This window comes from Liquorilactobacillus oeni DSM 19972 (genome assembly GCF_001436275.1).
Taxonomy (GTDB): Bacteria; Bacillota; Bacilli; order Lactobacillales; family Lactobacillaceae; genus Liquorilactobacillus; species Liquorilactobacillus oeni.
Genome location: NZ_AZEH01000020.1, coordinates 1 through 57,671, shown reverse-complemented (window position 1 = coordinate 57,671; position 57,671 = coordinate 1). Strand labels below are relative to the sequence as shown.

Below are 57,671 nucleotides of genomic sequence, written 5' to 3'. Positions count from 1 at the left end.
GGCAAGGATAACAAGATCGAACCTGGAATTGCGACAAAGACAGCTGTTTCTAAAGATGGCAAGACATATACGTTTACTTTACGTAAAGATGCAAAGTGGAGTAATGGCGATAAGGTTACTGCAAAAGACTTTGTTTACAGTTGGCAAAGAACGGTTAATCCTAAGACCGCTTCTCAATATGCTTACTTATTCAGCGGAATCGCCAATGCCGATGATGCTATGAGCGGTAAAAAGCCAGTTTCTTCATTAGGTATTAAGGCCGATGGGAATTACAAGCTGGTCGTAACTTTAGATAAAGAGATTCCATACTTCAAACTTTTAATGGGATTCCCATCTTTCTACCCACAAAACGAAAAAGCTGTTAAAGAATATGGCAGCAAGTATGGTACAGCTTCAAAATATATGGTTTATAATGGACCATTTGAACTTACAAAATGGACTGGTTCTAACTTAAGCTGGACTTTAAAGAAAAATAATAACTACTGGGACAAGAAGAACGTTAAGCTTTCAGCAATTAATTATAAAGTTACAAAGAGCAACACCACTGCTTATAACTTGTATCAGTCAGGCAAGCTGGATGAAGCAGTTCTTGGCTCAGAACAGGCAAAGCAGTTAGCTAATTCAAAACAATTAGTTGTACGTAAGGCAGCTTCTACATTCTACTTGCAATACAACCAGACTAAAAAAGAATTCCAAAACGAAAATATTCGTAAGGCACTTTCTTTAGTAATCAACCGTAAACAATTTGTTAATAAGGTACTTGGAGATGGCTCAACTGTAGCTAAAGGCTATGTTTCTGCTGATCTTGCTAAAAACAACGGCAAAGACTTTGCTGATCAGGCTTATGTAAAGGATGCAGTTGCAACTGACAAGGCTGAAGCTAAACAGTTATGGCAAAAGGGATTGAAAGAACTCGGAGTAAGCGATTTGAGCTTCTCAATCTTGAGCGATGATACAGATAAAGGTAAAGATACAACTGAATTTTTGCAGAGTCAGATTGAAGAAAGTCTTCCAGGTGCAAAGGTTTCCGTTGCAAATGTACCATTTAAGACACGTTTGGCACGTTCTGAAGCAGGTAACTTTGATGTAGTTGTTACTGGTTGGGGTGCTGACTTTGCTGATCCAATCAGTTTCTTGGATCTGTTTACTTCAGATAATTCTCAAAATGATGGAAAATGGAAGAATGCTCAGTACGACAAACTGATCAAAGCTTCTAAGACAACAGATGTTGGAAATACTGACAAACGCTGGGCTGATCTGGTTCAGGCACATAAGATCTTATTAAATGATCAAGGTATTGCGCCTCTCTATCAACAAGCTACTGCTACAATGGTAAAATCAAAAGTTAAGGGTGTTATTTATAACTCTGCTGGTGTAAACTACAACTTTAAAGATGCATACATTGCAGACTAATAATTAAAAAATCATTGAGCTAATTGGGGGATTAACTGAAAATTGTTAACCCCCCATTGGCGTATGAGGTAAATTAAATTATAATGTACTCTGTAACTATATATTTGAATCTTTTAGTTTGTGCTATAGATTGTGGGGAGAAATTATGCGTAAATATCTTTTAAAACGTGTCTTCTACATGATATTGACGTTATTCCTGGTTGCAACCATTACCTTCTTTTTGATGAAGCTTATGCCAGGGACACCGTACTCTAATCAGGAAAAGATGACACCACACCAAATCCAGATTATGAATGAGCAATATGGTTTGAACAAACCAATTTGGATGCAGTATCTGCTTTATCTGTTAGGAATGCTTCATGGTGACCTTGGAACTTCCTTTCAGTTTAGTAACCAACCGGTTTCATATCTTATTTCCAGCAGAATTGGTGCTTCGGCACAATTAGGTATACAAGCAATGATTTTTGGGATTTTCTTTGGAGTTATTGTAGGATCGATTGCTGCGATTAATAGAAATACTTGGATTGATACTACCAGTACAGTTTTATCAATCATCGGGAAATCAGTGCCTAACTTCGTTTTGGCAGTCCTGCTTCAGTACTACATAGCGCTGAAGCTGGGCTGGTTCCCAATTGCAGACTGGGGCGGCTTCAGTTATACTATTTTGCCGACGATTGCTCTTGGTGTTGGCCCATTAGCTGAAACAGCCCGTTTCATTCGAACTGGAATGGTCGATGTTTTGAATTCAGACTATATCGAATTAGCTAAATCTAAGGGACTAAGCCGATTCGGGATTGTCTATCACCATGCACTGCGTAATAGTTTGATTCCATTAGTGACACTAATCGGGCCTTACACAGTTGCGTTGATGACTGGTTCAATGGTAATCGAAAATATCTTTTCGATTCCTGGAATTGGAGAACAGTTTGTTAAATCAATTTTAACTAATGATTATCCGACTATTATGGGTGTCACAATGCTGTTTTCAGCAGGGTTAGTAGCGGTCATTTTACTGACAGATATTATTTACGGTATTATTGACCCACGTATTCGACTAAGCGGAAATGAGGATTAAGCAATATGGAAGAAAAATTCAAATTAAGTCCAGACAGCTTTGAGGCACTTCCTCAGGCTGAGGAACCGGATAATGAGAAAATAGCTGCCCCGTCGTTAACGTTTGTACAGGATGCTTGGCGTCGTCTAAAGATGAATAAAGGTGCTTTGATCTCTTTTTGGATCATTCTATTGTTAATGATTTTATCTTTTGGTTCAAGTTTTTTTATTAATCACAAAACATTAGTTAAGTCTGCACCTCAGTATGCCAACTTGCCTGCTAAGATTCCCGGAGTTCCTATTAATGGATTTAACGGAAAATTGAAAGTCTCTGGGCAATGGGTTGATGAATATAAACAAAATAACGTTCCAAAAGGCAAATATTTCGTTTTGGGAACAGACTATTTAGGACATTCATTAGCACAAAGGATTGTTTATGGTACTAAAATTTCATTAATTGTTGCACTAGTGGCCACCTTTTTTGACCTTACTCTTGGGGTGGCGTATGGAATTATTTCCGGTTGGAAAGGTGGGCGAACTGATAATGTGATGCAGCGAATCATTGAAATCATTTCATCCGTACCAAGTCTTGTAATTGTGGTTTTAATGCTGGTTGTTCTCAAGCCGGGTATGACATCAATTATTGCTGCAATTGCAATTTCAAGCTGGACAACGATGGCTCGCATGATCAGAGCAGAAACCTTGCAGCTCAAGTCGCAGGAGTATGTCCTCGCGGCAAGATCTCTCGGAGAATCGCCAGTTAAAATTGCTTGGAAACATCTAGTGCCAAACCTTTCCAGTATTATTATCATTCAGACGATGTATACAATTCCGACAGCAATCTTTTTTGAAGCATTTCTGAGTTTTATTGGAATTGGGATCAGTTCACCTGAGACTTCCTTAGGGGTTCTTTTAAATGATGGGCAGAAAAACTTCCAGTTTTTGCCTTATCAAATGTGGTATCCCGCAATTGTTTTGTGTGTTTTGATGATTGCATTCAATCTGCTTGGTGATGGGCTGCGGGATGCGTTTGATCCTAAGTCTAGAAGGTAGGTGGTAAAATGGCAGAGAGAATTTTAGATGTAAAAAATTTGGAAATTAATTTTCACACTTATGCTGGTGATGTAAAGGCTATTCGAGATGTCAGTTTCCACCTTAATAAGGGCGAAACTCTTGCAATTGTAGGGGAATCTGGTTCTGGTAAGTCGGTCACTACTAAAAGTCTTATGGGGCTGCTGGCAAATAACGCTGAAGTTATGGGTGGCTCAATTATGTATCATGGTAAAGATATTCTGAAAAATTCGGAAAAACAGATGCAAAATATTCGTGGTAAAGAAATTGCAATGATTTTCCAGGATCCAATGACTTCGCTTGATCCAACGATGAAGATTGGGCAGCAGATTGCTGAACCGCTTATCAAGCATAAAAAAATCGAAAAGAAAAAAGCTTGGGCACAGGCACTCGATATTTTAAAGCTGGTTGGAATTACTAATGCTGAAGAACGAATTAAAGATTATCCTCATCAGTTTTCAGGCGGACAGCGTCAAAGAATCGTAATAGCGATTGCCTTAGTATGTTACCCAGAGATCCTGATTGCTGATGAACCAACTACAGCGCTGGATGTTACTATTCAAGCTCAAATTCTGCAGTTGATGAAAGAATTACAATCTAAAATTGAGACTTCAATCATTTTTATTACTCATGATTTAGGTGTTGTTGCTGGAATGGCTGACAGAGTTGCCGTTATGTATGCAGGCCAGATTGTAGAGTACGGCACAGTCGATGAAATCTTTTACAATCCGCAGCATCCATACACTTGGGGTCTCTTGAATTCGATGCCGACGCTTACCAGTACAACGCTGGAAGCTATCCCTGGAACACCTCCGGATCTTTTGGATCCTCCTAAGGGAGATGCATTTGCGGCTCGTAATCCATATGCAATGAAGATTGATGTGGAACAAAAACCGCCTTTCTTTAAGGTCTCTGACACTCATTATGCAGCAACTTGGCTGTTGCATCCGGATGCTCCAAAAGTTACACCACCGAAAGAAATTGTACGCCGTCACCAGCTTTTTGCTAAGATGACAGCGCATGAGTCAGTCTAGGCTTAGGAAGGAAGAAAATCCCATGGTAGAAAAGCGAAAGAAATTACTGGAAGTAAAGCATCTTAAACAATACTTCAATGTGGGCAAATCCGACGAGGTTAAAGCTGTCGATGATGTAAGTTTTGATATATATGAAGGTGAAACTTTCGGACTTGTTGGTGAATCCGGTTCAGGGAAGACCACTACAGGCAGAAGTATTATCCATTTGTATAATCCAACAGATGGACAGATTATCTTTGATGGAAAAGATATCAGTAAAATGAAGAGTAAGGAAGAAACCCTTGCTTTTAGAAGAAAAATGCAGATGATTTTTCAGGATCCTTATGCTTCGCTTAATCCGCGAATGAAGATTAAAGATATTGTTGCTGAAGGAATTGATATTCATCACTTAGTTAAGAATGATGCTGAGCGTAGTAAAAAAGTAGAGGATTTATTAGAGCTTGTAGGGTTGAACAAAGATCATTCAAGTCGTTATCCGCATGAATTTTCAGGTGGACAGCGCCAAAGAATCGGAATTGCTCGTGCTTTAGCAGTTCAGCCTAAATTTATTATTGCTGATGAACCGATCTCTGCTTTGGATGTTTCGATTCAGGCTCAAGTTGTTAATCTGCTCAAGGAATTGCAGCAAGATCGTGGTTTAACTTATCTCTTTATTGCGCATGATCTTTCTATGGTTAAGTACATTTCTGATAGAATCGGGGTTATGCATTACGGTAAATTGCTTGAGGTTGGACCTTCAGATGAGATCTATACACATCCTTTGCACGATTATACGGCAAGTTTAATTTCGGCCGTTCCTGTTCCGGATCCGGAGTATGAACGTAATCGCAAGCAGATTATCTATGATCCTGCAGGCGAAATCGATCACCCGGAAAACCCGCGTACTTTGCATGAAGTTGTTCCTGAACGTTTTGTACGTTGTACTGATGAAGAATTACCGATGTATCAAAAACGCGCGGCTAAATTTACAAAGTAATTTCACTTTAATAGAAAAGAGGTTAAGTCAAAAACTCTGACTTAACCCCTTTTTTAATTCAAATTTTTTGAAATCCATTATTTTTTTGTGATTATAACAAAGTAATTTTAATAAGACTTGGAAGCGACATTAATATTCTTGAGTATCAAGGTAGTGATTGAAGTAAGCTACTTTAATATTTTTACCATCAACAATTAATTTTGTGACGGAGCCATTCTTAGGGCCTTGGGTAACAACGTCAATATCAGGCGCAAAACGTTTTACGATACTTCTGATAGTTGTACCATGACTTACTACCAGAGCAGTGCTTTCGTTTTTTTGGTGTTCGTTCAAATATTCAAAACCCGCATCAACGCGTTTCCAATACTGTTCATTGTTTTCTGCATCATGGAAAGGATCTATTGCTCTCATGAAGTCACGTGAATCATCGATTGAATACTTTGTGATCATTTCTTGGTAGCTCCTGCATCCATGGCTTGCTCCTACCATCAACCAAGTCTGAGTAGAATCATTGCCTTCAAAATAACCATAACTCTGTTCCCGAAAGTTACGCAGAGCCACTGGCTTAGGCAAGGTTTCGATTTCTTTTTTATTTTCACTCATAATTATTTTACATGTATTTGTGGCTCGCATCGTGTCACTATGATAGATGTTTGAAAAATTTTTATCTGCAAGGTGAATTCCTGCTGTATGAGCATCAGCAATTCCTTTCTGAGTTAACGGTGAATCACACCAACCCTGCATGCGATTGTAAAAATTAAAAATTGTTTGTCCGTGGCGAACGAAATAAACGGTAAACGACATTATGTTCCCTCCAATGATCTGTTGTAACAAGTATCCAATGCGGTACATAACCAGTATACATACAAAAAGCCTTTTTAAGAAGGCTTTCTTAAAATTATACTTAATTTGAACGTTTAAGGATGGTGTAGAAAAGTTATTTCTACCTTAAAAAGAAGGTGCAGACAGTTTTGGACAAACGCTGCAAGATAATAAAAAAGGCTGAGCCAAAAAATAAGCTTTGACCCAGCTGGACTATCTCAGTATTAATAAATCAGGCTGAAACATTATTTCTTAACATTTTATACAGTGTGATAAGCACGCCAGGAATTGCAGTAATAAGCGCCAATAACACGAAGATAAGTGAAAAGTGCTGCTGAACAAAATCTAATTGTCCAAAGAAGTAACCTAGACAAGATCCGAATGTAACCCAGATAAGGACTCCTAAGAAGTTGTAAAGGCAAAACTTTTTGTATTCCATACGTGCTGTCCCAGAGATCAATGGAATAAAGGTTCTGATCAATGGAATAAATCTGCCGAACATAACAGTTTTGCCGCCGTGTTTTTTAAAGTAGGAACGTGCTTTTTCAAGTTTTGCTTCCGGGATGACTCGTCGGAAGAAAGAAAGATGGTGAAGATTGCGTCCAATTTCATAATTAACTGTGTCTCCGATCAAAGCAGCAAAGAAGAAAACCGGAATCAGGATACGGATGTCTAACGCTGAACCGGTAATTGCGGCCAGCGTGCTGGCAAAAATAATCAGTGACTCTCCAGGCAAAAAGGCGAAGACCACTAGTCCGGTTTCCATAAAAACGAGGATAAATAATGTGATATAAACCCAGCTTCCAAGTGTCTCGACTAGCGGCATAAGGTATAGGTGAAAATGAGTAAGATAAAAGAAAAACTGACTAATCAAGACAACACTTCCTTTACTATATTTATAATCATTTTAGCGATTTAATAGTCCGGATTCCAGTACTTTGAACACTGTTTAACGTTTTTTAAGCTTTAGAGTGAATCATAATTGAGTGCAAACAGCAAAGATGTTAAAATTATATGACTAATATCGTGGCCTTAAGGGTGGGGGAGTTTTATGGAAAATACAACCAAGAGAAAAGAACAAAAAAGAATGGATGACGTAATCAGCAAGATTAAAGCTGCTGAAGAAAAGAATCGGCGTGAAATTAAAAAAGCTCAAAAAGACACCCATGAAATCAAAGGTGATTTTTCAAACAATTTAAGGATAAACACAGACTCATACGCGGGTTTATTTGAAACAGCTACAACGATTAGACAACAGCAGCAGCTGCTGCAGGAACGTGAGAACAGCTGGAAACATGCAACGCAGCGTTTAGATATCTTACAAAAACTTGAAGGAAAGCCTTACTTTGCAAGAATCGATCTTCAAGAAAAGGGCGAAGACAAACCAGAGTCTATCTATATTGGACTGGGTTCATTTGCTGATCGGCCGGATAACTTCTTGATCTATGACTGGCGTGCCCCAATTTCCAGTGTTTATTATGATGGCGGCCTCGGAAATGTTTCTTATGAGACTCCGGATGGGTTACAGACTGTTAACGTAACACTAAAGCGTCAGTTTTTGGTGAAAGACGGAAAGATAAAAACGATTTTTGATACAGATGAGGTAGTCGGCGATCAGATGCTGCTGGACGTTTTAGATGATTCATCTACCAGCAAGATGAAAAGTATTGTTACGACTATTCAAAAAGAACAAAACAAAATTATCCGTAACACTAAAGCCGATTTGTTATTCGTCCAAGGAGCAGCTGGCTCCGGCAAAACTTCGGCTGTCTTGCAGCGTGTTGCGTATCTTTTGTATCGTTACCGCGGGAATCTGACTTCAAGCCAGGTAATTCTCTTTTCGCCCAATCAACTGTTTAATGATTATATTGACCAAGTTCTCCCGGAACTCGGTGAACACAACATGGTACAGATGACCTATTATCAATATACGCAAAGAAGATTGCCAAAATTAAAAGTTGAGACTCTGCAGCAAAGGTTTGAAAGAAAGCTTTCAACAAGTGAAAGCAAAATTCAAAAACTGAAAAATAGTGTAGTCTTTTTTAAAGCTGCTGCAGTTTATGCCTCTTTCCTTGAGAAAAGGGGAATGCGTTTTAGAGACCTTAAGCTTAATGGAAAAATACTCTACGACCATACCGTGATTGAAAAGATTTATTATAGTTTTAATGAAAACTATCATTTGCGCAATCGGCTGGATGCTACTAAGGAAAGACTGCTAAAACGGCTTAACCGTAGGATTGAAAAGGAGGCCACGTCTGAATGGGTTGAAAATATTTTGCAGGGAGCTGACAACAAAGAATTGTCCAAGCTCTATGGAACGCACCCACGAAACTTTGAAAATAATGACGAAGAACTGCACTTCTTAGGGCGTCGCTTCTTAATGCAGTACTATAAAAAAATTCACAGCGATATTAACCGGAGCCGTTTCTTAAATATTAATGCCCAGTATCTGCACTTCTTGCGCAGTGTGCCAGACCTAATTGAACTGGATAAGCATGAATTGATTGCAGCACAGTGGGAAGAAGGAGTTGCAGGTACACTTGCACTGTTGAAAAAAGGCAGGATGCTGCTGGAAGATGTCAGCCCATACCTTGACTTGTATGACACAATAACAGGCAAGCGCGGTAACACAGATATTAAACAGGTCTTTATTGACGAGATCCAAGATTATACTCCTTTTCAGATAGCAGCTTTGCAAAGTGCTTTTCCGCGAGCTCGCTTTACAGTGCTGGGAGACTTGAATCAGGCAATCTTTACAAAAAAGGAAAGTTATACTTTGCTTGATGAACTCAGACAGATTTTTGCAAATAAAAACATTGAAGTGGTCCAGCTGACGAAGTCATACCGTTCGACAAAACAGATTACTGATTTTACAAAACAGGTTCTGTTGAACGGGGCTGCCGTAGAGTCCTTTGAACGACAAGGTGATCTGCCGGTTATCAATGTAGGCGAAGACGAGAAAAGATTAACCGTAGAATTAGTTGCGCAGCTTGAGCAAAATGAACAAGATCAGCTGACGACTGCGGTTATCTGCAAAACGCTTGCGGAGTGTCAAATAGTTAGTGAAAAACTACAGGCTGCAGGGCAAAGAGCAATTTTGATAAAAAGCGAAAATCAACGTCTGGCCTCTGGTACGATCGTTGTTCCTGCTTTTTTGGCAAAGGGGCTTGAATTTGATGCTGTAATTATGTGGAATGCTGATGAAAAGAACTATGCGAATGAAGATGAGCGTCAGTTGGTTTATACAATTTGTTCACGTGCAATGCATCGGCTTAATATTTTCGCTGTAAAGAAGCTTTCACCGCTTTTCGACCGGGTTTCAGCTGATTTTTATAAGCGAAAGTAAGTATTCACGCAAAGATAGAGAAAAGCACGGCTGAAAGCGTGCTATAATTAGACTAAATTACGCGATGAATGCTGGAGACCGACTATGTATAATCAAATCAACTATTATAAGATTCCACGTGATGAATGGCGTGAGCTTTATCAGGAACATAATGTACCGCTTTCTGCTGCAGAATTAGCTCGTATCCGTTCGCTCAATGACCGGATCTCGCTAGAAGACGTTCGCGATGTCTATGCACCGTTAGTCCATCTTTTAGGTATCCATCTGACAGCACAACGTGAGCTTTTAAAGAAGCAGGCCAGCTTTTTGGGAATTACCCCGCATCGAGTGCCTTTTATACTGGGAATTGCTGGGAGTGTGGCTGTCGGCAAGAGCACAACTGCGCGGCTGTTACAGACACTGCTGCAAGAAACCTATCCGGATAAACAGGTGCAGCTGATCACTACCGATGGTTTTATTTATCCTAATAAAGAGTTGAAAAGACGGAATATTCTGCATCGAAAGGGTTTTCCTGAAAGTTATGACATGGGCCGCCTTTTAACTTTTACCAACGATATTAAAAACGGGCTGCCAGCCAAGGCACCTGTGTATTCGCATAAGAGTTATGATATTATTCCGGATCAATATGACCTGATTGAAAGTCCGGATATTCTGCTGGTTGAAGGAATCAATGTGTTGCAGCTGCCGAGCAATCAGCAGCTCTATGTCAGCGACTTCTTTGACTTTTCAATTTACGTAGATGCAAAAGAAGAACTGATACGTGAGTGGTATCTGGAACGTTTCAATATGCTGCTGGACACAGCTTTCAAAGATCCGGCTAATTACTATTATCCATACGCGATCGGCAATCGCAGTGAAGCTGTTAAGATGGCACGTCATGTATGGCAGACAATTAATCGTCCAAACCTGCATGAATATATTCTGCCGACTAGGAATCGTGCCGACTTGGTATTGCATAAGACCCAAAACCATCTTGTGAACGAATTGTTTTTGCGCAAGTATTAGTTTTTACTTTGCGACCCGATCTTGTACAAAAACTAAACTAAGTTGACCATGACACAGACAATCTGTAGAATAATTGGTATAACGGTACTGTAAAAATCAAAATGAGGTGAACATTCTTGACAAGCATTGACATGCAGGCTTTTGACAAAATTATTGTTCTTGATTTTGGAAGCCAGTATAATCAATTGATTACACGTAGAATTCGAGAATTTGGTATTTATTCGGAACTCCTTTCCAATAAGCTGACGGCTGCGGAGATTAAAAAAATGGCCCCCAAGGGGATTATTTTTTCCGGCGGTCCGAATAGTGTTTATGATGAAAAGGCCTTTCACGTTGACCCGGAAATCTTTAAGCTGGGTATTCCTATCTTAGGGATTTGTTATGGGATGCAGCTGATGGCTAATGAGCTTCCCGGTGGGACAGTTGAAAGTGCGGCTAATAAGGAATACGGCAAAGCTGAAATTCGGGTTAAAGATCCTGAAGAATTAATTTTCCGTAATCTTCCAAGCATTCAGACTGTCTGGATGAGCCACGGTGATCTAGTGACTGAAGTGCCAGATGGTTTTAAGGTAGCTGCAACAAGTGAAAATTGCCCGATTTCCGCGATGGCTAATGAAGCAAAGAAATTCTACGGTTTACAGTTCCATCCAGAAGTACGCAATACTGAATATGGTAATGATGTCTTGCGCCATTTTGCTTTTGATGTTTGCAAAGCAAAAGACAATTGGTCAATGGATGACTTTATTGACATGCAAATCCAAAAAATCCGTGAAACAGTGGGTAATAAAAAAGTTCTGCTCGGTTTATCTGGCGGAGTAGATTCATCTGTAGTCGGAGTGCTGCTGCATAAGGCAATCGGCACCCAGCTGACAAGTATTTTTGTTGATCACGGTCTGTTGCGAAAAGGCGAAGTTGAAGAGGTTATGAACAGCTTAAAAGGCAAGTTCGGCTTGAATATCATTCAGGTTGATGCCAAAAAGCGCTTCATAGACAAGCTTGCCGGAGTTTCTGATCCTGAAAAGAAACGCAAGATTATCGGCAACGAGTTTATCCGTGTCTTTGACGATGAAGCTGTTAAGCTTGACGGCATCGATTTTTTGGCACAGGGCACCCTTTATACCGATGTGATTGAATCAGGGACGGATACTGCCCAGACAATTAAGTCTCATCATAACGTCGGGGGGTTGCCGAAAGACATTAAGTTCAAGCTGATCGAACCCTTGAATACACTCTTTAAAGATGAAGTTCGTGAACTGGGTGAACGCTTGGGAATGCCTTCTGAATTGGTATGGCGTCAGCCGTTTCCAGGTCCTGGTCTCGGTATTCGAATAATCGGTGAAATTACTGAAGAAAAATTGCAAATTGTACGTGACAGCGACTTGATCCTGCGCGAAGAAATTGCAAAACATGGTCTTGAGCGTGAAATCTGGCAGTACTTTACGGTATTGCCAGGAATCCGCAGTGTCGGCGTAATGGGTGACGGTCGGACCTATGACTATACTATCGGTATCCGTGCCGTCACTTCGATTGATGGGATGACAGCAGATTTTGCTAAGATTCCGTGGGATGTTTTACAAGAAATTTCAGTGCGGATAGTAAATGAAGTAGATCATGTCAATCGTGTAGTTTACGACATTACGTCGAAGCCGCCGGCAACAATTGAGTGGGAATAAAATGTATAACTAATTTAACTTGTAAACGTCAATAAAGTACTATTTTATAGTGTGATACTGATTACTTTTAAATGAATATGGATAATGTTCTTTACCAAAAAACCTACCAATAAAAAAGGTAGGTTTTTTGGTGTAATATGTATTTAGTATTAAGAAATAAAAGGGTAAAGTGTCAAAGTAAAATTTAATATTTTGTGAAAGCGTGTCATTATAATAATGGAATACAAAAAATGAACAAGCAAAGAGTTATGATAGGATTGCATTCAGTTACTTTGCTTTTGTCGCTCATTAATTCAGTCTATTCCTAGGTTTTGTGATAGTGATAGTTTAAGCTAAGTTTAAAAAGTCAAGGTAACCAATGATTTGAGAAAATAATTGGATAGCGAATAGATAGGTGTAAGTACCTCCCAAAGGGCATGGAAAATCGCATGCAATTCGAGTGCAACAAAAATCATCATGTCTAATGAGGCACTTAATCCGACTATAACTGATTTGGTCAACAAATCTTTTATTTTTTGATTAATGAAAGTAACTTAAAAATTCAGGAGGTACAGCAATGTTATATTCTCCAATAATCTCTTTGATAATAGTAATATATTTTGTTTACGATCAGTTTGAATTTTCTAAAGTAACAAAAATTAGATTTCTTTTTTTACCTCTATTTTGCTTATATCAATTTATCTCCAAACTTGATATTAATAATATGAATGACGCTCTTAGTGTAGCAGTTCTATTTATTTTTGCGATTGGTATAGGCTTTTATCAAAGTGTAAGTTTCAAAGTTAAAGTAGTGAAAATAAAATCCAAATACTTTTTCCTTGATAAGGATAGTCAAGAGACCAATATCTATCAAAAGACATTATATGCAAAAGGCGGTAAAAAGTACTTAATCGGTTGGATATTAATATTTTTGATTTCTTTATTTTTAAATGGTGATTTTAATGATAGTTTTACTTTTTATAAATTTTCCCATGAACTAGTTAAAGAAATAATAGCAGATCTATCAATTTTTATGAAATTAAAGGCCACCGGTAATGATTGGAAATCGTGGGAATTATTAGGCTTTGCTAATATAGCATATCTAATATTTATTAGACAAAAGTCAGCAAAGATGAATGAATTTTTTAAAAAAAGAACTATTGAATAAAATACATTTTAACTGTTTAAAGAAGCAAGTATTTAAAATTTGTCAATATGGATTCATAAAATAAGAACCTAAATTGTATTTTAATAGAATAAAACATCAAGCAATTTTCTATTCTATAAGCTTTTTTCACATAAATTTAATAATTTGATGTTATTGTTTTGTGCATTGAGAGTTTAGGTATTTAATTTAGACTCTTTTTAATTTAGACTCTTTGCTTGAAGAAACAATTGGCGCAAATCCTGTTATAATGTTTAATTAGTACTTTAAAGGGATGAAAACTATGGAAATATACGGTTCGTTTAAACCTTATCTCTCAAAAATAAAGGATGAGGTTATGGGAAAACTCGATATCCTTAATCAAAAAGAAATTAAAAATAATAAAAATAAACTATACGAGCACCTGATCGGCAGAATTAAGACTGAAGATAGCATGATGGATAAGTGTCAGCGCAAAGGGTTCTCCCTTTCACCCAAAAGTGCTCTTTATGAATGTAAGGATGCGATTGGAATTCGAATTGTCTGCAACTTTATTGATGATGTATACCGTGCCATTGAACTTTTGAAACAGGCTGACTGGTGTACTGTTGTTAAAGAAAAAGATTATATTACAAGATCAAAGCCTAATGGCTACCGGAGTTATCATCTTATTTTAAAAGTTGCTACTCCTTATCCGGCCATTGATGGCAGTATGGCGGGAAGTTATTTTGTTGAAATTCAGCTGCGAACGATTGCAATGGATTCGTGGGCTAGTTTAGAACATGAAATGAAGTATAAACACAATATTGAAAATTCAGCACAAATTGTTAAGGAACTAAAACGTTGTGCGGATCAGCTTGCTTCTTGCGACGTTCAAATGCAGACAATTCGGCAGCTGATTCGTGAAAATCGTTAAGGAGGTTGTTTACCATGCGGATATTATTAGCTGAGGATGAAAAGCAGCTTTCCAGAGTTATTGTAGCAGCTTTGAATAGCAGAAATTATGATGTTGTCCCTGTTTATAATGGACAAGAAGCTGTAAAGAAAGCTAGTCAGGGAGTTTACGACTTGATGATTTTTGATATTATGATGCCGGTAATGACCGGAGTTGAAGCACTGAAAAAAATTCGTGCTTCCGGTGATCAGACTTATGTGATTATGTTGACCGCTATGGCTGAGGTTGATGATAAGGTTACCGGGCTTGATGCTGGTGCGGACGACTACATAACCAAACCTTTTTCATTGAAGGAGTTATTAGCGCGGATCCGTTCTCTAGAAAGGCGCACTGAAAACTATGGCAATGGTGTTTTAAACTTTGGCGATATTACGCTTGACAGTAATGAGCAGCGTTTGGAAAGTTTTAACTCTATCAGCCTTTCTGCTAAGGAAACAAAGCTGCTGAATCTTTTTATTTTAAACGCAAACAAAAAAATTATTAGTGAAATTCTGATTGATCATGTGTGGGAAAATGATGATGATATTGACCAAGATACACTGTGGATTTATATTTCTTACCTTCGTCAAAAGCTGCAAGCAGTTAATGCACATGTTGGAATTGAAGGGGAAAAGGGCGGGCCTTATCAACTAGTCAATACTAGTAAGGAGGGTCGTACATGATTCAAAAATTTCGTTATCGTTTTATCGGCATTTCTACTGCTGCTTTATTCATTGTCTTACTTACGGTGATTGGAAGTATTATTGGAATTTCAACTTACCGGGCAAAACAGCAGATCAATAATGTCCTTATTATCCTTTCCCAAAATGACGGACAAATCAATTCGCAAATTAACACGCAAAATGTCAAGAGACGGTTTGGACCGGCCTTTAATCAGGAGAGTTTATATCAGTACCGTTATTTCAGCATTTCTTTTGACAAGTACGGTGAACAGACTGCTTTAGATGATTCCCATATTATTAGTATTTCTAGAGAAACGATTATGGATTTAGGAAACCAGGTTTATAAAAGCGGGAAAAAGAATGGAACAATCCGTTCGTTAATGTCAGATTATTCATATAAGGTAACCAAAAAAGATGGTAAGACGAATATTGTTTTTCTTGATGAATCTGTGATTATGGAAAGTACAAATAATATTATAGAGATCGGAATATTTCTTGGTGCAATCAGCCTCTTGCTTTTTACCTTGATTTTAATTGCTTTTTCTAAAAAAGCTATTAGACCAATTGTACAGGCTGAAAAACGGCAAAAGGAGTTTATTACAAACGCCGGTCATGAATTGAAAACACCATTATCAATTATCAAAGCTAATACAGAATTGCAAGAGCTGATGAATGGGAAGTCTGAATGGACAACCAGCAATGAGCAGCAGGTAAACCGGCTGACAACTCTTATCAACAACTTGATTTCATTGGCCCGGATGGAGGAACGTCCAAAAGTTGTCTTAGCTCCGGTTAATGCCTCAGAGATCCTTGAACGGGCTGTTGGCAGTTTTAAATCAGTTATTATGCAAGAAAAAAAATCATTTAAAGTGAAGATTACACCCGGATTGAAAATAAAGGCTGATGAGAATAGCTTTTATGAACTGTGTAGCATTTTATTGGATAATGCTAATAAGTATTGTGATGATGAAGGAATGGTGACAGTATACCTTGCAACTGATAAAAGGCAAAAAATGGTTACTCTTGTAATTGGAAATACTTTTGCTGAGGGGAAGGGTGTTAACTACAATAAATTTTTTGAACGTTTTTACAGGGATGATAAATCACACAATAGCCAAAAGATGGGCTTTGGAATTGGGCTTTCGATGGCACGAAGTCTGGCAGCTTCTTTCAAGGGAAAGTTCGGAGTGCGTTACCGCGATAACCAGATTTTCTTCAGCGTCAGCTTTAAACCGGCTAAGTAAAGAGCTGTAAGAAAAATCAAACTGTTTGGGTTGCCTAGCAGCAACCATGCCTGTAGCAGATATTTTTAACGTGATAAACGTGATATTATAATATGTGATAGGTTTTATATGAACGATAAAATGACTGGCGGCCACGACAATGAATGAGTTTTGTCATGGCCTCTTTTTTTGGAGGAAAGGGAAGATGAAACAAAAACCAGATAATTTGCCTAAACTGCAACGTTCAATGACAGCTGGCCAGATGGAAATGATTTCCTTAGGGGGAGCAATTGGGGTTGGACTCTTTCTAGGATCGGCTTCAACAATTAAATGGACAGGGCCTTCAGTAATCTTGGCCTACATGTTTGTGGGTGTACTACTTTATATTGTGATGAGAGCACTCGGAGAAATGATTTATATCAATCCTAGCACAGGGTCATTTGCTGATTATGCCTCGGAGTATGTCCATCCGTTAGCCGGATATCTTGCTAAATGGGCAAATATTTTCGAGTACGTTGTAGTCGGGATGTCAGAGGTTGTTGCGGCAACGGAATATCTCAAGTACTGGTGGTTAAATGCCAACCCTTTTATAACAGGAATGATCATTATCGTATTTTTGGTGCTTGCGAACCTTGCCAGTGCTAAAGCATATGGCTCGTTAGAATTTTGGTTTGCGATGATTAAGGTAATCACGATTATTTTAATGATTCTTTTAGGGTTCATGGTGATCTTCTTTGGCTTTGGAAATGGCGGCCATCCAGTCGGTTTCAGCAATCTTTGGATTCATGGAGGTTTCTTTACCGGAGGATTTAAGGGTTTCTTCTTCTCAATGTCGATTATTGTCGGTTCCTATCAAGGAATTGAATTACTTGGTATTTCGGCTGGAGAAGTTGCTGATCCGCAAAATGCAGTTGTTAAATCAGTAAAATCGGTACTCTTTCGGATCCTGATTTTTTATGTTGGAGCAATTTTTGTAATTGTTACTATCTATCCATGGAATCATCTGAGCGCTGTTGGTTCTCCATTTGTGTCAACCTTTGCAAAAGTGGGGATAACGGCTGCTGCTTCAATTATCAATTTTGTGGTTTTAACAGCTGCTTTGTCCGGAGCAAATTCTGGAATCTACTCGTCTAGCCGGATGCTCTTCAAATTGGCTCACGAAGGAGATGCTCCAAAAATTTTTGGACATTTATCTAAGCGCGTAGTTCCTGGAGCAGCGATCCTTGGAATTTCCGGTGGTATTTTAATTGGTTTTCTTATTAACATTTTAACTGCCATATACAGCAAATCTGTTTCAAACATGTTTGTGGTAGTTTTCAGTTCTTCAGTCTTGCCAGGGATGATTCCGTGGTTTGTAATTCTTTTGGCTGAGCTTCGTTTTCGACGAGAAAATCAAGAATTGATGACGAGTCATCCGTTTAAGCTGCCTTTTTACCCATATTCCAATTACTTTGCTTTTATCATGTTGATTATCATTGTGGTCTTTATGTTTATTAATCCAGACACTAGGATTTCTGTAATTGTTGGAGCTCTTGTTTTAATTATTGCTGCGCTGGTTTATCTTATTCGGCATAGGAATGCAAAATTTAAACAGGACTAGTTGAAGTTGCGGCTCAGATTGTGTGGTAATTACGGTTAGTCAAGGGAAATACTAGGTAAATAAATTTTACGTGTCTTTACAAAGGAGGGAATAAACATCCTTTTATGAAATTGATATGCTATATTTAACATATAGAGGTAAAAATTTTAAATAAGAAGGTAGGAAAAAGCATGGCAAACAACAACAGGTTTAGAAGTTTGAACTGGGGACTTATTTGGATATTAGCAGTTGTTGCGCTTATAAGACCGCTTATGAGTATTTTAGGAATAATGGATACTCTTGGTAAGTCGCTTACTCCTATTATTACTACAATCGGTATTTCAATTATTTGGATATTAGCGGTATATTTAAAAGCAGATCTGCGTCCCATCTTCACACTAATTTGTACAGGTATCGTATATGGAATATTAGCAATTTTACTCAGCGGGATTTTGTCAACGCTTTTGACCGGCCGCTTGCAAGGTCCTTTGGCTCATCCAGTCGGAATTGTCGGTATCTTGGTTACAAACGCTATCTGGGGGCTAATAACCGGGTTTATTGCGAGCCTTTTGCTTAAGATTAAGAAGAGTAAAAAATAGACTTTGTAAACCAGAACATTTTTTAATAATATTTATGATTAGGAAAGCTATGCCAAGTATGCGTATATTTTTGGCATAGCTTTTCTAGTTTTTGGTAATTGCTTTGAAGAATGAGGAGTTCAATTGTTAGTTATCTTGCAAAAAATTGCTATGATTATGTTCATACTTAGTATTTTGTAAATTTCTCACAGTTACTTTAGTTCCCTGTAGTTAATTGAACTTTGCTATAAAACATAAAAAAAGCGTTACAATCATAATAGAGCGGAAGCTGAATTAAGACAGAAGCAAAATTATGAAAGGACAAAATGCAAATGGCAAAAGAAATTATATTTGATGTTAATCAGATCAATGTTTCAAAGACAAAACATGAGCTGATTGAAAAGGGTCTGGAAAGATACCAAGAAACTCCAAGCGAGAAGCTGACTGCTTATCAAAAAGTTGATAGGAATGTCATTAAGATTATTAAGTCAGTTGAAAAAGGGCTTATTCCTGAATTACTTCCAATGAGAAGACAGAGAATGGTTAAGAGTGCTTTTTCGTTTTACCGGGGAACTGCCGGTTTAATGGATTTTGATTTAGCTAATCAGGTGCATAGTAATATTCCTGTTCTGCTTTGCGGTGATGCCCATTTAGGAAATTACGGTTTTTATGCTTCCCCGGAACGCCAATTGTTATTTGACCTGAATGATTTTGATGAAGCCAGAGTTGATAACTGGGAAAATGATCTGCGACGTTTGCTGGTGAGTATTTATTTAGCAGGCAAGGAGAATGGTTTTAAGAACAAAAAGCTGGAAAAATTAATGAAAAAAGTGTCTGCAGCATATCGGTCCGCGATTACTTATTCAGCCTCTATGCAATTAATGGAACGATTTTATCTTTCTCCTAAAGTCCACTTGCTGACTAAAATTATCCATGAACAAACTGATAGTGAACTTGAAGAGTCATTAACCAGTGTTATTGAGAAGGCAACTAAAAATAATTTGGATAAAGTTCTTAAAAAATTTACAGCAGTTAATGATCAGAAAGAAAGGGTCTTTGTTGAAGATCCTCCCCGCTCAGTGCGGGTTTCTGATGAACAGCTTCCAAAGTTTGCAGCTGCGTTTAAAGATTATCGGACGACAGTTACTGAAAGTATTCGGGTTTTGCTGATGCAATATAAGATTACAGATGTTATCCGCCATAGTGTAGGTGTAGGCAGCTTCGGGACGCGCTGTTACCTGCTGCTCTTGACAGCTAATGATGGCAGTCATTTAGTCCTTCAAGTTAAGGAAGCTCTACCGACAAGGGATTCTTTCATTCCATTGGATCTAGATATTGATCTTCATCGTGAAATTGGTGAGGGAAATAGAATTATCAAAGCACAAAAAATAATGCAATCGGCTTCAGATCCCTTTTTAGGCAGTATGAACATCGGTCAGCGCAGCTATTATGTTCGTCAGTTCAGGGATATGAAGGGCTCATTTAACATTGAGAAGATGGATTGGCAAGGTTTCAAACTTTATACGAGAGTTTGCGCTTTGCTGCTCGCATTCAGCCATTTTCACAGTCCGACTGCACCAATGATTCAAGGCTACCTTAAAGAAGCAGTGGACTTTGATGAATTGACGGCAGAGTGGGCACTTAAGTATGCACAACAAGTAAAAAGAGATTATAAAGAATACAAAGCATACGTAAAAAAGCAAAAAGATTAGGTTACTTTTGAAACTCATAGGAAAATAAATATTTTTAGTATAGAGTTAATTTAAAGTATGCTTGATAAAATCTGGGATAGTAGCGCCCAAATAATGAAAGTCGTATAATGGTTTTATTCTAATTAAACAAGGGGAGAAATTATGGCTGAATTGACACGCTTTTATCAGACGTTCCAACCGACACATTATGATATTTTTATAGATATCAATCGCAAAACCAAACAATTTACCGGGAAGACAACGATCACAGGCAATGCTAAAAAACAGGCAATTGCAATTCATCAAAAGAATTTGACGATTGCGTCTGTTCAAGCAGATGGAAAAGCTGTGCCGTTTAGCATAGATAAAAAAGCTGATGCTGTTCGAATTGATTTGATCAAAGCTGGTAAGGTGACACTGACGCTGTCTTATAAGGCTCCGCTAACAGATACTATGATGGGGATCTATCCATCATATTATGAACTTAACGGTATTAAGAAGCAGATTATCGGCACACAGTTTGAGACCAACTTTGCTCGTCAGGCTTTTCCATGTGTTGATGAACCTGAAGCCAAGGCTACATTTGATATTGCTCTCAAATTCGATGAACAACCTGGCGAAACAGTTTTAAGTAACATGCCGGAGATTCGCGTTGAAGATGGGGTGCATTATTTTGATACGACAGTTCGGATGTCAACCTACTTAGTGGCCTTTGCATTCGGCAACTTGCAAAGCAGACAAACAACTACAAAGAGTGGTGTAAAAGTCGGTGTTTTTGCGACTAAGGCACATAAAGCCAATGAACTGGACTTTGCACTTGATATTGCCAAACGCTCTATTGAATTTTATGAAGATTTTTATCAAACACCATATCCTTTACCGCATTCTTGGCAATTGGCATTGCCTGACTTTTCAGCGGGAGCAATGGAAAACTGGGGCCTTGTAACTTATCGTGAAGCATATCTACTGCTTGATCCTGAAAATACAGCACTTGATATGAAACAGCTTGTTGCTACAGTAATCGCTCATGAGTTAGCTCATCAGTGGTTCGGTGACCTTGTCACTATGAAGTGGTGGGATGATCTGTGGTTAAATGAAAGCTTTGCTAATATGATGGAATACGTTGCGATTGACGCACTTGAACCGGATTGGCATATTTGGGAGAGTTTCCAGACCTCAGAAGCTCCAGCAGCCTTACAGCGTGATGCAACTGATGGAGTACAGTCAGTCCATGTCCAAGTTAATAATCCTGCTGAAATCGATGCACTATTCGACGGGGCAATTGTTTACGCTAAAGGAGCACGGATGTTGGTAATGGTGCGGGCTTTGATTGGAGATAAAGCCTTGCGCGCAGGTCTGAAAAATTACTTTGCTGCACACCAGTTTGACAATGCAACAGGAGCTGATCTGTGGGCTGCTTTGGGGGATTCTTCTGGGGTTGACGTAGGAGCTATTATGGCTTCTTGGTTAGAACAGCCTGGTTATCCAGTAGTAACTGCTGGAATTGTTGACGGAAAATTAACATTATCACAGCAGCAATTCTTCATTGGGAAGGGTCAAGAAGTTGGACGAAAGTGGCAAATTCCGTTAAACAGCAACTATGATGCAGCACCAGCAATTTTAACTGAAAAAAGTGTTACACTGGGCCAATATACTGAGTTGAGGGCTGCAAATGCAAAGCCGCTGCGTTTGAATGTCGGAAACAATTCGCATTTCATCGTTAAGTATGATGAAATTCTCTTGCAGGATATTCTAGATAACAGTGCTGCGTTGGATGCCATTTCTCAACTACAGATTTTGCAAGATCTGCGTTTATTGGCAGAAGGAAGACAGATCTCATACGTTGCTGTTGTACCGGTCTTGTTACGTTTTGCAAATAGTCATTCAGCAGTTGTGAATGCTGCTTTATATCAAGTTGCCAATAACTTGAAGAAATTTGTGCTGCCGGATTCTGCGGAAGAAAAAGCGCTCCAGGCATTCTTTGATCGGCTGAGTGTATCACAGATTGCACGTTTAGGCTGGACGTCAAAACCGGAGGAATCAAATGATGATCAGCTGACCAGGCCATACGTTTTACGTGCTGCACTATACGCCAAAAATGCTGCAGCAATTGCTTCTGCACATGAATTATTCGAGGCCAGCAAAGGAAAATTAGCTGCATTGCCTGCTGCTGTTCGAGTAGTTGTTTTGGCAAATGAGGTTAAAAACTTTGGCAGTGCTGAATTATTCAAACGATTATTAACGGAGTATCGGGAATCTTTCGATGCCAGTTATAAGGCCGATTTGTGTGCTGCATTGACAAGCACTGCGGATAAAGAGTTAATTGCAGAATTGATTAAAAAATTTGAAGATGCAGACACTGTTAAACCGCAAGATTTGCGTGCATGGTTCCGGGGAGTACTTGCTAATGACGATGGACAACAGGCTGCTTGGGATTGGATCCGTAATGATTGGCAGTGGCTGGAAAAAACAGTTGGCGGTGATATGGAATTTACAACCTTTATTACAGTTATCGCTGGGATCTTCCGTACACCTGAACGTTTAGCTGAGTTTAAAGAATTCTTTGAGCCTAAGTTGGCGACACCTGGGTTAACACGTGAAATTAAAATGGATACCAAGGTAATTGAAAGCCGCGTTGAGCTTATTGAAGAAGAAAAGAATGCTGTCAACGATGCAGTTTCTGAGTTTATCAGATAATTTGGAGTGGTTAATAGCAAAGTACGGATTCAGTCAAAAACTGACTATGAGTAAGTACCTATGGCCAGATATAAAGAGTTGATTGTTGAAGCACGCTAGTTGACAACTGTTAGATAGCAGAAAGAGGCTGGGTCAAAACGTATGTTTTGGCTCAGTTTTTTTTGGACTCTTTTGCAATTTCATATTAACGTGTTTCAATAGTCAGTCTTTTCTGCTTAACCACAAATTACTCTACTCATAGTCAAATTCGGACTATGTTCGTAATTAGCAGTTAATGCTTAAAGTCTAACGGCTATTGGCACGCCCCCTTTCTTTCATTTTATAGCTTAATCAAAACAAGTGCCTAAATTAATTGCTTAAATTATCACTGAATATTAGAGTTGAGTTAACAAATTATTCTGCAGCAAAATAAGGAGGAGTAAAAATGGCAATTGATGCATTAGGGCAGGCGAAACTTGTAAAAGAAGGCAAGATTAGCAGTCGTGAACTTGTGGAAGAGAGTCTGCAAAAAATTGAACAGCTTAACCCGAAGCTGAATGCGGTAATTAATCGTAGATCAAAAGCGGCTTTAAAAGAGGCACAGAATGTTGACATAACTGCTCCATTTGCTGGTGTACCACTGCTACTTAAGGGGTTGGGACAAAGCTTAGCAGGAGAACCCGCAACAGCTGGGGCACAACTATTAAAAAATAATCGTGCTCGCCAAACCGATAATTTTGTACGTAGTTTGCAGCAGGCTGGCTTTATAATTATCGGACAAACCAATACACCGGAATTCGGCTTCAAGAATGTTACTGATCCTGTGCTTTACGGTCCAACAAGAAACCCATGGAATACGGAATATTCTCCAGGCGGTTCTTCTGGCGGTGCAGCTAGTGCACTTGCTTCCGGAATGGTGACACTTGCAGCTGGAAGCGATGGCGGCGGTTCTATTCGAATTCCTGCTTCGTTTTCAGGTTTGATCGGATTAAAGCCTACTCGCGGAAGAATTCCGGTAGGACCTGGTTCTTGGCGCGGCTGGCAGGGAGCTGCAATCAACTTTGCACTGACACGTTCAATTCGAGATACTGCCGCATTACTAGATGCTCTTCAGGTCGTTCAACCAGCTGCTCCTTTCCAGACACCGCTTTTTACCAAGGGCTTCCTGCATGAAAGTACGCTGCCGTTGGCAAATAATTTTAGAATCGGATACACAACAACTTCACCAGTGGGAACACCTGTTAGTCCAGATGCAAAAAACGCAGTAATGGAAGCTGTTGCCTTCTTAAGGCAAGAGGGTATAGCAGTAAAAAAAGTAAAGAATCCATTAGATGGTCAAAAATTAATGCGCGGCTATTACATTATTAATGCAGGAGAAACGGCCAGTATGTTCGCAGAGATGGAAAGCAGCAGCGGAAAAGAAATTAAGATTTCAGATGTTGAACTTGTAACTTGGGTGATTCATCAGGCTGGACTTTCTTTAGATGCAGTTGATTATAGTCAAACATTGAGTCAATGGGATCAGGCTAGTTATGAAGCTGATAAGATGTATGACGATTATAATCTTTACTTAACACCAACAACGGCTACGACAGCTCCTAAAATAAATCAGGCCTTAATTTCCGCTGAACTTATTGCGAAAATGAAGAAGGCTACTCAGCTTGATAAAAAAGAAAGATTACAACTGGTTTATGATTTCTTTGAAAGCAGCCTGGAGTTAACACCTTTTACGCAGCAGGCTAATATCACTGGACAGCCTGCAATCAGTTTGCCGACTTACGTTTCACACGAAGGGTTGCCTTTAGGTATTCAATTTATTGCACGCAAAGGAGCAGAAAGTACTTTGCTGCAAATCGGTAATTTATTTGAAAAGAATGGAAAATTTAAGATGCTTAGAAAGTAATTAGATTAAAGAACACATCAATTGCTTTTTTAATAAACAATGAGACAATCAATGTGGATAAAGGTTAATGAATTTACTGCATCAGTCACTTGTTTTTCAGTTTACCTGTAGGAAGTTAAGAAAGGAGCATGATAATAATGGATAAAATGGTATTTGTTAATTTACCCGTCACTGACATGCAACGTTCAATCAAATTTTATGAGGCATTAGGTTTCATAAAAAATCCAGAATTTTCTGATAAAAACGGGAGCGGCATGATGTGGGGAAAAAATATCTGGGTGATGCTGTTGACTCATGATTTTTACAAGCAGTTTTTAAAAGGACAGACTATTGCTGATACAAAAAAAACAAACAATTCGATGACAGCCTTTAGTATGGAAAGCATCGCTGCAGTTAAGGAATTTGCACAAAAAGCTAAAGAAAACGGCGGCGATTTTTATCATGTAGAACTTGGTATGCCTGAAGATCAGATGTATGAATTAGAAGTTAAGGATCCAGATGGAAATATACTGTCTGCTGCTTGGATGTCAGTGTAACTCGTTTAAACATTAATCAGGTGTAGATTTAATAAAAGAGGGGTGGATCAAAAGTTATATTTTGACCCGCCCCTTTTCCTGTGATCTGCAGTATGTGAATTAGCGTGTTTTAATAGTCAGCTTTTTTTACTTAATCACGAATTACTGATAATCAGGTTTCAACTACGTTCGTAATTCGCAGTTAATATTTAACTAAGACTGCTGAGCTTCTGGCACATTTCCGTTTTTTCAGTGCGACTCAGCTAGTTAACTCCAAATAAAACCGAATCTTTATAGTGGAAGCTGTTTTCCTAGTCTTTTTCTTCATTGAATTTTACTGAAAACAAGCGGTCATCGCTGGCTGCAGGATCGCCTCTGCCATCAGTATTATTAGTGATAAATAATAACTCTTTTTTGCTGGGAATTACTAATACGTCTCTTATGCGCCCATATTGATCAGTATAGTATGTGCGTGCTGTTTGAGGTGCAGAAGTTGCAACGGCTCGTAGAGTTTCTCCACGCAAATTTGCAATAAACAATATTCCATTATGGTAAGCTAATCCGCTTGGACTGGCATTTTGAGGCTGCCATTGTTGAAGTGGATTGCTGAATTTCTTTGTGTCAGCCTTTCCTTCGTGAATCGGCCAGCCATAATTGCTTCCTGGTCTGATTTTGTTGAGTTCATCCCATTCATTTTGACCGAATTCAGTAGCGTACAGTACACCCTTTTCGGTCCAGGCTAAGCCTTGCGGATTGCGGTGTCCATAACTGTAAACTAGCGAATCTTTAAAAGGATTATCTTGAGGAGCTTTTCCTTCTGGGGTCATTCGCAAAATTTTACCAGCAAGAGATTTTTTATTCTGCGCATTAGAGGATTCTCCTGCATCCCCAGTAGTTACATATAGCATCCCATCTGGCCCAAAAGCAATTCGGCCGCCATTATGATTAGCTGCTTGCGGTATTTTACTTAAAATTACTTTAGGATTTGAGATACTGAATGTTCCTTTTTCGCCATTTAGATTATAACGTACAACCCGGTTATCTTGGGCAGTAGAATAGTAGACATATAAGTAAGGCGTATCAGCTGTCTTTTTGACTGCCATACCGAGCAGGCCGGCTTCGCCGATATGTTCAACGTCTTGAACTTTTCCCACAATACGGGTCTTCTTATTTTTTAGTACTTCGCGAATTTCTCCGTTGTCACGTAAACTGACTAGTATACTGTTATCATAAAACACAAGAGACCAAGGGGATTCAAGTTTATCTGCAACGATTCTAGGTTTTGAGGTCAGCTGTACTTGTTTGTAAGCTTTAGAGCTTTGTGTTTGCTGAATCTGGGAGCTACTTTTTTTTTCAGAACTATTGTTGTAGTGCATTCTGCCAAAGACTAAAAATATTGATAAAATAAAGATCCCGAGAAATATACCAACAACGAGTAACACTTTCTTCATAAAAATGCAGCCCTTTCTTGTCTGATACAAAAACAGTGGAAGAAGAATTTTTGCTATTATTTATTCTTACAATAGTCTGAAAAAAGCTTTTCTAGGCACATATTCAAGCAACTGAACAGTTACTGCATTTAAAACAAACTTTTTCCATTGTACTGAATTATTTGAAATGAAAATCCTTTTTTTAGGAATGATAGTTAAATTTTAGCTAATTTTAGAAAAGGAAAAGAGTCGCGACAATTAGCAATTATTTTTGTCTAGACTCTTTTCAGTGACTTTAATCACATCTTATCAGCAATATATTATTCTTTCATTTAGAACTACTTGATAGCTCCTTCTGTCACACTTGTCATAACTTGTTTTTGTAATAAAAGGAACAAGATAATGATTGGAACCATTGATAAAACAAGACCAGCTAATGCTAATTGCCATTGGCTGTTTGTTTCGCCGAAGAAAGCATACATTTTAAGCGGAATTGTGTACATGCCATCTTTATTAACAACTAGAGAAGGTAACAGGTAGTCATTCCAGATCTTCATTGCATTTAAGATGACAACAGTACCCGTCATTGGGCTAACTGCTGGAAAGATAATATAGACAAAGGTTTTGAAAGGATACGCTCCATCTAAAGCAGCAGCTTCGTCAAGGGTTTTTGAGACTCCTTGAAAAGCTCCATAAAAGAGAATGATTGAGAGACTCACTGATAACCCTGTATTCATGATGACTAGGCTTGTTCTGTTAAGAAAATTAACTTTACCGAAAAGCGACAGCAGTGGAATCATAATTGACTGAAAAGGAATCAGCATAGTACCGGCACAAAGGTAGTAGAGAATTGAACTAAAAGGCCCTTTAACACGAGAAAGGGCATAGGCAGCTGCAGCTGAAACCAATGTGATTACGATGACACTGGCTACAGTGATAATCAAAGAGTTGAAGAAACTGTTTGTAAAATCAAGGGCTTGGTAAGCAGTTTTAAAGTTTGCAAACGTAAAATCACGTGTAAACCATAACGGATTTTGGAAAATTCCCCTTTTTCCCTTTAAAGCATTGATAATAACGATGATAAAAGGATAGAACCAGAATAGGGCAATGATACCAAAAAGAAAGCCAAGTAAGATTTTTGTTGATTTTTTCATCTGCTATCCCTCCTGCTTTCTTGAAAGGGCCAATTGAATAAAGGAAACAATGGTTACACAAAGGAAGAGAATAATTCCGGCTGCCTGAGCGTATCCTTGCTGGAAGTTTACAAAAGCAGTGTTATAAATATACATCGAGATCATCTCTGTAGAACGGTATGGACCGCCATTTGTAAGTGCTAAGTTCTGCTCATAGAGTTTAAACGAATTAGCAAGTGTTAGGAACAGACTAATTGTAAAAGCCGGTGCCAATTGCGGCAGCTTGATGAAAAAGAAAATTTGGGTTGCTTTTGCACCGTCCAAAACAGCTGCTTGAATAGTATTCTTAGGAATTGCATTCAAGAAAGAAACATAGATTAACATAATGTATCCGCTCATCTGCCAGACAAACAGAATTACTATCCCCCAAAAACCTGTTGAAGGGTTACTCAACCAACCTTTGAAAAAGTCAAGGTGAAAAGCAGCAGCAATTGCCTGAAAAGCAGAAGTAAAAATGAACTGCCAGATAAAGCCTAGCAGGATTCCACCGATCAGATTCGGCATGAAGAAGATGGTTCTGAGTGATTTTGTGAGTCGGTTGTTGTGACTGGTGACGATTAACGCGAAAGCTAAACCGACTAAATTGATTAAAATAACTGAAACAAATGAAAATTTAACTGTAAGCCAAAAGCTTTGCAGAAAGGTGGAGTCTTGAAAAAGGACCTCAAAGTTTTTCCAACCAATAAAAGAAGAGCGTAAACCATTGGAATCGGTAAAAGAATAATAAATTCCTATCAGAAAAGGTACGACAATAATCAATAGTATAAAGAAAACTGCTGGTAAAACAAAAGCCAGATATTGATGTTTTTTGATAAGCATTTTTATCACTCCCCACTTTGAATTTCCCTGAGCTGCCGGTATTTAGCTGATGTTTCTTTTTTCAATTCTTTCCAAGAGATCCCATTTACGAAGTAGCGCTGTATATATGGCCCAAGAGCTTGGTTAGTAAAGCCATTCGGATACTGTTTGTGAACAGGAGATTGTGCTTTTTTGGAGGTGCCAATCCGATAAATCTGCTTAGAAAGGTCATCAGGCAACCTTGAAACATCAAAGTTCTTAGTTGCGGGAACGAAACGCATTTCATTAATGATTACATTCTCAGCTTCTTTTGAAGTATACATCCAGTTAATAAAATCTTTAGCAGCTTTCTGCCGTTTGGGATGATCCTTAGTGATTCCTAAATACCAAGAAGAACCGGTCAAAATACGGTCAGTACCATCATTTTTGACAAAAAAGGGCAGCATTCCAAGATTCTTTTGTACGTACCCCTTTTCCAGACCATCAAGTGTCGGAATAATCCAGTTTCCTTGAGGAATCATAGCAACTTTTCCATTGAAAAAAAGGTCTTGGACAGAAGGATCATATTTGACTGAAAGAATCGGTTGTACATTATATTTTTTTACGAGATCATAATATTTTTTCATTTGCTTCTCGTATTTCCAAGGGAAAGTTTTGCTTTTGAAAGCTTTGACGAGGTTATTGTTGTATGGCAGAGAAGTAAATTGTGCTGAAACGGAAGCAATTGAATTGGTATCAGCTCCGTTAAAGCCGAAAACTGCATTAATTCCGATCTTCTTCTTTTCTGAATTAAGTTTTTCAACCGCTTTCAAAAATTCAGAATAGTTCTTGATTTTTGAAGCATCGATCCCAGCTTTAGCAAAAACGGCTTTGTTGTATGACCACCCATAGGCTTCCAGGTCGACCGGGATTCCAACCATACGTTTATTTGAAATGCCACCACTGACAAGATTTGGTACTATGTTTTTACTTGCCTTAAGATCCTTTAGATTAATCAGATGGTCCTTATAACGATCTATCTCAGGCAGTCCGCCAAGCATAATAATATCTGGAGCTTCGCCAGAGGCAAATTTGGCCTGTAAAGCTGCTGCTCCGCCCCCTTGTCCTGAAGTAGTAATCTGGATATTTACATTTGGATGTTTAGCATGATACATCCGCGCCAGCTTTTGATACTGGGTGGTTATTTCAGGCTTTTGGTTGAAAAAGTTAAGTGTAATTTTTGAATTCTTTTCTTTTTGCGAGCTAAAACTACAACATGTTAAGACAATTAATGATAAACTCAACATAAAAGTTAGCCTAGCAATTTTAAAAACCCTTTTTTTCATGTCTTTCGCCCCGATTCATTTGTCAGTTGTTTGTCAAGAGCACCATTCTTTCTTACCTAAATTTTATGTTTTTATTATGAAACACTGCAGAAACAAAAGCAAAGAATAAACTCGAGGAGGCGTTTCTTATGAGCAAGATTGAAATCGAACACCTTTATAAACGTTATGATAATGCAGAAAATGATACCCTAAAGGATATTAATCTTGAGATTGACGATAAGGAATTTGTTGCAATTATTGGGCCATCAGGCTGTGGCAAGTCTACATTATTGCGTTGTTTTTCGGGCTTGGAAGAAGTTACAAAGGGAAAAATTAGCGTAGATGGAAAGCGCTTCGATAATATTCCGCCGCAAAAGCGCAGTATTGCGATGGTTTTTCAAGACTATGCATTATACCCGCATATGACTGTCTACAACAACATGGCGTTCAACCTAAAACTTAGTAAATTTTCCAAGAGTGAAATTGATTCACGTGTCAAGGAAGCAGCACAAAAACTTAAACTCACAGATTATTTGGCTCGTAAACCCGCACAGCTTTCTGGAGGACAACGGCAAAGAGTTGCTCTAGGGCGCGCAATGGTGCGTGCGCCAGAGGTTTTTTTAATGGACGAGCCGCTTTCTAATTTAGATGCGAAGTTACGTGTTTCAACTAGGCAGGATATTATCGAGCTACATAAGCAGCTTGGAACTGTAACGATTTATGTAACGCACGATCAAGCCGAAGCGATGGCAATGGCGGATAAAATCTTGATCATGCGGGATGGAGTGGTACAGCAATATGGTAAACCTGAAGAACTCTATGATAACCCGCGTAACCTCTTTGTTGCTCGTTTTATCGGTTCTCCTAGCATGAATATTTTAAAGGGTACTCTTTCAAACAAGGGAATCTTTAATTCAGGCGGTGTAAATTATGACCTTAGTGAATTCGTGAAAAAAGAGATTCTGCCAACGGATAAAAGAGAGGTTGTACTTGGTTTTCGGCCTGAAAAAGTAACGCAGGTAAAAAAATCAGGAGATGATAATGAAGGAGCCTCTGAAAGTTCTGCACAAAAAGAAGGGTTTTTTGTGCTTTCTGCAACTAAAAATCTGGCTGAATATATGGGTGGTCATACACTTGTTTATCTAAAAACTAAAGATGGGGTTAATATTGTGACCCAAACACCTAAAAGAATTCCAAATGACGATAGCCACAAAAAATTAGATCTTTATATTCGTAATTCTAATATTTATTTGTTTGACGCTAAAAGCGGTCTGACACTTCAAGATGGTTAGCCTTGCCAGATAAGAAAAAAAGCGCTTAAACCGGAAAGAAAGACACTGTTTGCTAGAGTGCACTAATTTGCATATTAAAGATATAAACAAAGGAACCGGGTAAAAATAAAATTTTGACCCGGTTCCTTTGTTTTGTCTGAAAATTTATGTTGACAAGACACCCCCAAAAGGGTAAAACAATAATCATGGGTTGGGGTGTCTTTACACCTTTCAAAATTTATTAGGAGGGTTTTTGATGAATTCAGCAAGAAAGCTAGTAACAGTTACGGGGCTAGCGTGGTTATTTGATGCAATGGATGTGGGGATGCTTTCTTTTGTGATTGCGGCTCTTAAAAATGACTGGAAACTCAGCGAGCTTCAAATGGGCTGGCTTGGCAGTATCAGCTCTCTTGGAATGGCGTTTGGCGCAGTCTTTTTTGGAATTTTGGCAGACCGTTTCAACAGAAAGGATGTTTTAATTGTTACTGTTCTCTTTTTTTCTGTTGGTACAGGTATTTCTGCTTTTGCTGCCAGTTATATCTTATTTGCTATATTACGATTTTTTGTAGGTGCTGGCCTTGGAGGAGAACTTCCAGTTGCTTCTACCTTAGTATCTGAAAATGTAAGCGCGAAAAAACGCGGCCGAATTATTGTTTTGCTTGAAAGTTTCTGGGCAGGCGGATGGATTTTAGCAGCGTTGATTTCTTACTTTATAATTCCAAACTGGGGTTGGAGAATTGCACTTTTAATTTCTGCATTACCGGCTTTATATACTTTATATCTGCGCTATGGTTTAAGAAGTGTGAATAAAGGATCAAATGCGGGCCAACGTCCGTTATTGCTGCAGTCTTTAAAAGAACTTTGGCAGCCACAGTATTTGAAAAAGACTTTGATGTTATGGATTGTATGGTTTTTTGTAGTTTTTTCATACTATGGAATGTTTTTATGGCTCCCTAGTGTGATTGCACTTAAAGGGTATACTTTGATTCATAGTTTTGGTTATACATTATTAATGACAATTGCTCAGTTGCCAGGGTATTTTACTGCAGCTTGGCTAATTGAAAAGTTTGGACGTAAATGGATATTAACAGTCTTTCTTTTTGGAACGGCAGTTAGTGCCCTTGGTTTTGGTTACGCCCCAACACTTTTTTCGCTGCTTTTGTTCGGAATTTTGTTATCATTTTTCAATTTAGGAGCATGGGGAGCACTTTATGCTTATTCTCCGGAACAGTATCCTAGCGTAATCCGTGCTACTGGGACAGGAATTGCGGCTGGAGTAGGCCGACTTGGAGGAATCTGCGGTCCGCTTTTGGTAGGAGCCCTATTAGAAAAAAATGTTTCCTTTACAGTGATCTTTGGTATTTTTTGTGCAGCAATCTTTTGTGCAGTATTTGCAATTATTTTATTAGGTAAGGAAACAATGGGTATGAAGTTAGATTAACGTAACTCTTTTAAACAATGAAAATAAAAATAAGAAGATGTGGGAAAAATTGACTATTGGATGATATTAATACGAATACTATGAGGTAACACTAGGGGCTGGGTCAAAGTTAACTTTTGACCCAGCCCCTCTGTTTTAACCTGAAATTTGCGAATTAACGTGTTTCGAGAGTCGGTATTTTCCGTTTAACCATGAATTGCTCATAGTCAGATTCAGACTAAGTTCGTAATCCACAATTAATACTCAAAGCCTAACGGCTATCGGCACATTTCTTTTCTTAATAAAACAAATTCATATTCTTTGAGACAAACGAGAAGTTATTTTGAAAACGTCTCTTGCAATCATGAGCTCTTCATTAGTAGGAATAACTAGCAATCTGGCGTTACTGGAAGGGCCGGTAAAATCGGCCTCGCGTTCACTAGCAGCTTGGTTAGCTTGTACATTACTGAAAATTTGAAGGGGTTTCAGCTTTGCAGCAATCCTGGCGCGCATTTTTGCATCTTTTTCACCAATACCCCCGGTAAAAACTAATGCATCAGCACCGCCCAGCTCTATCCAATAGGCACCGAGGTAGTCACAGATTTTTTTAACAAACATTTCAATTGCAAGTTTTGCTTGTGGGTTATGAACAGCGCTTTCCTCGATCTGTCGCAAATCGGAACTTAGTTGTGAAACTCCCAGTAATCCTGAGTCTCTGTTGAGCAATTCCAGACAACTGTCAACATTTGAAATTACTCCCTTATGTATTAGGTATGCAAGGGCTGAAAAATCAATGTCTCCTGCACGAGAGCTCATCATTAAACCGGAAACGGGGGAAAATCCCATTGAAGTGTCAATACTCTTGCCGTTTTTAATTGCAGCAATAGATGCACCTGAACCCAGGTGCAAGGTAATCAGTTTTAACTCAGACAACGGTTTATGAAGCATCTTAGCTGCCTGCATTGCTACATAACGGTGGCTTGTTCCATGAGCACCATATTTACGAATTTTATATTTTTTATAATAAGCGTAGGGAAGAGCGTAAAGAAAATTTTTTTTTGGCATTTCAGCGTGGAAAGCAGTGTCAAAGACAGCGACTTGCTGGACTTGCGGCAGTAATTTTTTAATTGCACTAATGCCTTTTAAGTTAGCAGGATTATGCAGCGGTGCAAGTTCTGAAAGTTCCTCGATTTTTTTAAAAACTGCTGGAGTTATAGGGACGGAGCGGGTGAAATACTCACCTCCAGCTACGATACGATGACCTACGCCACTAATTTCTTCGACAGAAGCTAATATATTGTTTTGCAATAAAAGTTTAATTGCATGGGCAATTGCTTCCTCGTAGTTAAAGCCCCTTTGGAGTCGAAACACTTGCTCCTTATTTTCCATCTTGAGGGTAACATCGCAGTGATCACGGTTGATTGGGTCAAATAAAAAGTTTGCGATACTCTTTTCTTGCGGCATTTTAAATACTTGAATTTTTAATGTTGAGCTTCCAGAATTTATTGCTAGAATTTTGCCCATGATTTTTTCCTCCTTAGCTCCTGCTCATGTGATTGTATTCACAAATAAAATGATAACCTTTATTTTTAAAATGTCAATATTAAATCCCACAATTATAGGATATTTTATTTTTAACAGACTGAGTAATGAGAAATACGGTGTAAGCATAGATATGTTTGAATATAATTTCACTAGAAATGAGACTGCTTAATTGAAAATTTTTTTGACGGAACCTTTTTAAAAAGTCTGAAGGTATCTCAGAAAGCAAACTTGCTCTTACATATAAAAATAATTTATAATAGCAATATAAATATTAATACACTTGGGATAGAGGTATTTTTTTGAATACTAGAGATCTTGAATACTTTATATGCTTAACAAAGATCAAAAATTTTTCTAAAGTTGCGCAAAAATTTGGTGTGAGTCAGCCAACAATCTCTTTTGCTCTGCAGCGTCTTGAAAACGAATTGGGTGCGAAACTGATTATTAGGCATCGGGCTCAACGTCAGCTTATTATAACAGAATGCGGACAGCAGCTTCTCCAGCATGCCCAAGACATAATGCTGCATTGCCAGTGGCTCCTGCATGAAATTGAAGATGAGCGGCAAAAAAAGTTATCATTGGGGCTGCCCCCGATTATTGAGAACAACTATTTTCCGCAAGTTGCAAAAAATCTTAAAACACACGGTTTATTGAATAAAATTCAGACGTTAGAATACGGGTCGAAAACAACCTTAAAAGCTCTTCAAACAGGTGAAGTTGATCTTGCTTTATTAGGTTCAATTGATCCCTTGAATGATAAAGAAATTATTACTGAAGAATTTGACCGGCAGCCCTTTGTAGTCTACGTTTCACAGAATCATCCTTTAGCTAAGAAAAAAACTGTTTATTTTTCTGATTTAAAGGATGAAGACTTTGTATTGTTTAAGGATGGTTTCGTGCATAATCATGCCTTTAATCTATTAACAACCCGTAATCACTTTCATCCGCATGTTGTTTTTCGTTCTAACGGATCACATACTTTAGTTAATCTGGTTGCTGATGGGGTCGGCATCGGTTTTTTAACGGCAATAATTCAACCCTTTCGCACAGATGTTGTGAGACTAGAACTACTTGATCAAGATGCTCCAATGTTTGTAACTAATATCGCATATCGTCGGTCGCATGTTTTTAATAAACTGCAACAGCGTATTTTAGATTCCATCAGGCAAACATTGGTCTTTAATAGTTAAAATTCAGAGTTATTGAAATAAAACGCCATTTTTTTGATGTTGTTATAAAAAATGCTTATTAGGAGGAGTGCAATGCTTGAAGTTAAGGGACTTTATAAGAGTTTTGGAACAAAAGAAGTATTAAAAGGAGTCAGTTTTGAGGCTGAAACCGGTAAGATTACGGGGTTGGTCGGTAAAAATGGTGCAGGTAAAACCACTATATTCCATAGCATTTTAAATTTTGTGGAATCCACTGGACAAATTTCTTTTTCGGGCGTACCGATCACTAAAGAGACTTATCAAAAAATAGGCTATTTGCCTGAGGAAAGAAGTCTGATGCCTAAGCTGACTGTTTTTGATCAAGTCCGTTTTTTAGCTAACTTAAAAGGCTTATCTACAGCAGTAGTTCGTAAAAGGCTGGCTTGGTGGCTGGAAAGACTGCAGGTTAAAGGAAAAGCTGAAGATAAGATTAAGAGTCTTTCAAAAGGAAATCAGCAAAAGGTACAGTTGATTTGTACGCTTATCCATAAGCCTCAGCTGATTATTTTAGATGAGCCTTTCAGCGGATTGGACCCCGTTAATACAGATCTGCTTAAACAAATTATTTTAGAGGAAAAAAAGCACGGTGCAGTGATTATCTTTTCGGATCATGATATGACAAATGTTGAGGAACTCTGTGATGACTTGGTGATGGTGAATGACGGACAGATAGTTTTAAATGGAGATATTCAATCCATTCGCGAAAGTTTTGGATTAACCCGGATCTTTGTCCGTACACCGCGTTCGCTTGAAGAATTACAGCAACTCGCACACGTAAAAAAAGTTTCTCAAACCAAATTCGGCAGCTATCGTTTAGTTCTTGAAGACGAAAAGTATGGAACTGCTATTTTCGATGAAGTAACTAAAGGAGAATATGTGCAAACCTTTGACCAGCAGCCGCCAACTTTAAATGAAATCTTCAAAATGAAAGCTGGGGTTAAGTAAAATGGTACAGATTGGGATAGTGATTAAAGAAACATATCGGCGTCAGGTGAAGTCTTGGAGCTTTTTATTAATGGTTCTTTCACCCTTTATTTTTTTACTGCTTTCATTTGGTGTTGGATATCTTAGTTCAACTATGGCTGGCAGCAAGGAAGATCGTGTGGCAGTTGTTACAGCTGATTCGCGGTTGAAAAAACAGCTGACTGTCGATAAAACAAATACAACTGCTAAGTATCCAACCGTTACTGCTGCCAAAAAAGCTCTTATATCCAAAAAGATCAAAGGCTATCTTAAGGTTGAAAATATGAATGGCAAATTGACAGCAGCTTATTTTGGTGTAGAACATCTTTCTGAAACACAACACGACCGTTTTTTACAGATACTTTCTGCACAACAGCAAATAATGAATTTAAAAAAGGCACAATTGAGTCAAAACCAATTACTGACTCTTAGAACGCAGCCGCAACTGAAGCAAACAGTTTCTGATAATAATCAAAATGCGCAAAGTGCTGTTAAATTGGTTTCTTTTATGGCTTTATTATTCATAATGTATTTTATTTTACTTACGTATACAACCACTGTAGCTCAAGAGATTGCATCTGAAAAAGGAACTAAAATTATGGAAATGATTTTTTCAAGTATGCCTGCTAAGAATTATTTCTATGGAAAAATTTTGGGGACGTTTGGGGTGATTGCAACTCATTTGGCGATTTATTTAATTGGTGGTATGTCACTTTACTTCGTAAGCCCGCACTTTGAATTTACAAAAAGCATTTTTAACGAAAATAAAGAAACAGTTGACAAGGTTGTTGCTAATTTATCAAACTTGAATTTGCTGTATGTTTTACTTGGGGTGATTATTTTCACCGTCTTGGCAGCTCTATGCGGTTCATTAGTAGTCCGTCCAGAAGACACTTCAAAAGCTATTCAGCCAGTTATGTACCTGGTAATGGCAGGCTTCTTCGGTGCACTTATTCTAGGACAGTCAGCTGATAATGTTATCGTAAAGGTTGCATCTTTTATTCCATTTCTGTCTTCATTTTTTATGCCTATTAGATTAATCAATGGAAATACCGATACTTTTCAGGTGGTAATTTCTCTCATAATTTTACTGGCCAGTACGGTTGGGCTGACTGTTTATGTCGGCAGCCTGTATGCTGGGTTGATTTTACAAACAGATGATGTAGGTCTTATTAAGAGTTTTAGACGAGGCCTGAAGATAAAATAATTACAGGTTAAATTAGCCAAGAGTATTAAAGAGCAGGTGATTAGATTCGCCTCAGCTCTTTTTTTGTTCCTTCCTTTTCAACGCTATAGTTAGTTGCATGAGTAATTAACCAAACAACATAAGAAAAAAAGAGTCAGTAAAATGGGCACTGAGACGATTATTAAGGTTAATAGACTGCAAAAAAGTATGAAGTATTAAAATCGATTAGTTTTAAAGTACAAAAGGGCGAGTTTGTGGGGATTATGGGACCTTCTGGTTCAGGGGAAACTACATTGCTTAACATGCTGGCAACATTTGATGGTCACACAAGATGCTTTTTCAGCAAGTTTTTGTAAAAGAATTATTTTTATAAAAGATGGGCAAATTGAAAATGAACTAACAAAAACGGAACAAAAATGTTCGCAGTTTTATCAAGACGTACTGAATATTTTGGAAACATTTGAATAAGGAAGGAAAACAATGCTGCGAAAATTAGCTATGAGTGGGATGAAAAGGTGTCTGAAAGACTATCTTGTACTTTTTTCTGGCTTGATTATCTCAAACGTTATTTTTTATCTTTTTGAAACATTAGCTACTAATGGAACGTATCTGCATTCCAACGGAGAGATAATGAGTATTATTGGTTATATTTTTACGATCGGTTCGGTTTTGCTGATGCTGATTACTTTAATATATGTCAATTATGCAAACAATTTTTTACTCAGCATGCGTCAACGAGATTATGGTTTGTTTATTATGCTGGGTGTTCGTAAGAAAAAAATGGGACAGTTGATCTGGTTTGAAGCAACTATTGTTGGTCTATTCTCAATATTTGAATATTATTGCCAATCGAATTCGAATAAAAGAAGGAACGGTTATATTGGATGGAACGACGGTTTTTGATAACGATGATACTTTGGGGCAGATTTACTTAATGAGTGAACAAAATCTTTATTCCGAAAGTGAGCGTTTAAGAAAGCTTTTTAAAACTACAGAACTATTATACGGCAGTTTTGATCATTCCTATGCAGTAAAATTAGCAAACGAATTTTCACTTGATTTTAATCAAAAAGTTTGGCAAACTTTCGACGGGTTACCACAGTATCTTTAAGCTGATCATTGCATTACGTGTCCCAGCAAAATATATCTTTTTAGATAAACCGGTTCTTGGTTTTGACGCAAATCACCGGGAGTTTTAGGAAGTATCTGCGGAAAGTATGTTTTTGGTAATATTGACGAAACCAGAATTTTACCTGATACAGTTTCACTTGAATATTTGGATTTACAGAGATTATTTATTAATTTAACAAACACGAAGGAAGGCAAATAGACGTGATGCAAAAAGAACAAAATACCATAATTTATTTAGACATACTTTAAGTCAAACATTTTTGTTTTGTTATGGATCGTAGTTGGGCTGATTCTGGTTTCTTCGTTTTTAAGGCTTTTGAGCAATAACCCGCTTAACTTCAAAAGTATACTTGAAAATAGTCATCTTGGGTAGTTATTCTTTTTTATTATTCCTATTTTAGCTTTGTTTGGTTATCAGGATTTTAAATTACTCATTCAAAATGGTATTTCACGCAAAACTTATTGGAAAGCAAAGCTCATTTCTCTTTTGGGGATCAGTGTTTTAGGATAAATTATCGGTATTTTATTTGTATTTGTTAATCCCTTTCAGAATTGGGAAGAAAATTCACTTTATATGGTAAATTTTTTTAAACCTGCTGTTGAATAACCTTGCAGGTATGTTGTTCGCTATTTTAGCATTATATACTCTCACTTTGAGTTTTTTTCATAGGAAGTTTTTTCACACTCTTTACAAAAAAACAACGTGTCTTTGTGTTTATTGCCCTTTTTACTCTTTTGATTTTTAGTGTAACTTTGCTCGCTAATTTTGGAAAACGAGGTTTTTTAATTAAGTCTTCAATAGCTGTGAAAAATTTTCTGGATTTTTTAGTAGGTTATAAAAGTGGTACCATATCAAAATACTCTAATCCAAGTATACCTTTTGTTACAGCAATCATAATCGGAGTTGTTTTTGCAGGTGCAAGTCGGATTGTAATTAAATATTTCAGAACTAAGGTTGAATGATTTGCTTGTTGAACATCTCTTGCCTGGGTTATACTGATAGCGGAGCATAGGCTGAGAGGTGAAAAGATGAGAGATCAGAATGAAAGTTTTAGCAGAAGTGCATTGCGCCAAAAAAGGTCTCCTAACGGCAGCATTAGTCGTTGGCTGGCATTCTTTTGCAGTATTGCACTTTTCTTATTTGCAGTTACTTATTCGCTGAATAAAACCGTTTTTAATGCTGACACGGCAGTGAACGAGATTACAAAGTCTGTTTATGTCAATGAAGCGACGGATACTTTGAATCAAGTAGTAACTTCATTAGCAGTTCAAAATAATATTCCATCTACACTGGCAGAAAACTTATTAACTAAGGATCAGGTTAAAACAGATTTAGGTACATTGACCCGTAATGTTTATGCTGGTAAAAATGTGTTGTTGGATACAGATGATGTCAAAAACCAGATTGGGCAGAATATAGAACAGAAAGCACAGGGTGCAGGCTTGACTACAAACAATACTATTTATCAATCTGCACAAAGCACTTTTTTAAACGGATTGGGAGAGTATTTAACGAAAAAAATTGATGAAACTCCTGCAAGAAAACTGGCAGATATTCTTAGTTCAACTGTTAAAATAAATCGAATAATTCTTTTCGGCAGTCTACTGGCTACGATTATTTTATTTTTGCTGCAGATTTTAAGTGCTCGTAACTTCTGGCGTTGGCTTCATTATATTGGCTTGTCAGCTTTAATCAGTGGAATTATTCTGTTAGTGAGTGCATTTTTGATTGGAAACTCTGCAATGGTTTCTGACTTTGCACAACAAGCACAGCAAGCCAGCGGCTTAGTTGATAATCTTTTAGAAAAAGCGTTTGCGCAGATGCAGCTGATTAGCATTTGGTTACTGATTTTTGGTGCAGCGGGATTTTTACTGGGAATGTTTAGAAAAAAAGTAGATAGCATGAAAATTTTGAATATGTGAGAAAAAATGAAATATACTTGGAAATCAGCTCTGGAAAAAGAAATTACAATAAAAAAATTTTTAACAGCAAAAAAGGTCAGTCATCGTATCTTAGCTCAGATAAAGCACGGGGAGGGAAAGATACTATTAAACGGCCAACAAGCAGTTTTAAACCAAATTGTCAGCGGTCTTTGTGAAGTGACGCTATGGCTGCCGCCAGAAAATAATTCTGTGGTTCCTTTAGAAAATGGGCAATTGCGGGTATTATTTGAGGATATGAACTGGTTAGTAGTGGATAAACCTGCCGGAATAACAAGTGTACCGGGGCCGAGTAACCGGACTACTACTTTAGTCAATCGGGTAAAAGGGTATTTGATAAAGAACGGTGCACAAGATTCAGTACCGCATCTTATTACGCGGCTGGATCGTGATACTAGTGGAATAGTGCTGATCGCAAAGCACCGGTTTGCACAAGGGATGATCAATAAGCAGGTCGAAGAACACCAAATTGACAAGAAGTACTTGGCAGTTATTAAAGGGTGCCCAGAGAAGCTACATGCAGTTATTGATGCTCCGATTGGAAGAGTGGGACAGGAGATAAAAAGGTGCGTTACTTCTCAAGGGCAAAGCGCTAGGACCGAATACTGGGTTTTAGCATCAAGTTCAAAGGCTTCTTTGCTTGAAGTTAAGCTGCATACCGGCAGAACACATCAGATCAGAGTTCATTTAGACAGCTTAGGATATCCGCTTTTTGGTGATGAACTTTATGGCGGTGTGCTAGATGCGGGAATCGATCGTCAAGCACTTCATTCTTTTAAACTGACGTATACGGATCCTTTCACTTTACAAGAGAAAAAAGTACTTGCACCGATGCCGGCTGATATGCGGTGCTTGTGCTCAAAACTAGGACTAAAAATTCAAAAGCTAGGTAAAAATTAGGTTTTCCGCTGCCTAAATTGTTTTTTTGGTGTTTTGGTATAATATGTATAAGAGTATACAATCTTTTTAAGAAATATGGATTGAGCAAGTGAGGTGGAAAACTTGACTCCAAAAAAAGAAGATTATTTAAAAATAATTTTTGAATTAGGCGGCACCCAAAAAAAAGTTACAAATAAGCAAATTGCTTTAAGCTTAAATGTTGCTGCGGGTTCTGTAACTGAGATGGTTAGCAAACTGGTAAAGGATAAGCTGGCTGAGCATACCCCCTACGCTGGGATTTCATTAACACATGAGGGTATCAAAGTTGCGGAAGAACTGGTGAGGCGGCATCGTTTGTGGGAAACTTTTTTGGTTTCGGCATTAGGATATAAATTACAGGATGTGCATTCTGATGCAGAAGTATTAGAACATATTGCAAGTCGAAATCTAATGGATCATTTGGACACTTTTTTAGGACATCCCACACATTGTCCTCATGGAGGGGTTATCCCGGATAAGTCTGGAAATTATCAAGAAGACAGCCATCAGGTATTGGCCGATGCAAATGATGGGCAGGAGGTGGTTGTTGATCGCTTTATAGACAACCACGACCTTCTGCTTTACCTTGATGACATCGAGCTGCAATTAGGCGATAGGCTGCATATTTTAGGACATGCGCCCTTTGAAGGCCCGGTAAAGATTAAAGTTGCTCGTACGGGGCAGGAAACAAATGTGAGTTTTAAGGCTGCACATTATATCTTTGTAAAATAATTTGCCTTAAGTACTATCTTTTTTAGGAATGGCATGCTATACTATGAGTTGTATTTTTGTATGGGTTACCGTGGTTAGATTGTTTCAAATAACTTTCCCCATTTGTGCCGATCAAGAATTACAACTATTACGAAATAGTGCCTGTTAGGCACAAGGAGGAATTTTTATTATGGAACAAGGTACAGTAAAGTGGTTTAATGCAGACAAGGGTTTTGGTTTTATTACTCGCGAAGATGGCAGCGATGTATTCGTACATTTCTCAGCTATCCAAGGTGACGGCTTCAAGACTTTAGACGAAGGCCAACATGTAACTTTTGACGTTGAAGAAAGCGACCGCGGCCCACAGGCTGTTAACGTTAATAAAGACTAATTAAGTTAAAGAAATCACCGGAACAGGGCTGTCGCTCTGTTCCGGTTTTTTTATTGGGGGAAAGAAGATGACTCAAAAGAAGCTTAAACTCGGCTGGCTGCTTTGGGGGAGTTTGATTGCAAGTACTGGTACAAGTTTTATCTGGCCTCTTACCACAGTTTACATGCATGATTATTTGCATAAGACGCTGACCCTGGCAGGAATTGTTTTGTTCGTTGAATCTTTAATTATGATTGGCGGAAGTTATCTGGGCGGTTACATGTATGATCATTATAACTATCGTCCCTGGCTGCTAGGTTCAATTGGAGCTTCAACTGTTGCAATGTTCCTGCTTATATTTTTCAACGGCTGGCCATTTTATCCAATTCTATTGCTTATAAATGGATTTGCTGGTTCGATTGCCAACACTATTATTAACGCTCTGGCAACAACTATTAAAGAACATGATTCGGCTTACGTTTTCAATATGATGTACTTTGCAGCTAACTGCGGGGTGGTTTTAGGAACTTTCATTGTCGGTTTTGTTGTTAAATATAACATCCGTTTTGTTTTTGTTGTGACCTTCGTTTTATTTGTTATTTTTTGGCTAATCGCACAGCAATATTATAAAACGCCGCAAAAAAATAAAGTCTCAGGTAGTGAAAAAATTCAACCAGCGGCAAAGAAGACTCCTATCAATGCTGTTTGGATTACTGTTTCACTGTTACTTGCATACCTGTTAATCCAATTGGGATATAGTCAGTGGCAATCTAATTTAGCTGTTTATATGCAGTCTTTAGGAATTGGTTTAGACAAATATAGTTATTTATGGACAGTTAATGGAATAATTATCGTATTAGGGCAGCCTTTAATTAATTATGTTGAAGTTCATTTTGAGGTAAATAGGTATTATAAAGTTTACAGCGGTTTTTTACTTTTTATCATTGGTTTTGCATCTTTAGTGTTTGCCAAAGATTATCAGCACTTTATCTTTTCGATGGTAATTGTGACGTTGGGTGAAGTGATTGCTTTTCCAACACTTCCTGCAATCATTGCTGAGCTTAGCAGTGAAAGTGAAAAGGGCAGGTATCAAGGCTATGTAAGCATTGCAGCTTCAATAGGGCACGCGATCGGTCCGCTTTTTGGAGGAATCATAATAGAAACAGCTTCGTACGAAGTTCTTTTTGAAGCAACAGCTGTACTAATTGCAAGTTCAGTTATTCTTAGTATGTTTGTTACGTCAGTAAGAAAAGTATAAAAGGAATTGCATTCTAAAACATTTTGTTAGATAATTTGCCTCAAAAGACATGAAGGCAGGCAGAAAAGATGGAGCGGGATGATCAAATAATTGAAACTGTGTTGCTGGCAGGCAAAATTATGATTGAAAATGGAGCGGATATGGCACGAGTAGATGACACTCTGACAAGAATTGCACGAAACGCAGGAATTAAAAATCCTAAAATTTTTGAAACGACTACTGGTATTTTAATGTCGATACCTGATAAAAAATCTGCCCAAGTTGAACCAATTCAAAAAAGAACAATTGATTTAGAAAAAGTTTCCTCAGTAAATCAAAAATCACGTGCTTTTCAAAGAGGAGAGCTTTCTCTTCAAGAATTCAAAGATAGCTTAGTTAGGCTAAATATTTCAAGCCCTTACTTTTCTTTTTGGCTGCAGTTGGCAGCTGCTATGGTGGTCAGTACTACCTTGATGCTGATTTATGGCGGTTACTGGCAGGACCTCTTTGCGACTGCTTTAGCGGGTGGAGTCGGCTATGCTTGTTATTACTTCATTAATAATCACTTGCGGGTACGCTTTGTCAGTGAATTTTTAGGTGCCTTTTTAATTGGAATTATTGCGGTCTTGTGTGTGCGTTTTAGACTAGGGTATCAGGTCGATATGATTACAATTGGGGGCGTAATGCCACTTGTACCTGGTGTACCTATCACCAATGCTGTCCGTGATATTTTTGCGGGCCATTTTTTAAGCGGAATGGCCCGTGCCCTAGAAGCGTTGTTGAGTGCCTGTGCAATTGGAATGGGAATTGCAATTGTTTTTCGTTTTATGTAAATCGGGGTGGCAGGAATGGGAATAGTAGTACATATTGTTTGCAGTTATTTAGCAACTCTGGGTTTTGGCATTCTTTTGAATATTCCTCACCGTGCTTTAAATTCATGCGGCTGGGTCGGTGTTTTAGGCTGGATGGCATATTTGCTGGGAACTCATATTAATGCAGGAACAATGCTTGCAAACGTAATGGGAGCATTGATAATCGGGCTTAGTTCCATGGTAATGGCCCGGCGTTTGAAAATGCCGATGATTCTGTTTAATATCCCCAGTTTAGTTCCGCTTGTACCTGGGGGACAAGCATATAAAGCTGTGCGAAGTTTTGCGGTTGGAAATGATTTGGGAGCAATTAATTATTTAGTACAGGTTATAATGATTGCAGCATCAATTGCAATGGGGTTTTTTATTTCTGAGTTGATAGCACGGGCATACTTTAGGCTGACTACCGATAAGTAGCGGCTATTCATATAGAGTTAAGCAGTATGCATGCTGGTTTATAGAATTTATATGAACTTGAAAAGCTAACTATTTAAACACGTTAACTTGCATGCTATAGGTTAAGGCTGGGTCAAAACTTATGTTTTGGCCCAGCCTTTTGTGTTCTCTTGTAGCTTCTGTATTATCATATTTTCAGTAGACTCAACCGCACATAACTCATAATCAGACTATGTGCTATTTGCTATCAGCATTCAAGAACACCGCTCTTAGTTTTTAACGTGTGTTTATTTGGTTGCCTTTTAATCTACGGATTAAGGAGCTTGAGACCGAACTATTTGTTTCTGCTTTTTTGACTTTGAAATTTTTTACAAAATTCAGTATGTTCACAAATTATTTGAAATATTTGTCACAAAAAACATTATTTTTATTCACATTTTTTGTTTAAGCTATATTCATCGATTGCTAAAGCTGTTAGCGATTAATACACGGAGGTGGCTTGATGAATTTTGTAAAACGTGCTTTTTTGAATGTCAAAGTGAAAATGGGGAGAAGTTTATTATTATTTTTAGTAATGTCGGCAATTTTGCTGTTTGTTTTAGCAGGGATTATTATTCAGCAGGCCGCAAACTCAGCGGTTTCAAGCGCAAAGAAAAGTGCAAATGCAACAGTTACACTTGCTGCGAGCCGCGAGCAAGCCTTTAAAAAAGTGAGTAGGCAAAGCGGTACTAGGCCTAAGTTGACACTTCCGAGTGTCAGTATTGCAACTGCAAAAAAAATTGCATCGTCTGGATATGTTAAAAGCTATAATATTTCAAACAGTGCATCTGTTAACGCTTCTTCTTTTTCTGCTATTGAAACCTCTTCAAGTTCTCAACAAGGACCTCAAGGTGCAGGTGCTCAAGAACAACAGAGTGGAGATATTACCCTCTCTGGAGTAAGCAATACCGCACAGCTGACTACTTTTTCAAGTGGAGGGTCAAAGATAGTTGAAGGAAGAGGAATAAAAGCAAGTGATGCAGATACAAACAATGTGACTGTTGAAAAGCAGCTTGCCAAGGAGAATAACTTAAAAGTTGGTTCGACTATCAGCATTAAAAATACAAGCAAAAAAGTCACTAAGCTGAAAATTATTGGTATTTACAAGGCTAGCTCTACTGAGAATTCTGGGTTCGGTATGATGCAAAATGATCCTAGCAATACTATTTATTCTTCGGTTGAAAAAGTTAATAGTATTAAGGGTACAAGCGGGAAAGCAACCTCAGTAACTTTTACTATGAATAATCCTGCCAATGCTAAAAAGTTCATTAAAAGTGCAAAAAAACAACTTAGTTCTTCAAAATTTGCATTGACTGCTGATGATAGTACTTATCGCTCAATTCTGACACCATTGAATAATGTCAGTTCTTTTGCAAATAAAATTGTTTGGTTAGTTGGCATAGCTGGCACAATCATTTTGGCTCTCATTGTTATTTTAATGGTTCGTGAACGAAGGTATGAAATTGGAGTTTTACTGTCCTTAGGTGAAAAGAGATGGAAAGTGATTGCCCAATTTTTCAGTGAGCTTTTGTTAATTATGGCGGTTTCAAGTATTGTTGCTTTAATTGGCGGTAAATTTTTGGGCAATACAGTTTCCAATCAATTGATACAACAAACTACATCGGCAACAAGTTCGCTGACGGTTGGCTCAAATCAAAATCAAGGGCCGCAAGCTGGAGGGAGTGGGTTAAGTCAGGGACAAGCTAATGTTGGGAATGCAAATCGGAAAGGAATAGGACAAAATAAGCAACTTCAAAGTTTAGATGTAAATATTAGTTTGGCAGCTTTTCTTAAGTTATTAGGGTTTGGGTTATTTATTATTTTACTAGCTACCTTATTGGGAACAATTAATGTTTTATTGTTGGAACCGAGACGAATTTTAATTTCATAGAGGAGGTTATTTAATGCTAAAAACAAATAGAGTTGGATATTGGTACGGAGATGCTGAAAATAAATTGTTTGAAAATGTCAACCTTGAATTTTTAAAAGGACGGCTTTACTCAATAATAGGCAAAAGCGGATCTGGAAAAACAACTTTTTTGTCCTTGATAGCAGGGCTTGCCAGACCTAGTGAAGGGTCAATTGAATTCAATGGAAGAGAACTTTCAAAAATTGGTTTGTTAAATTATAGGAAAAAATGTGTCTCAATGGTTTTTCAATCATATAATCTATTTTCCTACATGTCGGCAATTGAGAATATTTTAACAGCAATGTCCATAACAGGTTCCAAGAATGCAGGAAATAAAAAATACGTATTAGAGATGCTGGACCAGGTTGGAATCGATGAAGCAAGTGCTAAAAGAAGGGTTTCCCGTCTATCTGGAGGACAGCAGCAAAGAGTGGCAATTGTGCGGACAATGTGCTGCGATGCTCAGTTAGTAGTAGCGGATGAGCCAACTGGAAATTTAGATGAGACAAGCACAAAAGATGTTTTAAGTCTTTTGCAGAAGATAGCACATGAACAGCAAAAGTGTGTGATACTTGTAACTCATGAGCTGGATGTTGCGAAGGCTTGTGATTCTGTAATCGAACTTCATCAAAAAAAATTCGAATACGTTTGAACTAAAGAATGGCAGTAAAACAGTTTTGCACATGAATATATATAAAACGGAATTCTTCTATAACTAAGTTTGAACAATAAAAGTTGTAATTTAATTGCTTTTATTGTTTAGCGCTGTTGAAGAATTCCGTTTTTAAATTATTTTGATTTTCTATTCAAATGTACAAAGAAAAATATGTTTGTTTTAGAAATTTCTAGCGGCTGACGCTTTGCAGTTGGCTGATTTTATAGTTTTCTGTGGGAACACGATGCTTTTTCATTATAGCAATAAAGCATTGCTCAAACAGGTTTATATCTGGAATAGTAGATTCTATGAGCCAATATTTGTGGCGGACATCTTTAAAGCTGCCTAGCCGGGTAACTTCAGGAAAATTTTCGATTTGCGGTGCTAGGACACTTTTTTCAAAGTTAATCTCATATATGTGGGGAGTACCCTCCAGCCAAGCACGATAGTTATTATCATTCATAGATAGTTCCTCCTTTTTGAAAACGCTTACTCCAAAACTAAATATACTTGTTTTTTTTTGATTGTCAATAAAAAGCAAATACATATAGAGCATTCAAAGTCAAAAAATGCGGATTAAATTAAGAAACATTTTTAAAAATAACGGACAGGTCTTTAAAAAATAAGGTGAGTGTTTTAATAGTGAGTCTTTCCGTCTAACGATTAATTCATCATTAGTATTAGAAGGCTTTCAACTACTTGTACACTTACCTTACTGATAGAACCTAATTAAATATGGATTTTTTTGCTTAAAAATAATTATGGATAATTAACTCGGTAAAGGTAGAATATAACTTTTACCATGCGACTTCTTGCTTTCATTAACACTGCTTTTTACACACTACTTAAAGTTAGTGTCTATCTTTTGAGAATGTTGCAGTGTATTGCCTGTCTTAGCACTCTCAAGGCCAAGAGATGAACGTAATAGGTCTGTTATACGCTGCTTTTCTTTCTCAGGTACAACTTCAAATGACTGTGAATCAATCATAGCGGAGTCTCCTTGAGCATGATCAGATATAAGATTATGCGTAGCTACTCGATATTTTAGCCCAAGCAAAATAAAATCATTAAAGCTAAGATCGGTTTTTAACTGTTTTTTTAGCTCAGTGAAAAACTGTTTTTTTAATAGGACTTGCAGTTTTGTAGCGCTGAAGGCAACGGTTGTCAGTACTTGCCTTTGCCTTTGCTGCCGTCCATAGTCGCCTTGAGGGTCACTATAACGCATTCGAACATATGCAAGTGCTTGTGCGCCGTTCATATGTGTTTCTTTGTTCTTGGTAAAGGAGTACCCTCCATAACTGAAAGTTAATAATGGTTTGATTGTAATCCCGCCAACTGCATTGACAAGATTCTCAAGCCCGCCCATGTTTATCGTAGCATAAAAGTCAATTGGAACATTGAGATATTGTTGAACTGTTGATACGGCAGTGGCAGAGCCTCCAAAATCATAAGCAGAATTTAATTTACTGGGATAATGCTGTTTATAACCGCTGACTGCAACAAGACCGTCACGCGGCAGGCTGACTACGGTCATTTTTTTATTTGCAGGGTCAAGGATCATGATGATCATAGTATCTGTTCGTCCCTTGAAGTTACGTCCTAAAGCACCAGTATCAGTACCCAGCAATAACAGTGAAATCGGGTGCCCATTTTTTAATAATGTTTCTGGGTTGCGTACCTTGGTTATTTGGTTGGGACTGTAGATAGCAGTTGCTGTCTTTCTGGCATTTTGGTATGTATTGTTCAAGGTAAAAAGAATAAACCCAAGTATAAAAACGAAGATGAGCAGGAAAAAAGTGAAATACGTTTTCCTTTTTCTGCTGTGTCCTTGGGATTTTCTTCCTTTTGAATGAACACGTTCACTGTGTTTTGAGCGTTCCATTTTATTTTGATTATCCACAGTAAACATCTCCTTTAAGTTCTAAATATTCATATTTTAGCAAATATTATCAACGATGACCAATCAGGTAACTGATAATTAAAATAACAAAAACTGCTGTTGTGATATAAACATAGAGAAAATCTCGTTCTTTCCAAAATGCGTATATGGAAACCACAACCCGTAAGACAGGGGTTAGAATTAAAGCGAAGATTCCTGCCATCATATAAGCGTATGCTTTAAGCTGCAGCAAACCGTAGAAGACTTGAGTAAGTGCAGTTGGAAATACATTGTCTGGATAACCGCTTTTACCAGTAGTGTAAAAAAGCAGAAGACCGCAAATCATCAATAAGGCAGCAAAGATGACCCCAATACGCATAATTTTTCCGATTATAACTTCAATTTCTTTCATTTCAACTGTAACTGTGACTTTTCTTTTTGCCATTTTAAATGACCCCCGTTCCCTTTAAGATCATTTGTAAACCAAGGTAAAGAAGTACTGGGATAAAGATTCCCCTGATCACTTTTGAAGGCAACAATTGCATGATTCTACTGCCTAAGACTGCGCCTACGAGAATTCCTAAAGCCAGCGGCACAGCTACATCTGGTCTGATAGAACCGTTGAAAAAGTAGACAGTTGCACTTGCAGCCGCAGTTACACCCATCATCAAGTTGCTGGTTGCACTTGCAGGTTTAAGGGGCATTCTCATTGCATTATCCAGTGCCATGACTTTAAATGCTCCTGAACCGATCCCAAGCATTCCGCTTGCAATTCCCGCTCCAAACATGATGCTTAATCCAGCAGGAATATGTTCAACTTGGTAGTCAATTTTTTTCTTTAGATTTTTGTCATAATAGCTGGCATTTAATTTGAAACGTAAAGCTGTTTTATCCGGCTGTGTCAGTTTCAAAACCTCTTTTCCAGCTCTCAACTTGCGCAGCATGTTCCAGCTTGAAAAAATAAGCAGGCTTCCAAAAAGTACATAAAGGAATGAAGGATTGATGACACCGGTTAAGATTGCGCCTGTAATTGCCCCAATAGTGGTAGCAATTTCGAGGAACATCGCTACACGCAGATTCAAGACATCGTCTTTTAAAAATGCAATAGTGGCTCCTGAACTTGTGGCGATTACTGCAATAATACTGGCACCGATAGCATATTTAATATTTAATCCTAAGCCTAATGTGACAATGGGAGTGATAATAATGCCGCCACCCAGCCCGAGGATGGCACCCATGATACCAGCAAAAAGTCCGATTAGTAGTAAAATCAGAATATCATTTGACATAATAGTTAGAGCTCCTTTAAAAGATGAGTATTTGCTAGTTTAGAGTACCACTGTTTAGTTAATCTGAAAAACAACAAATTAAGTTCTTCATGAAGGGTAACATATAATATAAAAAGGCAGCGGTAAAATTAATAAATGCTGTATGTATCTAGTAATTAAGTCTACAGTGAAAGAATAAAGCTTTTACAAAGCAAATAATGATGAAAATTAAAAAACTTAAAAAGAAAGGCTGATATTTTGAAAAAGAAACAGATTCATTTACGGCGAGTGAGAGAGCAAGATTTGGCAGACTTGTTTTCTTATGGGTCGCAAAAGGAAGTGGCTCAAGGAGCAGGTTTTAAACAGTGCCGCACTAAAGAAGATGCACTTTCTTTCATGAAGTTTTTGGACAACAAGTTTTCATGGGTAATTGAGGAAGAAGCTACACAAAAAGTTATTGGAAACATTTGCTTATATGAAACAGTGTCGGCTTCAGGTGAAATACTTTCAGCAAAGCGCACGCTGGGGTATGCTCTTAACAAAAATTATTGGAATCAAGGCATTATAACGAATGCGATTGAGAAAATGGTCATTTACGCAAGACATATAGGAATAATGGAGATTGAGGCCTTTGTTGCTATAAGTAATCCAGCATCGGCACGTGTATTGGAAAAAAATGAATTTATAGCTCGGGATCTCATCACGCTGCCCTTTTGGAAGAATTTTTTGCAACAGGAAAAAGCAATTGTCTACTATAAAAAATTGGATGAAAAAGAGCGTATATACTGAAAAGCTAACGTTAAAACTTTAACAAGACATATTTTTTTGAGAATGCTTTCAGGATAGTCTTGAAGAATACTAGTATATTAGTTTAATTATCTTCTTCACAAGAAAAAAACAAGCTAGTATTTGTAATTTGGCAATGATATCATAAGGCTTGAATTTGTTGTATTTTTACAGAACAACTGATCCAACAGACAGTTAAGCAAAGGAAGTTTTAATGATGGAAGACAGCAAAAAATATTACGGGGCAGATGCGATCATCGACAGCCTTGTTAATCATGATGTCAAGTACGTCTTTGGTATTCCGGGTGCTAAAGTAGACCGAGTATTTGAACGTCTTGACAAACCAGTTAATCCTAAAGCGCCTAAGCTGGTTTTGACACGCCACGAACAGAATGCAGCTTTTATGGCAGCTGGGATTGGACGTATTACAGGCAAACCTGGTGTGGTAGTAACAACATCGGGTCCAGGTGCAAGCAATTTAGCAACCGGGTTGGTAACTGCAACAGCCGAAGGTGATCCGGTACTTGCCATTTCAGGACAAGTTCAGCGTGCTGATTTACTGCGCTTGACTCATCAAAGTATGGATAATGCGGCTTTATTTGCACCAATTACTAAATTCAGCGCTGAGGTTCAGGATCCGGAAAATATTTCTGAAGTAATTGCAAATGCCTACCAAGAAGCTGAAGCTGGTAAGCAAGGGGCAGGTTTTGTCTCAGTACCGCAGGACGTAACGGATGCCGAAGTTAAAACGAAAGTCATCAAGCCCCTTATTTCTCCTAAGCTGGGGCCCGCAAGCCCAATTGAATCTACACTTTTGGCACAGCGTATTAAGACTGCGCAGCTGCCGGTGCTATTATTAGGGATGCGTGCTTCATCACCTGAAACAACAAAAGCAATTCGTGATTTAATTTCTGAAACACATTTGCCGGTTGTTGAAACTTTCCAAGGCGCAGGAATTATTCCGCGCAATATGGAAGGCGATTTCTTTGGCAGAGTTGGATTGTTCCGCAATCAGCCAGGAGATCAGCTGCTTAAACGCAGTGATTTAGTAATTGCAATCGGTTATGATCCGATTGAATATGAACCACGCAACTGGAATTCAGACGGAAAAGCTAACATTGTAGTAATTGATACTATCAGAGCACAGGTTGATAAAAACTTCCAGCCGGAAAGAGAATTGGTGGGAGACATTGGCCAGACACTTGATTTCTTAGTTCCTTATATGAAGGGGTATGAAATTCCAGAGACTTCACGTAAATACCTAAAAGATCTGCATGATAAACTTGAAAAAAGAGATGAGGCACCGGCGCTTAAGGATGGCCAGATTTTGAATCATCCTCTGAGTGTAATTCAGGAACTCCAAGAACACGTTAAAGATGATATGACTGTAACGGTGGATGTAGGGAGTTTTTATATTTGGATGGCTCGTCATTTTAGAAGCTATGAACCTCGCCATCTGCTCTTTAGTAACGGAATGCAGACATTAGGTGTCGCACTTCCGTGGGCAATAGCAGCTGCATTGATCCGTCCTAAGACACAGATTGTTTCCGTTTCTGGAGATGGTGGTTTTCTATTTTCAAGTCAAGATTTGGAAACAGCTGTGCGTCTGCATTTGAATATTGTACACATTATTTGGAATGACGGAAACTATGATATGGTAAAATTCCAAGAAGAAATGAAGTATGGTGTCTCAGCTGGGGTTAAATTTGGTCCGGTTGATTTTGCTAAATATGCTGAGAGCTTTGGTGCTAAAGGCTTACGGGTTAATAAAGCAAGTGAATTGAAGAGTGTTCTTGATGAAGCTTTTGCTACTAAAGGCCCAGTTGTAGTCGATGTTCCAGTGGATTACAGCTTTAATCAAGAACTTGGTAAACAAATCTTGGAAGATCAGCTGCATTAATCTGCGCTTCTTTAGAAAAATCTTTTCTGGAATCCATTAAATTTTTAGAGTATAATTATTCCCATATCGAAGAGAGGTCGCAAGTGATATCAGTAACTGTTTTCAGATGGTAAAGCATCGTTTAAAAACAGTGAAAGGAGAGCTTGCCGAAGCAAGTGCTGCTTTAACAGCACTGTGTTGGGCTCCTGTTTAAAAGACTGGAGACTGTCGCGAATTTCGCGGAGAGCTATCGAGTATGACTTTTGTATTTTTAGTTGCGAAAAAATATTAAGAAGTCCTGTCGGTAGGAAACTATCTGCAGGGCTTTTATTTTATGCTTTATTAGGTGTGTTTTCAGCAATTGAAGTGCTAAGGTTTGATACAATAATAGGCCTCTTTAATTTTAAGGAGGGTTTTTATGGAAACAACAACTGCTAGGCCTGAAGCTCACATCAGACGTGCACTTAAGACGCGACATCTTTCGATGATTGCGTTGGGAGGAAGTATTGGTACCGGCTTATTTGTAGCAAGTGGATCTGCAATCAGTACTGCAGGTCCAGGCGGAGCACTTATTGCATACATCGGAATCGGCATAATGGTTTATTTTTTAATGACCAGTCTGGGTGAAATGGCTACTTATTTGCCAGTCACCGGTTCTTTTGCTACATACTCTACCAGGTTTGTTGATCCTGCTATGGGTTTTGCTATGGGCTGGAATTATTGGTTTAATTGGGCTATTACACTGGCAGTGGATGTCAGTACAGTGGCTTTGGTTATGAAATTCTGGCTTCCTGATGTTCCTACTTGGACTTTTAGTGCAGCTGCCTTGGTTTTGATATTTATTATCAATGCTTTTTCTGTGCTTTCTTTTGGAGAAGCTGAATACTGGATGTCATTAATTAAAGTAGTGACAGTAATTATCTTTTTAATAATTGGTTTTTTGACAATTTTTGGTATTATGGGCGGTCATGCTGTCGGTCTTGAAAACTTTGTTTATCGAAAGGCACCCTTTGCCGGTGGAATACCGACTATATTAAGTGTTTTCGTTGTGGCCGGTTTTTCTTTTCAGGGAACAGAACTGATTGGAATTACGGCTGGAGAATCGGCTACACCGGAAAAAAGCATCCCTAAGGCCATTAAACAGGTCTTCTGGAGAATATTGTTATTTTATATTTTGTCTATCTTTGTGATTGCCTGCTTGATTCCTTATACAAGTTCTAATTTACTAGGATCTGATGCGAAAGATATCGCGATTAGTCCTTTCACGCTTGTTTTTCGCAGAGCAGGACTGGCTTCAGCTGCTAGTGTGATGAATGCAGTTATTTTGACTTCTGTGATATCTGCTGCTAATTCTGGAATGTATGCTTCAACCAGAATGCTTTATTCATTGGCAAAGGGCGGCAAGGCACCACGTGTTTTTGGTCTCTTGAATAATCGCGGTATTCCTGTATTTGCACTTTTGGGAACAACTTTTGTCGGCTTATTGACTTTTTTAGCAGGTATTTATGGTAATAGGATATATACCTTCTTGCTGAGCGCTAGTGGGTTGACCGGATTTATTGCATGGCTAGGAATCGCACTTGCGCATTATCGTTTCAGAAGGGCTTTTAAAAAACAGGGGAAATCGCTTGATCAGCTTCGTTACCGTGCAAAACTTTTTCCGTTTGGACCGTTGTTATCATTGATTTTATGTATTCTTGTGATAGTCGGGCAAGACCTTAAATCTTTTGCCAATTGGGACTGGCAGGCAATCGGGGTCAGCTATATGAGTATTCCATTATTCATTATTTTGTACCTTTTTTATAAGATAAAATATCATACTAAACTTATTCCGCTTGAAAAAGTTGATCTGACACCGCACACGGTACACAAGGAATAAAAAATTATTTTTACTGACGATGAAAACTTGCTATTTTTGGAGGGCAAGGTTAGAATAATAGCATAATATTTATAAAACGTCAGAGTTCGCCATAAGTAGACATTAAGAGACATGGTGGTCGGTGCAAACCATGAAGTTGAAATTCCAGCGTTCGTAGTATGGGCAGTTAACACTGCACGGGTAACCGTTAATTTTATTGAGTGCGGCTTTTTGCCGAACTTGGGTGGTACCGCGAAATTAGAGCCTTTTCGTCCCAATTATTGGGATGAGAAGGCTCTTTATTTATTTTTTAGGAGGGATTTATCGTGTTAGATGTTAAACTGATAAGACTGCATACTGATGACTTCAAAAAACGGCTTGCTACACGTGGAGTAAAAGCAGAAACAATTGACAAATTGATACAGCGGGATAAACAAAGACGTGAACTTGTCGTTCAAACGGAGACGTTGAAGCAGAAAAGAAATGAAGTTTCACAGGCAATTGCTGCTGCCAAGAGAGGGAAAAAAGGTGCAGCTGAACAGATTGCTTCTATGAGGGAAGTAGGCATCCAGATTAAGGAATTGGATGAAAAATTAGTACAAGCAGAAAAAGAAGTTCAAGAAATTGCTGCTCGGTTGCCTAATTTACCAAACCCCACAATTCCAGTCGGCGTTGATGAAGGCGCTAATATTGAAATTAAGGTAGTTGGAAAACTTCCTGAGTTTGATTTTAAACCAAAACCTCATTGGGAAATCGGCGAAAAACTTGGTATTTTAGACTTTGAACGTGGGGCAAAAGTTTCAGGCAGCAGGTTTGTTTATTACATCGGTTTAGGTGCTAAGCTTGAACGTGCAGTCTATAATTTTATGTTGGATGAACATAGCAAAGAAGGTTACACTGAAGTGATTCCGCCATATCTTGTAAACGGTGCTTCGATGTATGGAACTAGTCAATTTCCTAAATTTAAAGAAGATGTTTTTCAGATTGAAAATCAAGATTTAACTTTGATCCCAACAGCGGAAGTTCCGCTGACTAATTACTATCGCGATGAAGTTATTCCTACTGAAAAATTGCCTGTTTATTTCACCGCCTTGTCGCCTTCTTTCAGATCAGAGGCCGGGAGTGCTGGACGAGACACACGAGGTTTAATCAGGCTGCATCAGTTTAATAAAGTAGAAATGGTTAAGTATACGAAGCCGGCAGAATCATATAATGAACTTGAAAAAATGACTGAAAATGCAGGCAGTATTCTTGAAAAATTAGGTTTGGCTTATCACATTATTACTCTTTCTACTGGAGACATGGGCTTCTCGGCTGCGATGACTCATGATCTTGAAGTCTGGATACCAGCACAAAATATGTATCGCGAAATTTCAAGTTGTTCTAATTGTGAGGATTTTCAGGCAAGACGCGCGCACATTCAGTATCGTAATGAAGAAGGAAAACTTGAATTTGTACACACACTTAATGGATCTGGTTTAGCAGTTGGTAGAACTGTGGCTGCTATTTTGGAAAATTACCAAAATGAAGATGGCACGGTAACTGTTCCTGAAGTATTAAGACCTTATATGAGCGGATTGGCCTTGATTAAATAAGAATGTCTTTGAATTCTAATTTAAATATGGAAGAGGCTGAGTCAAAACTTATGTTTTGGCTCAGTTTTTTTGGACTCTTTTGCAATTTCATATCAATGTGTTTCAATAGTCAGTCTTTTCTGCTTAACCACAAATTACTCATAGTCAAATTCGGACTATGTTCGTAATTAGCAGTTAATACTCAAAGTCTAACGACTATTGGCACACCCTCTTCGTTTTAATCTGCAATTAGCGCATTTTCCTTTGTGTTCTGGTTTTATAGAATATCCTGTTTTTTTAATATGTGATTCTAAGTATATAGATATGTGCTTTATTCTAGGAATATTAAACTGAAAAACTTTGTTAAAAATATTGATGAATAAAAAATAAAAAAAGTTGTTGACGGAAGACGGTTTAGTTGGTATGATATTCATTGTTGCTAATGACGGTAGTTGTTCAACAAACCTTATCATTGCAAGCAATAATCATGTTATTGACTGTTGACTGCGAGTGGTAAAGTGAAAAAATATATTGACACTTAATAATATTAGTTATATAATTATAAACTGTGTCTTATAGAAGTAGACCTTTGAAAACTGAACAAAGTTTCGACAAATCAAATGTGCAGGGCTCTT

49 protein-coding genes, 1 pseudogene and 1 riboswitch (1 of these 51 running past the window's edge) are annotated in these 57,671 nt (G+C 38.0%); of the genes and pseudogenes, 39 read left to right on the top strand and 11 right to left on the bottom strand.

Translation table 11 applies throughout. The features are described 5' to 3' along the window. From FD46_RS01385 to FD46_RS01365, 5 genes are all read left to right on the top strand, one after another. Positions 1-1,413: the 3' portion of a peptide ABC transporter substrate-binding protein gene (locus tag FD46_RS01385; protein WP_057895398.1), read on the top strand. 216 nt of this gene lie to the left of the window's left edge; only the last 1,413 of its 1,629 coding nucleotides appear in the window; its start codon lies beyond the left edge, outside the window; it ends in the stop codon at positions 1,411-1,413. 145 nt (positions 1,414-1,558) lie between these two features. Continuing rightward, a complete protein-coding gene (gene opp3b / locus FD46_RS01380) occupies positions 1,559-2,488 on the top strand; it encodes an oligopeptide ABC transporter permease (protein WP_057895397.1) in 930 nt (309 codons plus the stop codon). Between the two features lie 5 nt (positions 2,489-2,493). Continuing rightward, positions 2,494-3,519, top strand: coding sequence for an ABC transporter permease (locus FD46_RS01375; protein ID WP_057895396.1), 1,026 nt, complete (start codon positions 2,494-2,496; stop codon positions 3,517-3,519). A gap of 8 nt (positions 3,520-3,527) precedes the next feature. After that, positions 3,528-4,571, top strand: a complete 1,044-nt coding sequence (locus FD46_RS01370) for an ABC transporter ATP-binding protein (RefSeq protein ID WP_057895395.1) — start codon at positions 3,528-3,530, stop codon at positions 4,569-4,571. A 22-nt stretch (positions 4,572-4,593) separates the two neighbouring features. Further along, positions 4,594-5,547: an ABC transporter ATP-binding protein gene (locus FD46_RS01365; protein WP_057895394.1), complete on the top strand. Its 954-nt coding sequence runs from the start codon at positions 4,594-4,596 to the stop codon at positions 5,545-5,547. A gap of 129 nt (positions 5,548-5,676) precedes the next feature. Here the strand turns inward: FD46_RS01365 and FD46_RS01360 are convergent, their stop codons facing one another. Together FD46_RS01360 and FD46_RS01355 are read right to left on the bottom strand one after the other, a co-directional pair. Then, positions 5,677-6,351: a histidine phosphatase family protein gene (locus tag FD46_RS01360; protein WP_057895393.1), complete on the bottom strand. Its 675-nt coding sequence runs from the start codon at positions 6,349-6,351 to the stop codon at positions 5,677-5,679. Positions 6,352-6,601: 250 nt separating this feature from the next. Beyond that, positions 6,602-7,195 carry a VTT domain-containing protein gene (locus tag FD46_RS01355; RefSeq protein ID WP_235805523.1) on the bottom strand — a complete coding sequence of 198 codons (594 nt, stop codon included), beginning with the start codon at positions 7,193-7,195 and terminating at the stop codon, positions 6,602-6,604. A gap of 225 nt (positions 7,196-7,420) precedes the next feature. On the opposite strand from FD46_RS01355, the gene helD reads away from it, so the two are divergent. The 13 genes from helD to FD46_RS01290 all read left to right on the top strand — a co-directional run bounded on the left by helD (position 7,421) and on the right by FD46_RS01290 (position 25,319). Then, complete coding sequence (gene helD, locus FD46_RS01350; RefSeq protein ID WP_057895391.1) at positions 7,421-9,715, top strand: RNA polymerase recycling motor HelD; 2,295 nt, start codon at positions 7,421-7,423, stop codon at positions 9,713-9,715. 84 nt (positions 9,716-9,799) lie between these two features. Continuing rightward, positions 9,800-10,720, top strand: coding sequence for a type I pantothenate kinase (gene coaA / locus FD46_RS01345; RefSeq protein WP_057895390.1), 921 nt, complete (start codon positions 9,800-9,802; stop codon positions 10,718-10,720). Between the two features lie 131 nt (positions 10,721-10,851). Next, a complete protein-coding gene (gene guaA, locus FD46_RS01340; protein ID WP_187329008.1) occupies positions 10,852-12,393 on the top strand; it encodes a glutamine-hydrolyzing GMP synthase in 1,542 nt (513 codons plus the stop codon). Between the two features lie 556 nt (positions 12,394-12,949). Next, a complete protein-coding gene (locus tag FD46_RS01335) occupies positions 12,950-13,540 on the top strand; it encodes a hypothetical protein (protein ID WP_057895388.1) in 591 nt (196 codons plus the stop codon). Between the two features lie 280 nt (positions 13,541-13,820). Further along, complete coding sequence (locus FD46_RS01330; protein ID WP_057895387.1) at positions 13,821-14,432, top strand: GTP pyrophosphokinase; 612 nt, start codon at positions 13,821-13,823, stop codon at positions 14,430-14,432. 14 nt (positions 14,433-14,446) lie between these two features. Next, positions 14,447-15,133 (top strand): response regulator transcription factor, encoded by a 687-nt coding sequence (locus FD46_RS01325; protein WP_057895386.1) that lies wholly within the window; start codon positions 14,447-14,449, stop codon positions 15,131-15,133. Beyond that, on the top strand, positions 15,130-16,377 hold the full coding sequence (locus FD46_RS01320) for a sensor histidine kinase (protein ID WP_057895385.1): 1,248 nt from the start codon (positions 15,130-15,132) through the stop codon (positions 16,375-16,377). Before FD46_RS01325 ends, FD46_RS01320 begins: the two co-directional genes overlap by 4 nt. Positions 16,378-16,561: 184 nt before the next feature. After that, positions 16,562-17,956, top strand: coding sequence for an amino acid permease (locus FD46_RS01315; protein WP_057895384.1), 1,395 nt, complete (start codon positions 16,562-16,564; stop codon positions 17,954-17,956). 170 nt (positions 17,957-18,126) lie between these two features. Then, a complete protein-coding gene (locus tag FD46_RS01310) occupies positions 18,127-18,534 on the top strand; it encodes a hypothetical protein (protein ID WP_057895383.1) in 408 nt (135 codons plus the stop codon). A gap of 311 nt (positions 18,535-18,845) precedes the next feature. Continuing rightward, on the top strand, positions 18,846-20,225 hold the full coding sequence (locus tag FD46_RS01305) for a DUF2252 domain-containing protein (protein WP_162257988.1): 1,380 nt from the start codon (positions 18,846-18,848) through the stop codon (positions 20,223-20,225). A gap of 141 nt (positions 20,226-20,366) precedes the next feature. Next, on the top strand, positions 20,367-22,901 hold the full coding sequence (locus FD46_RS01300) for a M1 family metallopeptidase (RefSeq protein ID WP_057895381.1): 2,535 nt from the start codon (positions 20,367-20,369) through the stop codon (positions 22,899-22,901). A 424-nt stretch (positions 22,902-23,325) separates the two neighbouring features. Beyond that, positions 23,326-24,783: an amidase gene (locus FD46_RS01295; protein ID WP_057895380.1), complete on the top strand. Its 1,458-nt coding sequence runs from the start codon at positions 23,326-23,328 to the stop codon at positions 24,781-24,783. A gap of 137 nt (positions 24,784-24,920) precedes the next feature. Beyond that, positions 24,921-25,319 (top strand): VOC family protein, encoded by a 399-nt coding sequence (locus FD46_RS01290; protein ID WP_057895379.1) that lies wholly within the window; start codon positions 24,921-24,923, stop codon positions 25,317-25,319. Positions 25,320-25,609: 290 nt separating this feature from the next. On the opposite strand, the gene FD46_RS01285 is transcribed toward FD46_RS01290, so the two are convergent. The 4 genes from FD46_RS01285 to FD46_RS01270 form a co-directional block, all read right to left on the bottom strand. Beyond that, on the bottom strand, positions 25,610-26,749 hold the full coding sequence (locus FD46_RS01285; RefSeq protein ID WP_202813458.1) for a PQQ-dependent sugar dehydrogenase: 1,140 nt from the start codon (positions 26,747-26,749) through the stop codon (positions 25,610-25,612). Positions 26,750-27,066: 317 nt separating this feature from the next. Further along, on the bottom strand, positions 27,067-27,882 hold the full coding sequence (locus FD46_RS01280; RefSeq protein ID WP_057895378.1) for a carbohydrate ABC transporter permease: 816 nt from the start codon (positions 27,880-27,882) through the stop codon (positions 27,067-27,069). Positions 27,883-27,885: 3 nt separating this feature from the next. After that, positions 27,886-28,740 (bottom strand): carbohydrate ABC transporter permease, encoded by an 855-nt coding sequence (locus FD46_RS01275; protein WP_057895377.1) that lies wholly within the window; start codon positions 28,738-28,740, stop codon positions 27,886-27,888. 5 nt (positions 28,741-28,745) lie between these two features. Beyond that, entirely contained in the window at positions 28,746-30,044 is a 1,299-nt protein-coding gene (locus tag FD46_RS01270; RefSeq protein ID WP_057895376.1) for an ABC transporter substrate-binding protein, read from the bottom strand. A 128-nt stretch (positions 30,045-30,172) separates the two neighbouring features. Here FD46_RS01270 and FD46_RS01265 point away from each other — a divergent pair, with 128 nt between their 5' ends. Together FD46_RS01265 and FD46_RS01260 are read left to right on the top strand one after the other, a co-directional pair. Then, positions 30,173-31,315, top strand: coding sequence for an ABC transporter ATP-binding protein (locus tag FD46_RS01265; RefSeq protein WP_057895375.1), 1,143 nt, complete (start codon positions 30,173-30,175; stop codon positions 31,313-31,315). A 235-nt stretch (positions 31,316-31,550) separates the two neighbouring features. Then, on the top strand, positions 31,551-32,735 hold the full coding sequence (locus FD46_RS01260) for an MFS transporter (RefSeq protein WP_057895374.1): 1,185 nt from the start codon (positions 31,551-31,553) through the stop codon (positions 32,733-32,735). 291 nt (positions 32,736-33,026) lie between these two features. Here the strand turns inward: FD46_RS01260 and FD46_RS01255 are convergent, their stop codons facing one another. Further along, positions 33,027-34,238, bottom strand: a complete 1,212-nt coding sequence (locus FD46_RS01255; protein WP_057895373.1) for an acetate/propionate family kinase — start codon at positions 34,236-34,238, stop codon at positions 33,027-33,029. A 320-nt stretch (positions 34,239-34,558) separates the two neighbouring features. On the opposite strand from FD46_RS01255, the gene FD46_RS01250 reads away from it, so the two are divergent. The 15 genes and pseudogenes from FD46_RS01250 to FD46_RS01180 all read left to right on the top strand — a co-directional run bounded on the left by FD46_RS01250 (position 34,559) and on the right by FD46_RS01180 (position 47,789). Further along, on the top strand, positions 34,559-35,449 hold the full coding sequence (locus FD46_RS01250; protein WP_057895372.1) for a LysR family transcriptional regulator: 891 nt from the start codon (positions 34,559-34,561) through the stop codon (positions 35,447-35,449). A 72-nt stretch (positions 35,450-35,521) separates the two neighbouring features. Then, positions 35,522-36,412 (top strand): ABC transporter ATP-binding protein, encoded by an 891-nt coding sequence (locus FD46_RS01245; RefSeq protein WP_057895371.1) that lies wholly within the window; start codon positions 35,522-35,524, stop codon positions 36,410-36,412. Position 36,413: 1 nt separating this feature from the next. Further along, positions 36,414-37,637 (top strand): ABC transporter permease, encoded by a 1,224-nt coding sequence (locus FD46_RS01240; RefSeq protein ID WP_057895370.1) that lies wholly within the window; start codon positions 36,414-36,416, stop codon positions 37,635-37,637. 179 nt (positions 37,638-37,816) lie between these two features. Beyond that, a pseudogene (locus FD46_RS10695) lies at positions 37,817-37,945 on the top strand (ATP-binding cassette domain-containing protein); the annotation flags it as partial. Positions 37,946-38,096: 151 nt separating this feature from the next. Then, on the top strand, positions 38,097-38,519 hold the full coding sequence (locus FD46_RS01235) for an FtsX-like permease family protein (RefSeq protein ID WP_057895369.1): 423 nt from the start codon (positions 38,097-38,099) through the stop codon (positions 38,517-38,519). After that, positions 38,497-38,727 carry a hypothetical protein gene (locus FD46_RS01230; protein WP_057895368.1) on the top strand — a complete coding sequence of 77 codons (231 nt, stop codon included), beginning with the start codon at positions 38,497-38,499 and terminating at the stop codon, positions 38,725-38,727. The genes FD46_RS01235 and FD46_RS01230 overlap by 23 nt, the downstream gene beginning before the upstream one ends. 1,049 nt (positions 38,728-39,776) lie before the next feature. After that, a complete protein-coding gene (locus tag FD46_RS01220; RefSeq protein ID WP_057895366.1) occupies positions 39,777-40,670 on the top strand; it encodes a hypothetical protein in 894 nt (297 codons plus the stop codon). Between the two features lie 6 nt (positions 40,671-40,676). Next, positions 40,677-41,588, top strand: coding sequence for an RluA family pseudouridine synthase (locus FD46_RS01215; protein ID WP_057895365.1), 912 nt, complete (start codon positions 40,677-40,679; stop codon positions 41,586-41,588). Between the two features lie 102 nt (positions 41,589-41,690). Beyond that, positions 41,691-42,338: a metal-dependent transcriptional regulator gene (locus FD46_RS01210; RefSeq protein ID WP_057895364.1), complete on the top strand. Its 648-nt coding sequence runs from the start codon at positions 41,691-41,693 to the stop codon at positions 42,336-42,338. 169 nt (positions 42,339-42,507) lie between these two features. After that, entirely contained in the window at positions 42,508-42,708 is a 201-nt protein-coding gene (locus FD46_RS01205) for a cold-shock protein (protein WP_054757709.1), read from the top strand. 67 nt (positions 42,709-42,775) lie between these two features. After that, complete coding sequence (locus FD46_RS01200; RefSeq protein WP_057895363.1) at positions 42,776-43,945, top strand: MFS transporter; 1,170 nt, start codon at positions 42,776-42,778, stop codon at positions 43,943-43,945. 68 nt (positions 43,946-44,013) lie between these two features. Further along, entirely contained in the window at positions 44,014-44,757 is a 744-nt protein-coding gene (locus tag FD46_RS01195) for a threonine/serine exporter family protein (RefSeq protein WP_057895362.1), read from the top strand. A 15-nt stretch (positions 44,758-44,772) separates the two neighbouring features. Continuing rightward, on the top strand, positions 44,773-45,210 hold the full coding sequence (locus tag FD46_RS01190; RefSeq protein ID WP_057895361.1) for a threonine/serine exporter family protein: 438 nt from the start codon (positions 44,773-44,775) through the stop codon (positions 45,208-45,210). Between the two features lie 481 nt (positions 45,211-45,691). Beyond that, on the top strand, positions 45,692-47,119 hold the full coding sequence (locus FD46_RS01185; RefSeq protein WP_057895360.1) for an ABC transporter permease: 1,428 nt from the start codon (positions 45,692-45,694) through the stop codon (positions 47,117-47,119). 13 nt (positions 47,120-47,132) lie between these two features. Further along, on the top strand, positions 47,133-47,789 hold the full coding sequence (locus FD46_RS01180) for an ABC transporter ATP-binding protein (RefSeq protein ID WP_057895359.1): 657 nt from the start codon (positions 47,133-47,135) through the stop codon (positions 47,787-47,789). A 193-nt stretch (positions 47,790-47,982) separates the two neighbouring features. Here FD46_RS01180 and FD46_RS01175 read toward each other — a convergent pair whose 3' ends face one another. The 4 genes from FD46_RS01175 to FD46_RS01160 form a co-directional block, all read right to left on the bottom strand. After that, positions 47,983-48,255, bottom strand: coding sequence for a hypothetical protein (locus FD46_RS01175; RefSeq protein ID WP_057895358.1), 273 nt, complete (start codon positions 48,253-48,255; stop codon positions 47,983-47,985). Positions 48,256-48,633: 378 nt separating this feature from the next. Then, entirely contained in the window at positions 48,634-49,701 is a 1,068-nt protein-coding gene (locus FD46_RS01170) for an LCP family protein (protein WP_057895357.1), read from the bottom strand. A 40-nt stretch (positions 49,702-49,741) separates the two neighbouring features. Beyond that, complete coding sequence (locus FD46_RS01165; RefSeq protein ID WP_057895356.1) at positions 49,742-50,116, bottom strand: DUF1634 domain-containing protein; 375 nt, start codon at positions 50,114-50,116, stop codon at positions 49,742-49,744. Between the two features lies 1 nt (position 50,117). Beyond that, complete coding sequence (locus tag FD46_RS01160; protein WP_057895355.1) at positions 50,118-50,960, bottom strand: sulfite exporter TauE/SafE family protein; 843 nt, start codon at positions 50,958-50,960, stop codon at positions 50,118-50,120. Positions 50,961-51,197: 237 nt separating this feature from the next. Here FD46_RS01160 and FD46_RS01155 point away from each other — a divergent pair, with 237 nt between their 5' ends. From FD46_RS01155 to serS, 4 genes are all read left to right on the top strand, one after another. After that, positions 51,198-51,728 carry a GNAT family N-acetyltransferase gene (locus tag FD46_RS01155; protein WP_057895354.1) on the top strand — a complete coding sequence of 177 codons (531 nt, stop codon included), beginning with the start codon at positions 51,198-51,200 and terminating at the stop codon, positions 51,726-51,728. A 211-nt stretch (positions 51,729-51,939) separates the two neighbouring features. Continuing rightward, positions 51,940-53,625, top strand: a complete 1,686-nt coding sequence (alsS, locus tag FD46_RS01150) for an acetolactate synthase AlsS (protein WP_057895353.1) — start codon at positions 51,940-51,942, stop codon at positions 53,623-53,625. Positions 53,626-53,688: 63 nt separating this feature from the next. Beyond that, positions 53,689-53,862: riboswitch (Lysine riboswitch) on the top strand. A 160-nt stretch (positions 53,863-54,022) separates the two neighbouring features. Then, complete coding sequence (locus tag FD46_RS01145; RefSeq protein ID WP_057895352.1) at positions 54,023-55,483, top strand: amino acid permease; 1,461 nt, start codon at positions 54,023-54,025, stop codon at positions 55,481-55,483. 305 nt (positions 55,484-55,788) lie between these two features. Then, entirely contained in the window at positions 55,789-57,057 is a 1,269-nt protein-coding gene (gene serS / locus FD46_RS01135; RefSeq protein ID WP_057895350.1) for a serine--tRNA ligase, read from the top strand. Positions 57,058-57,671: the final 614 nt, after the last annotated feature.

What these genes read in the sequence shown, in the direction of transcription:
- FD46_RS01255 (WP_057895373.1), bottom strand. Translation starts at nt 34,238, where the DNA reads ATGGGCAAAATTCTAGCAATAAATTCTGGAAGCTCAACATTAAAAATT.
- FD46_RS01365 (WP_057895394.1), top strand. Translation starts at nt 4,594, where the DNA reads ATGGTAGAAAAGCGAAAGAAATTACTGGAAGTAAAGCATCTTAAACAA.
- FD46_RS01335 (WP_057895388.1), top strand. Translation starts at nt 12,950, where the DNA reads ATGTTATATTCTCCAATAATCTCTTTGATAATAGTAATATATTTTGTT.
- FD46_RS01185 (WP_057895360.1), top strand. Translation starts at nt 45,692, where the DNA reads ATGAATTTTGTAAAACGTGCTTTTTTGAATGTCAAAGTGAAAATGGGG.
- FD46_RS01295 (WP_057895380.1), top strand. Translation starts at nt 23,326, where the DNA reads ATGGCAATTGATGCATTAGGGCAGGCGAAACTTGTAAAAGAAGGCAAG.
- FD46_RS01190 (WP_057895361.1), top strand. Translation starts at nt 44,773, where the DNA reads ATGGGAATAGTAGTACATATTGTTTGCAGTTATTTAGCAACTCTGGGT.
- FD46_RS01165 (WP_057895356.1), bottom strand. Translation starts at nt 50,116, where the DNA reads ATGGCAAAAAGAAAAGTCACAGTTACAGTTGAAATGAAAGAAATTGAA.
- FD46_RS01175 (WP_057895358.1), bottom strand. Translation starts at nt 48,255, where the DNA reads ATGAATGATAATAACTATCGTGCTTGGCTGGAGGGTACTCCCCACATA.
- guaA (WP_187329008.1), top strand. Translation starts at nt 10,852, where the DNA reads ATGCAGGCTTTTGACAAAATTATTGTTCTTGATTTTGGAAGCCAGTAT.
- FD46_RS01370 (WP_057895395.1), top strand. Translation starts at nt 3,528, where the DNA reads ATGGCAGAGAGAATTTTAGATGTAAAAAATTTGGAAATTAATTTTCAC.
- FD46_RS01170 (WP_057895357.1), bottom strand. Translation starts at nt 49,701, where the DNA reads ATGTTTACTGTGGATAATCAAAATAAAATGGAACGCTCAAAACACAGT.
- FD46_RS01205 (WP_054757709.1), top strand. Translation starts at nt 42,508, where the DNA reads ATGGAACAAGGTACAGTAAAGTGGTTTAATGCAGACAAGGGTTTTGGT.
- alsS (WP_057895353.1), top strand. Translation starts at nt 51,940, where the DNA reads ATGATGGAAGACAGCAAAAAATATTACGGGGCAGATGCGATCATCGAC.
- FD46_RS01280 (WP_057895378.1), bottom strand. Translation starts at nt 27,882, where the DNA reads ATGAAAAAATCAACAAAAATCTTACTTGGCTTTCTTTTTGGTATCATT.
- FD46_RS01260 (WP_057895374.1), top strand. Translation starts at nt 31,551, where the DNA reads ATGAATTCAGCAAGAAAGCTAGTAACAGTTACGGGGCTAGCGTGGTTA.
- FD46_RS01315 (WP_057895384.1), top strand. Translation starts at nt 16,562, where the DNA reads ATGAAACAAAAACCAGATAATTTGCCTAAACTGCAACGTTCAATGACA.
- FD46_RS01220 (WP_057895366.1), top strand. Translation starts at nt 39,777, where the DNA reads ATGAGAGATCAGAATGAAAGTTTTAGCAGAAGTGCATTGCGCCAAAAA.
- FD46_RS01160 (WP_057895355.1), bottom strand. Translation starts at nt 50,960, where the DNA reads ATGTCAAATGATATTCTGATTTTACTACTAATCGGACTTTTTGCTGGT.
- FD46_RS01305 (WP_162257988.1), top strand. Translation starts at nt 18,846, where the DNA reads ATGGCAAAAGAAATTATATTTGATGTTAATCAGATCAATGTTTCAAAG.
- FD46_RS01360 (WP_057895393.1), bottom strand. Translation starts at nt 6,351, where the DNA reads ATGTCGTTTACCGTTTATTTCGTTCGCCACGGACAAACAATTTTTAAT.
- FD46_RS01320 (WP_057895385.1), top strand. Translation starts at nt 15,130, where the DNA reads ATGATTCAAAAATTTCGTTATCGTTTTATCGGCATTTCTACTGCTGCT.
- helD (WP_057895391.1), top strand. Translation starts at nt 7,421, where the DNA reads ATGGAAAATACAACCAAGAGAAAAGAACAAAAAAGAATGGATGACGTA.
- coaA (WP_057895390.1), top strand. Translation starts at nt 9,800, where the DNA reads ATGTATAATCAAATCAACTATTATAAGATTCCACGTGATGAATGGCGT.
- FD46_RS01310 (WP_057895383.1), top strand. Translation starts at nt 18,127, where the DNA reads ATGGCAAACAACAACAGGTTTAGAAGTTTGAACTGGGGACTTATTTGG.
- FD46_RS01355 (WP_235805523.1), bottom strand. Translation starts at nt 7,195, where the DNA reads ATGCCGCTAGTCGAGACACTTGGAAGCTGGGTTTATATCACATTATTT.
- FD46_RS01200 (WP_057895363.1), top strand. Translation starts at nt 42,776, where the DNA reads ATGACTCAAAAGAAGCTTAAACTCGGCTGGCTGCTTTGGGGGAGTTTG.
- FD46_RS01215 (WP_057895365.1), top strand. Translation starts at nt 40,677, where the DNA reads ATGAAATATACTTGGAAATCAGCTCTGGAAAAAGAAATTACAATAAAA.
- FD46_RS01290 (WP_057895379.1), top strand. Translation starts at nt 24,921, where the DNA reads ATGGATAAAATGGTATTTGTTAATTTACCCGTCACTGACATGCAACGT.
- FD46_RS01240 (WP_057895370.1), top strand. Translation starts at nt 36,414, where the DNA reads ATGGTACAGATTGGGATAGTGATTAAAGAAACATATCGGCGTCAGGTG.
- FD46_RS01235 (WP_057895369.1), top strand. Translation starts at nt 38,097, where the DNA reads ATGCTGCGAAAATTAGCTATGAGTGGGATGAAAAGGTGTCTGAAAGAC.
- FD46_RS01300 (WP_057895381.1), top strand. Translation starts at nt 20,367, where the DNA reads ATGGCTGAATTGACACGCTTTTATCAGACGTTCCAACCGACACATTAT.
- FD46_RS01195 (WP_057895362.1), top strand. Translation starts at nt 44,014, where the DNA reads ATGGAGCGGGATGATCAAATAATTGAAACTGTGTTGCTGGCAGGCAAA.
- FD46_RS01245 (WP_057895371.1), top strand. Translation starts at nt 35,522, where the DNA reads ATGCTTGAAGTTAAGGGACTTTATAAGAGTTTTGGAACAAAAGAAGTA.
- opp3b (WP_057895397.1), top strand. Translation starts at nt 1,559, where the DNA reads ATGCGTAAATATCTTTTAAAACGTGTCTTCTACATGATATTGACGTTA.
- FD46_RS01275 (WP_057895377.1), bottom strand. Translation starts at nt 28,740, where the DNA reads ATGCTTATCAAAAAACATCAATATCTGGCTTTTGTTTTACCAGCAGTT.
- FD46_RS01180 (WP_057895359.1), top strand. Translation starts at nt 47,133, where the DNA reads ATGCTAAAAACAAATAGAGTTGGATATTGGTACGGAGATGCTGAAAAT.
- FD46_RS01375 (WP_057895396.1), top strand. Translation starts at nt 2,494, where the DNA reads ATGGAAGAAAAATTCAAATTAAGTCCAGACAGCTTTGAGGCACTTCCT.
- FD46_RS01325 (WP_057895386.1), top strand. Translation starts at nt 14,447, where the DNA reads ATGCGGATATTATTAGCTGAGGATGAAAAGCAGCTTTCCAGAGTTATT.
- FD46_RS01285 (WP_202813458.1), bottom strand. Translation starts at nt 26,749, where the DNA reads ATGAAGAAAGTGTTACTCGTTGTTGGTATATTTCTCGGGATCTTTATT.
- FD46_RS01270 (WP_057895376.1), bottom strand. Translation starts at nt 30,044, where the DNA reads ATGAAAAAAAGGGTTTTTAAAATTGCTAGGCTAACTTTTATGTTGAGT.
- FD46_RS01265 (WP_057895375.1), top strand. Translation starts at nt 30,173, where the DNA reads ATGAGCAAGATTGAAATCGAACACCTTTATAAACGTTATGATAATGCA.
- FD46_RS01145 (WP_057895352.1), top strand. Translation starts at nt 54,023, where the DNA reads ATGGAAACAACAACTGCTAGGCCTGAAGCTCACATCAGACGTGCACTT.
- FD46_RS01330 (WP_057895387.1), top strand. Translation starts at nt 13,821, where the DNA reads ATGGAAATATACGGTTCGTTTAAACCTTATCTCTCAAAAATAAAGGAT.